58 protein-coding genes, 2 tRNA genes and 1 other RNA gene (2 of these 61 cut by a window edge) are annotated in these 57252 nt (G+C 50.6%); 32 read left to right on the top strand and 29 right to left on the bottom strand.

The annotated features are described in order from the left end of the window. The 4 genes from glmM to G434_RS12465 all read left to right on the top strand — a co-directional run. Positions 1 to 685: the 3' portion of a phosphoglucosamine mutase gene (gene glmM / locus G434_RS12450; protein WP_000071137.1), read on the top strand. The gene continues 653 nt to the left of window position 1, outside the view; only the last 685 of its 1338 coding nucleotides appear in the window; the start codon falls outside the window, past its left edge; the stop codon is at positions 683 to 685. A 227-nt stretch (positions 686 to 912) separates the two neighbouring features. Next, positions 913 to 1245 carry a preprotein translocase subunit SecG gene (gene secG / locus G434_RS12455; protein ID WP_001295556.1) on the top strand — a complete coding sequence of 111 codons (333 nt, stop codon included), beginning with the start codon at positions 913 to 915 and terminating at the stop codon, positions 1243 to 1245. Positions 1246 to 1259: 14 nt separating this feature from the next. After that, a tRNA-Leu gene (locus G434_RS12460) sits at positions 1260 to 1346 on the top strand. A gap of 458 nt (positions 1347 to 1804) precedes the next feature. Continuing rightward, on the top strand, positions 1805 to 3430 hold the full coding sequence (locus G434_RS12465; RefSeq protein ID WP_001309786.1) for a phosphoethanolamine transferase family protein: 1626 nt from the start codon (positions 1805 to 1807) through the stop codon (positions 3428 to 3430). Between the two features lie 7 nt (positions 3431 to 3437). Here the strand turns inward: G434_RS12465 and argG are convergent, their stop codons facing one another. After that, positions 3438 to 4781 carry an argininosuccinate synthase gene (gene argG, locus G434_RS12470; RefSeq protein WP_000207680.1) on the bottom strand — a complete coding sequence of 448 codons (1344 nt, stop codon included), beginning with the start codon at positions 4779 to 4781 and terminating at the stop codon, positions 3438 to 3440. A 347-nt stretch (positions 4782 to 5128) separates the two neighbouring features. Between argG and G434_RS12475 the strand changes: the two genes are divergently transcribed. From G434_RS12475 to mtr, 12 genes are all read left to right on the top strand, one after another. After that, positions 5129 to 5205, top strand: a tRNA-Met gene (locus tag G434_RS12475). A gap of 206 nt (positions 5206 to 5411) precedes the next feature. Further along, the gene (gene rimP / locus G434_RS12480) at positions 5412 to 5864 is read left to right on the top strand and encodes a ribosome maturation factor RimP (RefSeq protein ID WP_001300397.1); all 453 of its coding nucleotides are present in this window, start codon (positions 5412 to 5414) and stop codon (positions 5862 to 5864) included. Positions 5865 to 5891: 27 nt separating this feature from the next. Next, positions 5892 to 7379 carry a transcription termination factor NusA gene (nusA, locus tag G434_RS12485; RefSeq protein WP_001031055.1) on the top strand — a complete coding sequence of 496 codons (1488 nt, stop codon included), beginning with the start codon at positions 5892 to 5894 and terminating at the stop codon, positions 7377 to 7379. A gap of 24 nt (positions 7380 to 7403) precedes the next feature. Continuing rightward, complete coding sequence (gene infB, locus G434_RS12490; protein WP_000133044.1) at positions 7404 to 10076, top strand: translation initiation factor IF-2; 2673 nt, start codon at positions 7404 to 7406, stop codon at positions 10074 to 10076. Between the two features lie 158 nt (positions 10077 to 10234). After that, entirely contained in the window at positions 10235 to 10636 is a 402-nt protein-coding gene (rbfA, locus tag G434_RS12495; protein WP_001040205.1) for a 30S ribosome-binding factor RbfA, read from the top strand. Continuing rightward, positions 10636 to 11580 (top strand): tRNA pseudouridine(55) synthase TruB, encoded by a 945-nt coding sequence (gene truB, locus G434_RS12500; RefSeq protein ID WP_000089698.1) that lies wholly within the window; start codon positions 10636 to 10638, stop codon positions 11578 to 11580. The genes rbfA and truB overlap by 1 nt, the downstream gene beginning before the upstream one ends. Before the next feature lie 148 nt (positions 11581 to 11728). Further along, positions 11729 to 11998 (top strand): 30S ribosomal protein S15, encoded by a 270-nt coding sequence (rpsO, locus tag G434_RS12505; protein WP_000059466.1) that lies wholly within the window; start codon positions 11729 to 11731, stop codon positions 11996 to 11998. Between the two features lie 246 nt (positions 11999 to 12244). Continuing rightward, on the top strand, positions 12245 to 14380 hold the full coding sequence (gene pnp / locus G434_RS12510) for a polyribonucleotide nucleotidyltransferase (protein ID WP_001298330.1): 2136 nt from the start codon (positions 12245 to 12247) through the stop codon (positions 14378 to 14380). 108 nt (positions 14381 to 14488) lie between these two features. Continuing rightward, complete coding sequence (gene nlpI / locus G434_RS12515; protein ID WP_000802087.1) at positions 14489 to 15373, top strand: lipoprotein NlpI; 885 nt, start codon at positions 14489 to 14491, stop codon at positions 15371 to 15373. 106 nt (positions 15374 to 15479) lie between these two features. Beyond that, a complete protein-coding gene (gene yrbN / locus G434_RS29160; RefSeq protein WP_010723222.1) occupies positions 15480 to 15560 on the top strand; it encodes a protein YrbN in 81 nt (26 codons plus the stop codon). After that, positions 15553 to 17454: an ATP-dependent RNA helicase DeaD gene (gene deaD, locus G434_RS12520; protein ID WP_001306022.1), complete on the top strand. Its 1902-nt coding sequence runs from the start codon at positions 15553 to 15555 to the stop codon at positions 17452 to 17454. The genes yrbN and deaD overlap by 8 nt, the downstream gene beginning before the upstream one ends. 153 nt (positions 17455 to 17607) lie before the next feature. Continuing rightward, entirely contained in the window at positions 17608 to 18852 is a 1245-nt protein-coding gene (gene mtr / locus G434_RS12525) for a tryptophan permease (RefSeq protein ID WP_000224395.1), read from the top strand. Between the two features lie 60 nt (positions 18853 to 18912). On the opposite strand, the gene G434_RS12530 is transcribed toward mtr, so the two are convergent. Continuing rightward, positions 18913 to 19443: a hypothetical protein gene (locus G434_RS12530; RefSeq protein WP_001294022.1), complete on the bottom strand. Its 531-nt coding sequence runs from the start codon at positions 19441 to 19443 to the stop codon at positions 18913 to 18915. A 157-nt stretch (positions 19444 to 19600) separates the two neighbouring features. Between G434_RS12530 and G434_RS12535 the strand changes: the two genes are divergently transcribed. After that, the gene (locus G434_RS12535; protein WP_000532752.1) at positions 19601 to 20320 is read left to right on the top strand and encodes a L,D-transpeptidase family protein; all 720 of its coding nucleotides are present in this window, start codon (positions 19601 to 19603) and stop codon (positions 20318 to 20320) included. Here G434_RS12535 and G434_RS12540 read toward each other — a convergent pair. The 3 genes from G434_RS12540 to G434_RS12550 all read right to left on the bottom strand — a co-directional run bounded on the left by G434_RS12540 (position 20298) and on the right by G434_RS12550 (position 23268). Next, positions 20298 to 21305 (bottom strand): luciferase-like monooxygenase, encoded by a 1008-nt coding sequence (locus G434_RS12540; protein WP_000130380.1) that lies wholly within the window; start codon positions 21303 to 21305, stop codon positions 20298 to 20300. The genes G434_RS12535 and G434_RS12540 overlap by 23 nt on opposite strands. Positions 21306 to 21385: 80 nt before the next feature. Continuing rightward, positions 21386 to 22264, bottom strand: coding sequence for a U32 family peptidase (locus tag G434_RS12545; RefSeq protein ID WP_001309784.1), 879 nt, complete (start codon positions 22262 to 22264; stop codon positions 21386 to 21388). An 8-nt stretch (positions 22265 to 22272) separates the two neighbouring features. Further along, complete coding sequence (locus G434_RS12550) at positions 22273 to 23268, bottom strand: ubiquinone anaerobic biosynthesis protein UbiU (protein WP_001309783.1); 996 nt, start codon at positions 23266 to 23268, stop codon at positions 22273 to 22275. Between the two features lie 208 nt (positions 23269 to 23476). Here G434_RS12550 and G434_RS12555 point away from each other — a divergent pair, with 208 nt between their 5' ends. Both G434_RS12555 and G434_RS12560 read left to right on the top strand, forming a co-directional pair. Further along, positions 23477 to 24001, top strand: coding sequence for a ubiquinone anaerobic biosynthesis accessory factor UbiT (locus G434_RS12555; protein ID WP_001295552.1), 525 nt, complete (start codon positions 23477 to 23479; stop codon positions 23999 to 24001). Then, positions 23995 to 24498 (top strand): GNAT family N-acetyltransferase, encoded by a 504-nt coding sequence (locus G434_RS12560; RefSeq protein ID WP_000908554.1) that lies wholly within the window; start codon positions 23995 to 23997, stop codon positions 24496 to 24498. Before G434_RS12555 ends, G434_RS12560 begins: the two co-directional genes overlap by 7 nt. Here the strand turns inward: G434_RS12560 and yhbQ are convergent. Beyond that, entirely contained in the window at positions 24485 to 24787 is a 303-nt protein-coding gene (yhbQ, locus tag G434_RS12565; RefSeq protein ID WP_000189316.1) for a DNA damage response exodeoxyribonuclease YhbQ, read from the bottom strand. The two genes, G434_RS12560 and yhbQ, sit on opposite strands and share 14 nt — an antisense overlap. 50 nt (positions 24788 to 24837) lie before the next feature. Between yhbQ and G434_RS12570 the strand changes: the two genes are divergently transcribed. Then, the gene (locus tag G434_RS12570; protein WP_000449453.1) at positions 24838 to 25281 is read left to right on the top strand and encodes a YhbP family protein; all 444 of its coding nucleotides are present in this window, start codon (positions 24838 to 24840) and stop codon (positions 25279 to 25281) included. Here G434_RS12570 and yhbO read toward each other — a convergent pair. Then, complete coding sequence (yhbO, locus tag G434_RS12575; RefSeq protein WP_000037608.1) at positions 25261 to 25779, bottom strand: protein/nucleic acid deglycase; 519 nt, start codon at positions 25777 to 25779, stop codon at positions 25261 to 25263. The two genes, G434_RS12570 and yhbO, sit on opposite strands and share 21 nt — an antisense overlap. A 127-nt stretch (positions 25780 to 25906) precedes the next feature. Here yhbO and G434_RS12580 point away from each other — a divergent pair, with 127 nt between their 5' ends. Then, on the top strand, positions 25907 to 26542 hold the full coding sequence (locus G434_RS12580; protein ID WP_001309782.1) for an NAD(P)H-binding protein: 636 nt from the start codon (positions 25907 to 25909) through the stop codon (positions 26540 to 26542). Between the two features lie 72 nt (positions 26543 to 26614). After that, a complete protein-coding gene (locus G434_RS12585) occupies positions 26615 to 27655 on the top strand; it encodes a permease (protein WP_000147607.1) in 1041 nt (346 codons plus the stop codon). A gap of 121 nt (positions 27656 to 27776) precedes the next feature. On the opposite strand, the gene dolP is transcribed toward G434_RS12585, so the two are convergent. The 4 genes from dolP to lpoA are packed head-to-tail and all read right to left on the bottom strand — an operon-like array spanning position 27777 to position 31361. Next, positions 27777 to 28352, bottom strand: a complete 576-nt coding sequence (gene dolP / locus G434_RS12590; RefSeq protein WP_000646049.1) for a division/outer membrane stress-associated lipid-binding lipoprotein — start codon at positions 28350 to 28352, stop codon at positions 27777 to 27779. 9 nt (positions 28353 to 28361) lie between these two features. Then, the gene (diaA, locus tag G434_RS12595; RefSeq protein WP_001158035.1) at positions 28362 to 28952 is read right to left on the bottom strand and encodes a DnaA initiator-associating protein DiaA; all 591 of its coding nucleotides are present in this window, start codon (positions 28950 to 28952) and stop codon (positions 28362 to 28364) included. 19 nt (positions 28953 to 28971) lie between these two features. Then, positions 28972 to 29367, bottom strand: a complete 396-nt coding sequence (locus G434_RS12600) for a YraN family protein (protein WP_000246847.1) — start codon at positions 29365 to 29367, stop codon at positions 28972 to 28974. After that, positions 29325 to 31361, bottom strand: a complete 2037-nt coding sequence (lpoA, locus tag G434_RS12605; RefSeq protein WP_000249133.1) for a penicillin-binding protein activator LpoA — start codon at positions 31359 to 31361, stop codon at positions 29325 to 29327. The genes G434_RS12600 and lpoA overlap by 43 nt, the downstream gene beginning before the upstream one ends. A gap of 64 nt (positions 31362 to 31425) precedes the next feature. On the opposite strand from lpoA, the gene rsmI reads away from it, so the two are divergent. Continuing rightward, complete coding sequence (gene rsmI, locus G434_RS12610) at positions 31426 to 32289, top strand: 16S rRNA (cytidine(1402)-2'-O)-methyltransferase (protein ID WP_000809258.1); 864 nt, start codon at positions 31426 to 31428, stop codon at positions 32287 to 32289. Between the two features lie 49 nt (positions 32290 to 32338). Here rsmI and G434_RS12615 read toward each other — a convergent pair whose 3' ends face one another. The 12 genes from G434_RS12615 to kbaZ form a co-directional block, all read right to left on the bottom strand. Continuing rightward, the gene (locus G434_RS12615; protein WP_001377079.1) at positions 32339 to 33106 is read right to left on the bottom strand and encodes a galactosamine-6-phosphate isomerase; all 768 of its coding nucleotides are present in this window, start codon (positions 33104 to 33106) and stop codon (positions 32339 to 32341) included. Continuing rightward, a complete protein-coding gene (agaD, locus tag G434_RS12620; RefSeq protein WP_000534351.1) occupies positions 33107 to 33898 on the bottom strand; it encodes a PTS galactosamine transporter subunit IID in 792 nt (263 codons plus the stop codon). After that, positions 33888 to 34691: a PTS galactosamine transporter subunit IIC gene (agaC, locus tag G434_RS12625; RefSeq protein ID WP_000544474.1), complete on the bottom strand. Its 804-nt coding sequence runs from the start codon at positions 34689 to 34691 to the stop codon at positions 33888 to 33890. The genes agaD and agaC overlap by 11 nt, the downstream gene beginning before the upstream one ends. A gap of 38 nt (positions 34692 to 34729) precedes the next feature. After that, positions 34730 to 35206 (bottom strand): PTS galactosamine transporter subunit IIB, encoded by a 477-nt coding sequence (gene agaB, locus G434_RS12630; protein ID WP_000098025.1) that lies wholly within the window; start codon positions 35204 to 35206, stop codon positions 34730 to 34732. Positions 35207 to 35372: 166 nt separating this feature from the next. Beyond that, positions 35373 to 36233: a tagatose-bisphosphate aldolase subunit KbaY gene (kbaY, locus tag G434_RS12635; RefSeq protein ID WP_000022773.1), complete on the bottom strand. Its 861-nt coding sequence runs from the start codon at positions 36231 to 36233 to the stop codon at positions 35373 to 35375. A gap of 12 nt (positions 36234 to 36245) precedes the next feature. Further along, positions 36246 to 37400 carry an AgaS family sugar isomerase gene (locus G434_RS12640; protein WP_016239090.1) on the bottom strand — a complete coding sequence of 385 codons (1155 nt, stop codon included), beginning with the start codon at positions 37398 to 37400 and terminating at the stop codon, positions 36246 to 36248. Between the two features lie 349 nt (positions 37401 to 37749). Further along, on the bottom strand, positions 37750 to 38883 hold the full coding sequence (nagA, locus tag G434_RS12645; protein ID WP_001309781.1) for an N-acetylglucosamine-6-phosphate deacetylase: 1134 nt from the start codon (positions 38881 to 38883) through the stop codon (positions 37750 to 37752). Next, entirely contained in the window at positions 38880 to 39314 is a 435-nt protein-coding gene (gene agaF, locus G434_RS12650; protein ID WP_000948818.1) for a PTS galactosamine/N-acetylgalactosamine transporter subunit IIA, read from the bottom strand. The genes nagA and agaF overlap by 4 nt, the downstream gene beginning before the upstream one ends. A 17-nt stretch (positions 39315 to 39331) precedes the next feature. Next, on the bottom strand, positions 39332 to 40210 hold the full coding sequence (agaE, locus tag G434_RS12655; protein ID WP_001295548.1) for a PTS N-acetylgalactosamine transporter subunit IID: 879 nt from the start codon (positions 40208 to 40210) through the stop codon (positions 39332 to 39334). Further along, entirely contained in the window at positions 40200 to 40979 is a 780-nt protein-coding gene (agaW, locus tag G434_RS12660; protein WP_000406214.1) for a PTS N-acetylgalactosamine transporter subunit IIC, read from the bottom strand. The genes agaE and agaW overlap by 11 nt, the downstream gene beginning before the upstream one ends. Before the next feature lie 10 nt (positions 40980 to 40989). Continuing rightward, a complete protein-coding gene (gene agaV / locus G434_RS12665; protein WP_001295547.1) occupies positions 40990 to 41463 on the bottom strand; it encodes a PTS N-acetylgalactosamine transporter subunit IIB in 474 nt (157 codons plus the stop codon). Positions 41464 to 41485: 22 nt separating this feature from the next. Beyond that, entirely contained in the window at positions 41486 to 42766 is a 1281-nt protein-coding gene (kbaZ, locus tag G434_RS12670; RefSeq protein ID WP_000681943.1) for a tagatose-bisphosphate aldolase subunit KbaZ, read from the bottom strand. A gap of 248 nt (positions 42767 to 43014) precedes the next feature. On the opposite strand from kbaZ, the gene agaR reads away from it, so the two are divergent. Then, positions 43015 to 43824, top strand: a complete 810-nt coding sequence (gene agaR, locus G434_RS12675) for an aga operon transcriptional regulator AgaR (RefSeq protein WP_000072171.1) — start codon at positions 43015 to 43017, stop codon at positions 43822 to 43824. Positions 43825 to 43878: 54 nt separating this feature from the next. Here the strand turns inward: agaR and yhaV are convergent, their stop codons facing one another. The 3 genes from yhaV to garD form a co-directional block, all read right to left on the bottom strand. Continuing rightward, complete coding sequence (yhaV, locus tag G434_RS12680; RefSeq protein WP_000347269.1) at positions 43879 to 44343, bottom strand: type II toxin-antitoxin system ribonuclease toxin YhaV; 465 nt, start codon at positions 44341 to 44343, stop codon at positions 43879 to 43881. Then, positions 44343 to 44678, bottom strand: a complete 336-nt coding sequence (gene prlF, locus G434_RS12685) for a type II toxin-antitoxin system antitoxin PrlF (RefSeq protein WP_001309780.1) — start codon at positions 44676 to 44678, stop codon at positions 44343 to 44345. Before prlF ends, yhaV begins: the two co-directional genes overlap by 1 nt. A 148-nt stretch (positions 44679 to 44826) precedes the next feature. Beyond that, positions 44827 to 46398, bottom strand: coding sequence for a galactarate dehydratase (garD, locus tag G434_RS12690; RefSeq protein ID WP_001273738.1), 1572 nt, complete (start codon positions 46396 to 46398; stop codon positions 44827 to 44829). A 374-nt stretch (positions 46399 to 46772) separates the two neighbouring features. On the opposite strand from garD, the gene garP reads away from it, so the two are divergent. From garP to rnpB, 5 genes are all read left to right on the top strand, one after another. After that, complete coding sequence (gene garP, locus G434_RS12695; RefSeq protein ID WP_000599651.1) at positions 46773 to 48107, top strand: galactarate/glucarate/glycerate transporter GarP; 1335 nt, start codon at positions 46773 to 46775, stop codon at positions 48105 to 48107. A 15-nt stretch (positions 48108 to 48122) separates the two neighbouring features. Next, positions 48123 to 48893, top strand: coding sequence for a 2-dehydro-3-deoxyglucarate aldolase (gene garL, locus G434_RS12700; RefSeq protein ID WP_001058227.1), 771 nt, complete (start codon positions 48123 to 48125; stop codon positions 48891 to 48893). Between the two features lie 29 nt (positions 48894 to 48922). Further along, entirely contained in the window at positions 48923 to 49813 is an 891-nt protein-coding gene (garR, locus tag G434_RS12705; RefSeq protein WP_001377077.1) for a 2-hydroxy-3-oxopropionate reductase, read from the top strand. A gap of 96 nt (positions 49814 to 49909) precedes the next feature. Then, on the top strand, positions 49910 to 51055 hold the full coding sequence (gene garK, locus G434_RS12710) for a glycerate 2-kinase (protein WP_001309778.1): 1146 nt from the start codon (positions 49910 to 49912) through the stop codon (positions 51053 to 51055). A 32-nt stretch (positions 51056 to 51087) separates the two neighbouring features. Next, positions 51088 to 51464, top strand: an RNA gene (rnpB, locus tag G434_RS27655) — RNase P RNA component class A. A 107-nt stretch (positions 51465 to 51571) separates the two neighbouring features. Here rnpB and G434_RS12715 read toward each other — a convergent pair. The 3 genes from G434_RS12715 to tdcR all read right to left on the bottom strand — a co-directional run bounded on the left by G434_RS12715 (position 51572) and on the right by tdcR (position 53794). Beyond that, positions 51572 to 52759, bottom strand: a complete 1188-nt coding sequence (locus G434_RS12715) for a YhaC family protein (protein ID WP_000075589.1) — start codon at positions 52757 to 52759, stop codon at positions 51572 to 51574. Positions 52760 to 52780: 21 nt separating this feature from the next. Next, the gene (gene yhaB / locus G434_RS12720; protein ID WP_000675750.1) at positions 52781 to 53320 is read right to left on the bottom strand and encodes a protein YhaB; all 540 of its coding nucleotides are present in this window, start codon (positions 53318 to 53320) and stop codon (positions 52781 to 52783) included. 255 nt (positions 53321 to 53575) lie between these two features. Next, complete coding sequence (tdcR, locus tag G434_RS30485) at positions 53576 to 53794, bottom strand: transcriptional activator TdcR (protein ID WP_001309776.1); 219 nt, start codon at positions 53792 to 53794, stop codon at positions 53576 to 53578. Between the two features lie 314 nt (positions 53795 to 54108). Here tdcR and tdcA point away from each other — a divergent pair, with 314 nt between their 5' ends. The 3 genes from tdcA to tdcC form a co-directional block, all read left to right on the top strand. Further along, the gene (tdcA, locus tag G434_RS12730; RefSeq protein ID WP_000104211.1) at positions 54109 to 55047 is read left to right on the top strand and encodes a transcriptional regulator TdcA; all 939 of its coding nucleotides are present in this window, start codon (positions 54109 to 54111) and stop codon (positions 55045 to 55047) included. 98 nt (positions 55048 to 55145) lie between these two features. Further along, on the top strand, positions 55146 to 56135 hold the full coding sequence (gene tdcB / locus G434_RS12735; RefSeq protein ID WP_000548347.1) for a bifunctional threonine ammonia-lyase/L-serine ammonia-lyase TdcB: 990 nt from the start codon (positions 55146 to 55148) through the stop codon (positions 56133 to 56135). A gap of 21 nt (positions 56136 to 56156) precedes the next feature. Beyond that, positions 56157 to 57252, top strand: the 5' portion of a protein-coding gene (gene tdcC, locus G434_RS12740) for a threonine/serine transporter TdcC (RefSeq protein WP_000107721.1). 236 nt of this gene lie beyond the right edge of the window; only the first 1096 of its 1332 coding nucleotides appear in the window; the start codon lies at positions 56157 to 56159; its stop codon lies off the right edge, out of view.

The following is a 57252-nucleotide window of genomic DNA, read 5'->3' as shown; positions in this document are numbered from 1 at the left end:
GGCTACCGACGTTCGCGCGCTTCAGGCGCGAGTGCTGGCTGAAAAAGCGGATCTCGGTATTGCCTTCGACGGCGACGGCGATCGCGTGATTATGGTTGACCATGAAGGCAATAAAGTCGATGGCGATCAGATCATGTATATCATCGCGCGTGAAGGTCTTCGTCAGGGCCAGCTGCGTGGTGGCGCTGTGGGCACATTGATGAGCAACATGGGGCTGGAACTGGCGCTGAAACAGTTAGGTATTCCATTTGCGCGCGCGAAAGTGGGTGACCGCTACGTACTGGAAAAAATGCAGGAGAAAGGCTGGCGTATCGGTGCAGAGAACTCCGGTCATGTGATCCTGCTGGATAAAACCACTACCGGTGACGGTATCGTTGCTGGCTTGCAGGTGCTGGCGGCGATGGCGCGTAACCATATGAGCCTGCACGATCTTTGCAGCGGCATGAAAATGTTCCCGCAGATTCTGGTTAACGTGCGTTACACCGCAGGTAGCGGCGATCCGCTGGAGCATGAATCAGTCAAAGCTGTGACCGCAGAAGTTGAAGCGGCGCTGGGTAGCCGTGGACGTGTGCTGTTGCGTAAATCCGGCACCGAACCGTTAATTCGCGTGATGGTGGAAGGCGAAGACGAAGCACAGGTGACTGAATTTGCACACCGCATCGCCGATGCAGTAAAAGCCGTTTAAAGCGTGAGATAACTGGCTAAAAAGGCGGCGGTTGTCGCCTTTTTTCTCAGCGAACACATCAGTTTTGCTGTTTTTTTCCGCAGTTGATACAATGCGATAAAATTGCCCTTGCGAAGGTCATTCGCTTTGGTTAGTATTCACACCCGCTTCAGTGGGAAAGATTAAAAACTCCCGCTTTATTGGTTGAAGCATTGGTACGCGGCAACTCCGCAAGGAACAGGTTGATTATGTACGAAGCTCTTTTAGTAGTTTTCCTTATTGTGGCAATTGGCCTTGTTGGTCTGATCATGCTGCAGCAAGGTAAAGGCGCTGATATGGGAGCCTCCTTCGGAGCAGGCGCTTCCGCTACGCTGTTTGGTTCAAGTGGTTCTGGTAACTTCATGACCCGCATGACGGCGCTGCTGGCAACGTTATTCTTCATCATCAGTCTGGTGTTGGGTAACATCAATAGCAACAAAACCAATAAAGGTAGCGAATGGGAAAACCTGAGTGCGCCGGCGAAAACCGAACAAACTCAGCCAGCTGCTCCGGCTAAGCCGACCAGCGATATCCCGAACTAAAAAGTAGTATCCGTGCCGAGGTGGTGGAATTGGTAGACACGCTACCTTGAGGTGGTAGTGCCCAATAGGGCTTACGGGTTCAAGTCCCGTCCTCGGTACCAAATTCCAGAAAAGAGACGCTGAAAAGCGTCTTTTTTCGTTTTGGTCCTGGTCTGAGGAATGGTTGTCAGGTATCTGTATCTCGTCCAGTTGCTTTACTCGTAGCTGGTACTTTGAAACGATGGTGCCGGTACGCCTTAGTTATAAACTTTTCCCTTCTGCTGACATAATTGGCACTTTATTGTGTCAACTCCAGTTCCGGTACGAATACGGATATGTTTACTTCTCGATAAACCATCCTGCTCCTGTCAGTATAACTACTGATGGCTACGTTCTGCGTAATGTTTAGAGACGCATTGATAATGTTATTTAATTACTGAGAACGCAATGGCCGCATCATTTAAAAAGAAAAAACTAACAGTGTTTCGTTCTGATATGGATCAGAGTTGAAAAACATGTCTGATATAAAATTGAACATTGTTGATGATTGTTTATATTGGTTGTGAACTTGGATTTCTGGATGACAGTATTCAACAAATTTGCTAGAAGTTTTAAATCTCATTGGTTGTTGTATCTTTGTGTTATTCTTTTTGGTATTACGAACTTAGTCGCTTCTTCCGGAGCGCATATGGTTCAGCGATTGCTGTTCTTCGTCCTGACCATCCTGGTTGTTAAACGTATATCATCCCTTCCGCTTCGCCTGCTTGTTGCCGCACCATTTGTGTTACTGACTGCGGCAGACATGAGTATTAGCCTCTATTCATGGTGTACCTTTGGTACAACTTTCAATGATGGATTTGCGATTAGTGTGCTGCAGAGTGATCCGGATGAAGTTGTCAAAATGCTGGGGATGTATATCCCTTATCTATGTGCTTTTGCCTTTTTATCCCTTCTTTTTTTGGCAGTAATAATAAAATATGATGTTTCCTTGCCGACGAAAAAAGTGACAGGAATATTATTGCTGATTGTCATTTCGGGCAGTTTATTTTCCGCTTGTCAATTTGCTTATAAAGATGCAAAAAATAAAAAAGCGTTCAGTCCATATATACTAGCGTCGCGATTTGCTACCTATACACCGTTTTTCAATCTCAATTATTTTGCTTTAGCAGCGAAAGAGCATCAAAGATTACTCTCAATTGCAAACACGGTGCCGTATTTTCAATTATCAGTCAGGGATACAGGTATTGATACCTACGTGTTGATTGTGGGGGAGTCCGTACGCGTCGACAATATGTCTTTGTATGGATATACACGCTCTACGACACCGCAAGTCGAAGCACAAAGAAAACAGATCAAACTGTTTAATCAAGCAATAAGCGGTGCACCTTACACTGCGCTGTCGGTTCCCCTTTCTTTAACTGCTGATTCCGTTTTGAGTCATGACATTCATAATTACCCCGACAACATTATTAATATGGCTAATCAAGCAGGATTTCAGACTTTCTGGCTAAGCTCGCAATCCGCTTTTCGGCAGAATGGTACAGCAGTTACCAGTATCGCCATGCGCGCCATGGAAACAGTCTATGTCAGAGGATTTGATGAATTGTTGTTGCCGCATTTATCGCAAGCGTTACAGCAAAAGACGCAGCAAAAGAAACTGATTGTTCTTCATTTAAATGGAAGCCATGAACCGGCTTGTAGCGCCTATCCGCAATCCAGCGCCGTGTTTCAACCGCAGGACGATCAGGATGCCTGCTATGACAACTCCATTCATTACACAGATAGTTTGCTAGGTCAGGTTTTTGAATTATTAAAAGATCGTCGCGCCTCGGTCATGTATTTTGCCGATCACGGCCTGGAACGCGACCCTACGAAGAAGAACGTCTATTTTCATGGAGGCAGGGAGGCCAGCCAGCAGGCATATCATGTCCCGATGTTTATCTGGTATAGCCCCGTTCTTGGGGATGGCGTTGATCGTACAACGGAAAACGATATCTTTTCCACTGCGTACAATAATTACCTTATTAATGCGTGGATGGGGGTAACAAAGCCGGAACAGCCGCAAACGCTGGAGGAAGTGATTGCACACTATAAAGGAGACTCACGGGTTGTAGATGCAAACCATGATGTTTTCGATTTTGTGATGCTAAGAAAGGAGTTTACTGAGGATAAGCAAGGTAACCCCACCCCTGAAGGGCAGGGTTGATGTCGAATTACTGGCCTTTATTTTCCAGATTCTCCACCTGCGGCACGCCCGAAGCGGCAGAGGAGGAGAGCAGGCCAGTTTTGGCATAACCGAAAAGTTTCTCGCGGGTATCGGTGATATCCAGGTTACGCATGGTCAATTGACCAATACGATCATCTGGCGAGAACACCGAGTCACCTTTTTCCATCGTCAGACGCTCTGGCTTGTAGGTCAGGTTCTCTGAGACGGTATTCAGGATCGAATAATCGTTCCCACGGCGCAGCTCCAGGGTAACCTCACCAGTGATCTGGCTGGCAACCCAGCGTTGCAGAGAGTCACGCAGCATCAGCGCCTGGGAATCAAACCAACGCCCCTGGTACAGCAGACGGCCCAACTGACGACCATGTGCATGATACTGCTCAATGGTGTCTTCGTTGTGAATACCAGTAAGCAGACGTTCATACGCAATGTGCAGCAGCGCCATTCCCGGAGCCTCGTAAATACCACGGCTTTTCGCTTCGATGATACGGTTTTCAATCTGGTCGCTCATGCCCAGGCCGTGACGACCGCCGATGCGGTTAGCTTCCAGCATCATTTCTACGTCGTCGCTAAAGGTTTTACCGTTCAGCGCCACCGGATGACCTTGCTCAAAGCGTACTGTGACTTCTTCTGCCGGGATCTTCACGCTCTCATCCCAGAACTTCACGCCCATAATCGGGTTGACGATTTTGACGCTGGAGTTGAGGTATTCCAGATCCTTCGCTTCATGCGTTGCACCAAGCATATTGGAGTCCGTGGAGTAGGCTTTTTCGACAGACATTTTGTAGTCGAAACCGCAGGCAATCATAAATTCAGACATTTCATGACGACCGCCCAGTTCATCAATAAAGTCAGTATCAAGCCACGGTTTGTAAATCTGCAGTTCAGCATTGGTCAGCAGACCGTAACGATAGAAACGTTCGATATCGTTTCCTTTATAGGTGCTGCCGTCACCCCAGATATTCACGCCATCTTCTTTCATAGCAGCAACCAGCATGGTGCCAGTCACGGCGCGGCCCAGCGGCGTCGTGTTGAAATAGGTCAGGCCGCCAGTGGTGTTATGAAATGCGCCACACTGAATAGCGGCAATACCTTCGGCCACCAGTTGTTTGCGGCAGTCGATCAGACGTGCGTTCTCCGCGCCGTATTCCATGGCACGACGAGGGATCGCATCATAATCCTCTTCGTCTGGCTGGCCCAGATTTGCAGTATATGCATAAGGAACAGCTCCCTTTTGTCGCATCCACAGCAGTGCGGCACTGGTGTCCAGACCGCCGGAAAAAGCGATACCAATACGTTGACCTACCGGGAGATGCTTGAGAATCGTCGTCATAAAATAACACCCTGCTTAATTAACTGATGATGAGCCTGGATTTCCGCTCTCACTGAATTTTTATGCAAAATAAATGAGTTTTCATTTAATCATCTTTTATCGGAGACAGGAAGAGTTTAGTGTGTTTTTTGTAAAATAATGCGCTTAAGGGAGAGCAGGAGAAGGCAAAAGTATTCAACAAATGAAAGTGAACTGGATATTCATTCACGTGATTAGCAATAAACGTTGACAAAATGTGGCGTGGATCACTATAATGCCTGCAGATTTTACGTCCCGTCTCGGTACACCAAATCCCAGCAGTATTTGCATTTTTTACCCAAAACGAGTAGAATTTGCCACGTTTCAGGCGCGGGGTGGAGCAGCCTGGTAGCTCGTCGGGCTCATAACCCGAAGGTCGTCGGTTCAAATCCGGCCCCCGCAACCACTTTCCCTTAGAGTCCTTTTTCAAATATACTGTGAAGACTTCGGCCTTCGTAGTGGGATTTGAAAAAATCCTTCTGGAAAGTGCTCCAGACCGCAGTTGCGGTTATAGGGTTCAGTTATATAAAGCCCCGATTTATCGGGGTTTTTTGTTATCTGACTACAGAATAACTGGGCTTTAGGCCCTTTTTTTATGTCTTGGGGGTGGGCTTGTCCACATTAGAGCAAAAATTAACAGAGATGATTACTGCGCCAGTTGAGGCCCTGGGTTTTGAACTGGTTGGCATCGAATTTATTCGCGGTCGCACATCCACACTGCGCATCTATATTGATAGTGAAGATGGCATCAATGTTGATGATTGTGCTGATGTGAGCCACCAGGTAAGTGCTGTGCTGGATGTTGAAGATCCCATCACCGTTGCTTATAACCTGGAAGTCTCCTCACCGGGTCTCGATCGCCCACTGTTCACGGCTGAACACTACGCCCGTTTCGTCGGAGAAGAGGTGACTCTGGTTCTCCGCATGGCGGTACAAAACCGTCGTAAATGGCAGGGCGTTATCAAAGCGGTAGACGGTGAAATGATCACAGTTACCGTCGAAGGTAAAGATGAAGTGTTCGCGCTGAGTAATATCCAGAAGGCGAACCTGGTTCCCCACTTTTAATAGTCTGGATGAGGTGAAAAGCCCGCGATGAACAAAGAAATTTTGGCTGTAGTTGAAGCCGTATCCAATGAAAAGGCGCTACCTCGCGAGAAGATTTTCGAAGCATTGGAAAGCGCGCTGGCGACAGCAACAAAGAAAAAATATGAACAAGAGATCGACGTCCGCGTACAGATCGATCGCAAAAGCGGTGATTTTGACACCTTCCGTCGCTGGTTAGTTGTTGATGAAGTCACCCAGCCGACCAAGGAAATCACCCTTGAAGCCGCACGTTATGAAGATGAAAGCCTGAACCTGGGCGATTACGTTGAAGATCAGATTGAGTCTGTTACCTTTGACCGTATCACCACCCAGACGGCAAAACAGGTTATCGTGCAGAAAGTGCGTGAAGCCGAACGTGCGATGGTGGTTGATCAGTTCCGTGAACACGAAGGTGAAATCATCACCGGCGTGGTGAAAAAAGTAAACCGCGACAACATCTCTCTGGATCTTGGCAACAACGCTGAAGCCGTGATCCTGCGCGAAGATATGCTGCCGCGTGAAAACTTCCGCCCTGGCGACCGTGTTCGTGGCGTGCTCTATTCCGTTCGCCCGGAAGCGCGTGGCGCGCAACTGTTCGTCACTCGTTCCAAGCCGGAAATGCTGATCGAACTGTTCCGTATTGAAGTGCCGGAAATCGGCGAAGAAGTGATTGAAATTAAAGCAGCGGCTCGCGATCCGGGTTCTCGTGCGAAAATCGCGGTGAAAACCAACGATAAACGTATCGATCCGGTAGGTGCTTGCGTAGGTATGCGTGGCGCGCGTGTTCAGGCGGTTTCTACTGAACTGGGCGGCGAGCGTATCGATATCGTCCTGTGGGATGATAACCCGGCGCAGTTCGTGATTAACGCAATGGCACCGGCAGACGTTGCTTCTATCGTGGTGGATGAAGATAAACACACCATGGATATCGCCGTTGAAGCCGGTAACCTGGCGCAGGCGATTGGCCGTAATGGTCAGAACGTGCGTCTGGCTTCGCAGCTGAGCGGTTGGGAACTCAACGTGATGACCGTTGACGACCTGCAGGCTAAGCATCAGGCGGAAGCGCACGCAGCGATCGACACCTTCACCAAATATCTCGACATCGACGAAGACTTCGCGACTGTTCTGGTAGAAGAAGGCTTCTCGACGCTGGAAGAACTGGCCTATGTGCCGATGAAAGAGCTGTTGGAAATCGAAGGCCTTGATGAGCCGACCGTTGAAGCACTGCGCGAGCGTGCTAAAAATGCACTGGCCACCATTGCACAGGCCCAGGAAGAAAGCCTCGGTGATAACAAACCGGCTGACGATCTGCTGAACCTTGAAGGGATAGATCGTGATTTGGCATTCAAACTGGCCGCCCGTGGCGTTTGTACGCTGGAAGATCTCGCCGAACAGGGCATTGATGATCTGGCTGATATCGAAGGGTTGACCGACGAAAAAGCCGGAGCACTGATTATGGCTGCCCGTAATATTTGCTGGTTCGGTGACGAAGCGTAATAAACTGTAGCAGGAAGGAACAGCATGACAGATGTAACGATTAAAACGCTGGCCGCAGAGCGACAGACCTCCGTGGAACGCCTGGTACAGCAATTTGCTGATGCAGGTATCCGGAAGTCTGCTGACGACTCTGTGTCCGCACAAGAGAAACAGACTTTGATTGACCACCTGAATCAGAAAAATTCAGGCCCGGACAAATTGACGCTGCAACGTAAAACACGCAGCACCCTTAACATTCCTGGTACCGGTGGAAAAAGCAAATCGGTACAAATCGAAGTCCGCAAGAAACGCACCTTTGTGAAACGCGATCCGCAAGAGGCTGAACGCCTTGCTGCGGAAGAGCAAGCGCAGCGTGAAGCGGAAGAGCAAGCCCGTCGTGAGGCAGAAGAATCGGCTAAACGCGAGGCGCAACAAAAAGCTGAACGTGAGGCCGCAGAACAAGCTAAGCGTGAAGCTGCTGAACAAGCGAAACGTGAAGCTGCGGAAAAAGACAAAGTGAGCAATCAACAAGACGATATGACTAAAAACGCCCAGGCTGAAAAAGCCCGCCGTGAGCAGGAAGCTGCAGAGCTCAAGCGTAAAGCCGAAGAAGAAGCGCGTCGTAAACTCGAAGAAGAAGCACGTCGCGTTGCTGAAGAAGCACGTCGTATGGCGGAAGAAAACAAATGGACTGATAACGCGGAACCGACTGAAGATTCCAGCGATTATCACGTCACTACTTCTCAACATGCTCGCCAGGCAGAAGACGAAAGCGATCGTGAAGTCGAAGGCGGCCGTGGCCGTGGTCGTAACGCGAAAGCTGCGCGTCCGAAGAAAGGCAACAAACACGCTGAATCAAAAGCTGATCGTGAAGAAGCACGCGCAGCAGTACGTGGCGGTAAGGGCGGAAAACGTAAAGGTTCTTCGCTGCAGCAAGGCTTCCAGAAGCCTGCTCAGGCCGTTAACCGTGACGTTGTGATCGGCGAAACCATCACCGTTGGCGAACTGGCGAACAAGATGGCGGTTAAAGGCTCTCAGGTCATCAAAGCGATGATGAAACTGGGCGCAATGGCAACCATCAACCAGGTTATCGATCAGGAAACCGCACAGCTGGTTGCTGAAGAGATGGGCCACAAAGTTATCCTGCGTCGTGAAAACGAGCTGGAAGAAGCGGTAATGAGCGACCGTGACACGGGTGCAGCGGCTGAACCGCGCGCGCCGGTTGTGACCATCATGGGTCACGTTGACCACGGTAAAACCTCTCTGCTGGACTACATTCGTTCAACGAAAGTGGCCTCTGGCGAAGCGGGCGGTATTACCCAGCACATTGGTGCATACCACGTTGAAACTGAAAACGGCATGATCACCTTCCTGGACACCCCGGGGCACGCCGCGTTTACTTCAATGCGTGCTCGTGGTGCGCAGGCAACGGACATCGTAGTCCTGGTTGTTGCTGCCGACGACGGCGTAATGCCGCAGACCATCGAAGCAATCCAGCACGCGAAAGCGGCGCAGGTTCCGGTGGTCGTTGCAGTGAACAAGATCGATAAACCAGAAGCCGATCCGGATCGCGTTAAGAACGAACTCTCCCAGTACGGCATCTTGCCGGAAGAGTGGGGCGGTGAAAGCCAGTTCGTACATGTGTCTGCGAAAGCGGGTACTGGTATCGATGAGCTGCTGGACGCTATCCTGCTGCAGGCGGAAGTTCTGGAACTGAAAGCGGTACGTAAAGGCATGGCGAGCGGTGCGGTTATCGAATCCTTCCTCGATAAAGGTCGTGGTCCGGTTGCTACCGTTCTGGTACGTGAAGGTACTCTGCACAAGGGCGATATCGTTCTGTGTGGCTTCGAATACGGTCGTGTTCGTGCGATGCGTAACGAACTGGGTCAGGAAGTGCTGGAAGCGGGTCCGTCCATTCCGGTGGAAATCCTCGGCCTGTCCGGCGTTCCGGCTGCGGGTGATGAAGTTACCGTTGTACGTGACGAGAAGAAAGCGCGTGAAGTTGCACTCTATCGTCAGGGTAAATTCCGCGAAGTTAAACTGGCGCGTCAGCAGAAATCTAAACTCGAGAACATGTTCGCCAACATGACCGAAGGCGAAGTTCACGAAGTGAATATCGTCCTTAAGGCAGACGTACAGGGTTCTGTGGAAGCTATCTCCGACTCCTTGCTGAAACTGTCTACTGACGAAGTTAAAGTGAAGATCATCGGTTCTGGCGTAGGTGGTATCACCGAAACCGACGCTACCCTGGCTGCGGCGTCCAACGCCATCCTGGTTGGCTTCAACGTACGTGCTGATGCCTCTGCACGTAAAGTGATTGAAGCGGAAAGCTTGGATCTGCGTTACTACTCCGTCATCTATAACCTGATCGACGAAGTGAAAGCGGCAATGAGCGGTATGCTGTCTCCGGAACTGAAACAACAGATTATCGGTCTGGCGGAAGTTCGTGACGTATTCAAATCACCGAAATTTGGTGCCATCGCAGGTTGTATGGTTACCGAAGGTGTGGTTAAACGTCACAACCCGATCCGCGTTCTGCGCGACAACGTGGTTATCTACGAAGGCGAGCTGGAGTCCCTGCGCCGCTTCAAAGATGACGTTAACGAAGTCCGTAACGGTATGGAATGTGGTATCGGCGTTAAGAACTACAACGACGTCCGCACTGGCGATGTGATCGAAGTATTCGAAATCATCGAAATCCAACGTACCATCGCTTAAGGTTGTCTGGGTTGTAGGCCGGATAAGGCTTTTACGCCGCATCCGGCAGCCGTTGCCTGATGCGACGCTCGCGCGTCTTATCAGGCCTACACAGCCCTTTCCACCTGAGATTAATTTTAAAAGGGGCTATGGCCCCTTTTTTGTCAGGAGAATTTATTATGGCGAAAGAATTTGGTCGCCCGCAGCGCGTAGCGCAGGAAATGCAAAAAGAGATCGCTCTCATCCTGCAGCGTGAAATTAAAGATCCTCGTCTGGGCATGATGACCACCGTTTCCGGTGTCGAAATGTCTCGCGACCTGGCGTATGCCAAAGTATATGTAACGTTCCTCAACGACAAAGATGAAGACGCGGTTAAAGCGGGCATCAAAGCGCTGCAGGAAGCTTCTGGTTTCATCCGCAGCCTGCTGGGGAAAGCGATGCGCCTGCGTATCGTGCCGGAACTGACCTTCTTCTACGACAACTCGCTGGTTGAAGGGATGCGCATGTCAAACCTGGTGACCAGCGTGGTCAAACATGACGAAGAACGTCGTGTTAACCCGGACGACAGCAAGGAGGACTAATGAGTCGTCCTCGTCGTCGCGGTCGCGACATTAACGGCGTGTTGTTGCTGGATAAACCGCAGGGTATGTCCAGCAACGATGCGCTGCAAAAAGTGAAACGGATTTATAACGCCAACCGTGCTGGGCATACCGGTGCGCTGGACCCGCTGGCAACTGGCATGTTGCCAATTTGCCTCGGGGAAGCGACGAAGTTTTCCCAGTATCTGCTGGACTCCGACAAACGCTATAGGGTGATTGCGCGTCTTGGACAGCGTACCGATACGTCTGACGCCGACGGACAAATCGTTGAAGAACGTCCGGTAACCTTTAGTGCAGAGCAACTGGCGGCGGCGCTGGATACTTTCCGTGGCGATATCGAACAGATCCCTTCGATGTATTCAGCACTGAAATACCAGGGCAAAAAACTGTACGAATATGCGCGTCAGGGCATTGAAGTACCGCGTGAAGCGCGCCCGATTACCGTTTATGAATTGCTGTTTATTCGCCACGAAGGCAATGAGCTGGAGCTGGAAATTCACTGCTCAAAAGGCACTTATATCCGCACCATCATTGATGACCTGGGTGAAAAACTCGGTTGTGGCGCGCATGTTATTTACCTGCGTCGTCTGGCGGTAAGTAAATATCCGGTTGAACGGATGGTGACCCTGGAACATCTGCGTGAACTGGTTGAACAAGCCGAACAGCAGGATATTCCAGCCGCGGAGTTACTTGATCCATTACTGATGCCAATGGACAGTCCAGCTTCGGACTACCCGGTGGTGAATCTTCCGTTAACGTCTTCTGTTTACTTCAAAAATGGTAACCCGGTTCGTACATCCGGTGCGCCGCTGGAAGGACTGGTTCGCGTTACAGAAGGTGAGAACGGCAAGTTTATCGGTATGGGCGAAATTGACGATGAAGGCCGCGTCGCGCCTCGTCGCCTGGTGGTTGAATACCCGGCGTAATGTTAACCGTCTTGCGATAACAGGTCGCTACGAGTAGAATACTGCCGCTTAACGTCGCGTAAATTGTTTAACACTTTGCGTAACGTACACTGGGATCGCTGAATTAGAGATCGGCGTCCTTTCATTCTATATACTTTGGAGTTTTAAAATGTCTCTAAGTACTGAAGCAACAGCTAAAATCGTTTCTGAGTTTGGTCGTGACGCAAACGACACCGGTTCTACCGAAGTTCAGGTAGCACTGCTGACTGCACAGATCAACCACCTGCAGGGCCACTTTGCAGAGCACAAAAAAGATCACCACAGCCGTCGTGGTCTGCTGCGCATGGTTTCTCAGCGTCGTAAACTGCTCGACTACCTGAAACGTAAAGACGTAGCACGTTACACCCAGCTCATCGAGCGCCTGGGTCTGCGTCGCTAATTCTTGCGAGTTTCAGAAAAGGGGGCCTGAGTGGCCCCTTTTTTCAAGCTGACGGCAGCAATTCACTGGAAACTAATGTATTGTTGCTATGAATGATCTTCCGTTGCAGAGGTTCGCGCGGCTAATGAGAGGCTTTACCCACATTGGGCTGGGTTAGGGTTGTCATTAGTCGCGAGGATGCGCAGAAGATCGGGTATTAACACCAGTGCCGTAAGGTACTGTCTAAGAAAGAGAAAGGATATTACATTGCTTAATCCGATCGTTCGTAAATTCCAGTACGGCCAACACACCGTGACTCTGGAAACCGGCATGATGGCTCGTCAGGCTACTGCCGCTGTTATGGTTAGCATGGATGACACCGCGGTATTCGTTACCGTTGTTGGCCAGAAAAAAGCCAAACCAGGTCAGGACTTCTTCCCACTGACCGTTAACTATCAGGAGCGTACCTACGCTGCTGGTCGTATCCCGGGTAGCTTCTTCCGTCGTGAAGGTCGTCCAAGCGAAGGCGAAACCCTGATCGCGCGTCTGATTGACCGCCCGATTCGCCCGCTGTTCCCGGAAGGCTTCGTCAACGAAGTTCAGGTTATCGCCACCGTGGTTTCTGTTAACCCGCAGGTTAACCCGGATATCGTCGCGATGATTGGCGCTTCCGCAGCACTGTCTCTGTCTGGTATTCCGTTCAATGGTCCGATTGGTGCTGCCCGCGTAGGTTACATCAATGACCAGTACGTACTGAACCCGACTCAGGACGAGCTGAAAGAGAGCAAACTGGATCTGGTTGTTGCCGGTACTGAAGCCGCTGTACTGATGGTTGAATCTGAAGCTGAACTGCTGAGCGAAGACCAGATGTTGGGCGCAGTAGTGTTCGGTCATGAACAACAGCAGGTTGTCATTCAGAACATCAATGAACTGGTGAAAGAAGCCGGTAAACCGCGTTGGGACTGGCAGCCGGAGCCGGTAAACGAAGCGCTGAACGCGCGCGTTGCTGCACTGGCTGAAGCTCGTCTGAGCGATGCTTACCGCATCACCGACAAACAAGAGCGTTATGCGCAGGTTGATGTCATCAAATCTGAAACCATCGCGACGCTGCTTGCTGAAGATGAAACCCTGGACGAAAACGAACTGGGTGAAATTCTGCACGCTATCGAGAAAAACGTTGTTCGTAGCCGCGTACTGGCAGGCGAACCGCGTATTGACGGTCGTGAAAAAGATATGATTCGTGGTCTGGATGTGCGTACTGGCGTGCTGCCGCGTACTCACGGTTCTGCGCTGTTCACCCGTGGTGAAACTCAGGCGCTGGTTACCGCAACGCTGGGTACTGCACGTGACGCGCAAGTTCTTGATGAACTAATGGGCGAACGTACTGACACCTTCCTGTTCCACTACAACTTCCCTCCGTACTCAGTAGGCGAAACCGGCATGGTCGGTTCTCCGAAGCGTCGTGAAATTGGTCACGGTCGTCTGGCGAAGCGCGGTGTGCTGGCAGTCATGCCGGATATGGACAAATTCCCGTACACCGTACGTGTTGTGTCTGAAATCACTGAATCCAACGGTTCCTCTTCTATGGCTTCCGTGTGCGGCGCGTCTCTGGCGCTGATGGACGCAGGTGTGCCAATCAAAGCTGCTGTTGCGGGTATCGCAATGGGTCTGGTGAAAGAAGGCGACAACTACGTTGTACTGTCTGACATTTTGGGCGACGAAGATCACCTGGGCGATATGGACTTCAAAGTTGCGGGTTCCCGCGACGGTATCTCTGCATTGCAGATGGATATCAAAATTGAAGGTATCACCAAAGAGATCATGCAGGTTGCGCTGAACCAGGCTAAAGGTGCGCGTCTGCATATCCTGGGCGTAATGGAACAGGCGATCAACGCGCCGCGTGGCGATATCTCTGAGTTCGCTCCGCGTATCCATACCATCAAGATCAACCCGGACAAGATCAAAGACGTTATCGGTAAAGGCGGTTCTGTAATCCGTGCTCTGACCGAAGAAACTGGCACCACCATCGAAATCGAAGATGACGGTACTGTGAAAATCGCAGCGACCGACGGCGAGAAAGCGAAACATGCTATTCGTCGTATCGAAGAGATCACTGCAGAAATCGAAGTGGGCCGCGTCTACAATGGTAAAGTGACCCGTATCGTTGACTTTGGCGCATTTGTTGCCATCGGCGGCGGTAAAGAAGGTCTGGTACACATCTCTCAGATCGCTGACAAACGCGTTGAGAAAGTGACCGATTACCTGCAGATGGGTCAGGAAGTACCGGTGAAAGTTCTGGAAGTTGATCGCCAGGGCCGTATCCGTCTGAGCATTAAAGAAGCGACTGAGCAGTCTCAACCTGCTGCAGCACCGGAAGCTCCGGCTGCTGAACAGGGCGAGTAAGGTTGCCATTTGCCCTCCGCTGCGGCGGGGGGCTTTTAACCGGGCAGGACGCCTTGTTAGCAACCGGGAACAGGACGTTCATTCAACCGTGGTCTTCGGGAGTGGGAAATGAAGCCTTTTTTGCGCTGGTGTTTCGTTGCGACAGCACTTACGCTTGCAGGATGCAGTAATACTTCCTGGCGTAAAAGTGAAGTCCTCGCGGTACCATTGCAACCGACTTTACAGCAGGAAGTGATTCTGGCACGTATGGAACAAATCCTTGCCAGTCGGGCTTTAACCGATGACGAACGCGCACAGCTTTTATATGAGCGCGGAGTGTTGTATGATAGTCTCGGTCTGAGGGCATTAGCGCGTAACGATTTTTCGCAAGCGCTGGCAATCCGACCGGATATGCCTGAAGTATTCAATTACTTAGGCATATATTTAACGCAGGCAGGCAATTTTGATGCTGCCTATGAAGCGTTTGATTCTGTACTTGAGCTTGATCCAACTTACAACTACGCGCACTTGAATCGCGGGATCGCATTATATTACGGCGGTCGTGACAAGTTAGCGCAAGATGATCTGCTGGCGTTTTATCAAGACGATCCCAATGATCCTTTCCGTAGTCTGTGGCTTTATCTCGCCGAGCAGAAGCTCGATGAGAAGCAGGCTAAAGAAGTGTTGAGACAGCACTTCGAAAAATCGGATAAGGAACAGTGGGGATGGAACATTGTCGAGTTCTACCTGGGCAACATTAGCGAACAAACGTTAATGGAAAGGCTCAAGGCGGACGCAACGGATAACACCTCGCTCGCTGAGCATCTCAGTGAAACCAACTTCTATTTAGGTAAGTACTACCTAAGTCTGGGGGATTTGGACAGCGCCACGGCACTGTTCAAACTGGCGGTTGCCAACAACGTTCATAACTTTGTTGAGCACCGATACGCATTGTTGGAATTATCGCTCCTGGGCCAGGACCAAGATGACCTGGCAGAATCGGACCAGCAATAGCTGACGTACACATCAGCCCGTAATCTTTTTTGATTGCCATCACCTTAACGGGTGAGGGCGTTGTTGTTCGTTAATACACCTACTTTGAGCCGGTTCACACTTTTCAATGAAAATTGCTGATCAATTTCATGATGAGTTATGTAGACTGGCCGCCATTAATTTTGAGGCACACGTACTACATGGCTGAATTCGAAACCACTTTTGCAGATCTGGGCCTGAAGGCTCCTATCCTTGAAGCCCTTAACGATCTGGGTTACGAAAAACCATCTCCAATTCAGGCAGAGTGTATTCCACATCTGCTGAATGGCCGCGACGTCCTGGGTATGGCCCAGACGGGGAGCGGAAAAACTGCAGCATTCTCTTTACCTCTGCTGCAGAATCTTGATCCTGAGCTGAAAGCACCACAGATTCTGGTGTTGGCACCGACCCGCGAACTGGCGGTACAGGTTGCTGAGGCAATGACGGATTTCTCTAAACACATGCGCGGCGTAAACGTGGTTGCCCTGTACGGCGGCCAGCGTTATGACGTGCAATTACGCGCCCTGCGTCAGGGGCCGCAGATCGTTGTTGGTACTCCGGGCCGTCTGCTGGATCACCTGAAACGTGGCACTCTGGACCTTTCTAAACTGAGCGGTCTGGTTCTGGATGAAGCTGACGAAATGCTGCGCATGGGCTTCATCGAAGACGTTGAAACTATTATGGCGCAGATCCCGGAAGGTCATCAGACCGCTCTGTTCTCTGCAACCATGCCGGAAGCGATTCGTCGTATTACCCGCCGCTTTATGAAAGAGCCGCAGGAAGTGCGCATTCAGTCCAGCGTGACTACCCGTCCTGACATCAGCCAGAGCTACTGGACTGTCTGGGGTATGCGTAAAAACGAAGCACTGGTACGTTTCCTGGAAGCGGAAGATTTTGATGCGGCGATTATCTTCGTTCGTACCAAAAACGCGACTCTGGAAGTGGCAGAAGCTCTTGAGCGTAACGGCTACAATAGCGCCGCGCTGAACGGTGACATGAACCAGGCGCTGCGTGAGCAGACACTGGAACGACTGAAAGATGGTCGTCTGGACATCCTGATTGCGACCGACGTTGCGGCCCGTGGCCTGGACGTTGAGCGTATCAGCCTGGTAGTTAACTACGATATCCCGATGGATTCTGAGTCTTACGTTCACCGTATCGGTCGTACCGGTCGTGCGGGTCGTGCTGGTCGTGCGCTCCTGTTCGTTGAGAATCGTGAGCGTCGTCTGCTGCGTAACATTGAACGCACCATGAAGCTGACCATTCCGGAAGTTGAACTGCCGAACGCAGAACTGCTGGGCAAACGTCGTCTGGAAAAATTCGCCGCTAAAGTACAGCAGCAGCTGGAAAGCAGCGATCTGGATCAATACCGTGCACTGCTGAGCAAAATTCAGCCGACTGCCGAAGGCGAAGAGCTGGATCTCGAAACTCTGGCCGCCGCACTGCTGAAAATGGCACAGGGTGAACGTACTCTGATTGTTCCGCCAGATGCGCCGATGCGTCCGAAACGTGAATTCCGTGACCGTGATGACCGTGGTCCGCGCGATCGTAACGACCGTGGCCCGCGTGGTGACCGTGAAGATCGTCCGCGTCGTGAACGTCGTGATGTTGGCGATATGCAGCTGTACCGCATTGAAGTGGGCCGCGATGATGGTGTTGAAGTTCGTCATATCGTTGGCGCGATTGCTAACGAAGGCGACATCAGCAGCCGTTACATCGGTAACATCAAGCTGTTTGCTTCTCACTCCACCATCGAACTGCCGAAAGGTATGCCGGGTGAAGTGCTGCAACACTTTACGCGTACTCGCATTCTCAACAAGCCGATGAACATGCAGTTACTGGGCGATGCACAGCCGCATACTGGCGGTGAGCGTCGTGGCGGTGGTCGTGGTTTCGGTGGCGAACGTCGTGAAGGTGGTCGTGAAGGCGGTCGTAACTTCAGCGGTGAACGCCGTGAAGGTGGTCGTGGTGATGGTCGTCGTTTTAGCGGCGAACGTCGTGAAGGCCGCGCTCCGCGTCGTGATGACTCTACCGGTCGTCGTCGTTTCGGTGGTGATGCGTAATCATCGCTGAACAGCGAACACAATCTGTAAAATAATATATACAGCCCCGATTTTTACCATCGGGGCTTTTTTTCTGTCTTTTGTACTCGTGTACTGGTACAGTGCAATACATAACAACGCAGTCGCACTATTTTTCACTGGAGAGAAGCCCTCATGGCAACACTAACCACCACCCAAACGTCACCGTCGCTGCTTGGCGGCGTGGTGATTATCGGCGGCACCATTATTGGCGCAGGGATGTTTTCTCTGCCTGTGGTCATGTCCGGGGCGTGGTTCTTCTGGTCAATGACGGCGCTGATCTTTACCTGGTTCTGTATGCTGCATTCCGGCTTGATGATTCTGGAAGCTAACCTGAATTATCGAATCGGTTCTAGCTTTGACACCATCACCAAAGATTTGCTGGGCAAAGGCTGGAACGTAGTCAACGGCATTTCCATTGCCTTTGTGCTCTATATCCTGACTTACGCCTATATTTCTGCCAGCGGTTCGATTCTGCATCACACCTTCGCGGAGATGTCGCTGAACGTCCCTGCACGGGCAGCTGGATTTGGTTTTGCACTGCTGGTAGCGTTCGTGGTGTGGTTGAGTACGAAAGCTGTCAGCCGGATGACAGCAATTGTGCTGGGGGCGAAAGTCATTACTTTCTTCCTCACCTTCGGCAGCCTGCTGGGGCATGTACAGCCTGCGACATTGTTCAACGTCGCCGAAAGCAATGCGTCTTATGCGCCGTATCTGCTGATGACACTGCCATTCTGTCTGGCATCGTTTGGTTATCACGGTAACGTGCCGAGCCTGATGAAGTATTACGGCAAAGATCCGAAAACCATCGTGAAATGCCTGGTGTACGGTACGCTGATGGCGCTGGCGCTGTATACCATCTGGTTGCTGGCGACGATGGGCAACATCCCTCGTCCGGAGTTTATCGGCATCGCCGAGAAGGGCGGTAACATTGATGTGCTGGTACAGGCATTAAGCGGCGTGCTGAACAGCCGTAGCCTGGACCTTCTGCTGGTCGTGTTCTCAAACTTTGCGGTAGCAAGTTCGTTCCTTGGCGTAACGCTGGGTTTGTTTGACTATCTGGCAGATCTGTTTGGTTTCGATGACTCGGCTATGGGCCGCTTGAAAACAGCATTGTTGACCTTTGCACCGCCTGTTGTGGGTGGTTTGCTGTTCCCGAACGGATTCCTGTACGCCATTGGTTATGCTGGCTTAGCGGCTACCATCTGGGCGGCAATCGTTCCGGCGCTGCTGGCCCGCGCATCGCGTAAACGCTTTGGTAGCCCGAAATTCCGCGTCTGGGGCGGCAAGCCGATGATTGCGCTGATTCTGGTGTTTGGCGTCGGTAACGCACTGGTGCATATTTTATCGAGCTTTAATTTGCTGCCGGTGTATCAGTAATTGAACGAGCCGGATGAGCAGTTTTCATCCGGCAATAATTCACAAGTACACGAGATGGTATCAAATAAACCCCTGTTTATTATAAAGTTCTTCAGCGAGAGCTTCCCCGTGCTCATCGAAAAAAGCATCGGCGATAGTTAAATTTTCTGCCTTAGGATTTGCCGTTATTTTGCTACCATTGGCATCAAATTCGAGCGCGATAGCGGTCTCCGAACCCCACCAGTAATAATAAATTAGCGCAAAATTATTTTCCCCTGGCGTAATAAACTTCTCGATTCCCCGCACACAGGCCATGAGTGGCATGAAGATTTCATAGCTCTCTGAGAGAAATATGTGATCCATCGTGACTATCTGTGTTTCTTTATTAAAGTTGATATGTTCGGCATAAATATTCTTTTCACTTTCACCAGAATTACAAGCTGCAAGATTGTTAAGCATTTTTGCAGGATCGCCGTACAACCGCTGCTTCTCGATAAACCATGGCAACCAGTCGTCATGGTCTTTGATATTTGTTGCTGGTGAATGGAAAAACTTCTCGAGGTTACTCTCGGTAATATGTGCATGAAGAAAAAAGGAAGCCGGTTCACTCATAATGATTTTCTCTGGTAATAAGTCGATTTGTTCATTTCTCTGTTTGGCGATGATAAAACGATGACTATTTTATAAAAGTACAGAACTGGACCTTTCATCTATTTCATATCATAAGAAAATATATACTTGAACTGGCTCAGAATAAGCGGAATACGAAATGGGGCGTAAAGGACTACTTGCTATTGTATTGTTGAGCCTGTTTATCGCCATGATTTTTCAATTTTTCTGGCCTGCCCCACACGATGAACACGTTTTCCTGCCAGTTGAAAAACCTGTCGCACCGTCTTTAAAAATCATTCATCCTGGTGACCAGTTATTTATCCGCATTCTGAAAGCGGAAGATAAGCTGGAACTGTGGGCAAGCACCAACAACAAGCCTTACGAACTCTATAAAACCAGGACTATATGCGCGTGGTCTGGTGGCTTAGGGCCAAAACACAAACAGGGGGATGGTAAAAGCCCGGAAGGTTTTTATGCCACCAACAAAGAGTTGCTTAACCCAAACAGCCGCTATCATCTGGCATTTAATATTGGTTACCCGAATGCTTACGATCGGGCAAACGGCTACACCGGTGATTTCATTATGGTTCACGGAAACTGCGTTTCGGCGGGCTGCTATGCCATGACCGATGCTGGTATTGAAGAGATTTATCAACTGGTGGCGCAGGCGCTGAATAGCGGGCAGAAGAGCGTGCCGGTGCATATCTTCCCGTTTGCGATGGACGAAGAAAATATGCGCCAGGCGCAGGTATGGCCGGAATATAATTTCTGGCGTATGTTGAAGCCCGGCTATGATTACTTTGAAAAAAATCGCCGATTGCCAACCATCACCGTTGAAAACCGGCGTTATAAAATCAGCCCAACAACTCTTCCTTAACATCCATCGCCAGTTCAAACGAATGCAGGCGCGCCTGGTGATCGAAAATCTGCCCGTTAACCATAATCTCATCGGCGTCGGTTTCGCGCAGGATCGACTGCAAACCATGACGCACTTTCGCTTTATCGCCCACCAGCGACATACTCAGCGCCTGCTGCACGCCATACTGCTCGGACGGTGACCAGAACTGATCCATATTTTGAATCGGCGGCGGCAGTTGCCCGGTTTCGCCACGGCGCAGCTTCACAAAGGCTTGCTGCATCGAGGTAAACAGAAATTCAGCGTCGCGGTTGCTGTCGGCGGCGATAATATTGATGCACACCATCGCATACGGTTTTTCCAGTCGTGCCGACGGTTTGAAGTTGCTGCGATAAAGATGCAGCGCCTGGAACAACATATCCGGCGCGAAGTGTGAGGCAAACGCAAACGGCAGACCAAGCTGCGCCGCCAGTTGCGCGCTGTAAAGGCTGGAGCCTAACAACCACACGGGGATTTTCTCGCCATAGCCCGGTACCGGGCGCACATGCGGATTGGGATCGCGGGCGTCAAACCAGTCCACCAGCTCCGCGACATCGCGGGGGAAATTATCAATATCGCCGCTCATATGACGACGTAGAGCCATCATGGTTCGCTGGTCACTACCCGGAGCACGACCCAGCCCCAAATCGATTCGCCCCGGATAGAGCGTATTGAGCGTGCCGAACTGTTCGGCAATGACCAACGGTGAGTGGTTTGGTAACATCACGCCGCCGGAACCCAGATGCAGCGTGGTGGTATTCGCCGCCAGATAGCCAATTAATACTGATGTTGCAGCACTGGCAATGCCGGTCATATTGTGGTGTTCTGCCAGCCAGTAGCGATGATAGCCGCGCTTTTCAGCCAGACGGGCGAGATCGAGAGAGTGGGAGAACGCTTCTCGCGCTGAAGAACCTTCGGGAATGGGGGCCAGATCGAGTAGCGAAAACGCAATGGTTTTATCAGTCATAACAGCTCACTTTGTTACCGATTAATCTTTAATACTGCATTAAAGAGTAGTTAAAGTTGTTAACAAAGTGAGCTATTTACTTACGCTTGCAGCTCCAGCCCGGCCAGCCGCCGCCAGTAGCCGTTACAATCGCTGTTTGCCGTCAACGGCAGTGGCGCAGCGCCATTTTCATTGGCGCGGAAGGCGTCGAGCATAGTGAAAGTGTCAGTCCCCTGCGGTGACAGGCGGACCACATCGACCAGCCCCTGCATGGATGCCAGCTCGTTACCGAGGTTGTAAACGTAGCCGCTCATGGTCTGAATGCCATTGAGTACAAACACTTGCTGGTTTTCCTGCGACAGAACGTTGCGCCCGTTCGGATACTTAATGCAGCAGGTTTCGCACTCATCTTTCGGGCGGTCTTCCGAACGCGCGGTAAAGCAGCGGGCGGAGTAGGCCAGCGGCAGATGACCGTAGCTCAAGACTTCCACTTCAAACTGGTTGCGAATGCCCAGCTCATCGCACTGATTAAGCAGATTCACCAGCCAGTCGCGGGATAGCTCCACCGGCATACACCAGCGCATCATGCCCTGTTTGAGCAATATTTTCAGGGTCACCGCGTTGTAGCAGTTCAGCGCGTGCCCGGCGACGAACGGCAGTTTGCGTTCAGCGCACATATTCACCACGCCGAGATCGCTGGCTTCAATCAGAAACTCACCGTTCTCAACATAGCGTTTCAGTTCGCCCAGTTCGGAGGACGCCTGCACCAGTGCCAGCGTGGAGAGCACAATCTGCTTGCCACTTCCGGCGAGCGATTTCGCCATCTCCAGCCAGTCGCCAACTTTGGTTGCCCGGCGTTTGCTACAGACCGCTTCACCGAGATAAATCACGTCTGCGTTGCTGGCGGCGGCCTGCTGATAAAAATCTTCCAGCGTCTCTTTTGGCCAGTACCATAGCACCGGCCCTAAGGAATATTTCATTGCTCTTCTCACTGCCATTTACGGTGATACGCGCCAAGGGTGGTCTGCGTGCCTTCGGACATCGACCCGAGCGTCTCCATCCACGCGCTTTGTGGTACGAAGTTTTGCGGATCGGCCTTACAACGGTCGATAGCCTGACGCCAGACTTTTGCCACCTGGCTGACATACGCCGGGCTACGCTGGCGGCCTTCAATTTTCACCGAAGCGATATTCGCCGCCATTAACTCCGGCAGTAGCTCAAGGGTATTGAGACTGGTTGGTTCTTCCAGCGCGTGATAGCGCTCGCCGTCCACCAGATAACGCCCTTTACACAGCGTCGGATAACCTGCGTTTTCGCCGTCCTGATAACGGTCGATCAGCACTTCGTTCAGGCGAGATTCCAGCCCCTGCGGCGTTTGCTGCCAGCGCACGAAACGGGCCGGAGAACACGCGCCCACGGTGTTGGGCGACTCACCCGTCAGATACGACGACAGATAGCAACGACCTTCCGACATAATGCACAGGCTGCCGAAAGCAAAGACTTCCAGTGGTACAGGTGTGACCCGTGCTAGTTGTTTCACCTGATGAATCGACAACACGCGCGGCAGCACCACGCGTGCAACGTCAAAATGGCGATGATAAAAGTGAATCGCCTCTTCATTAGTCGCCGAAGCCTGCACTGACACATGACGTTCAATATGCGGGTAACGCTCGGCGGCGTACTCCAGCATGGCGAGGTCGGCGAGGATCAGCGCGTCGGCACCCAGCTGCGCCGCCATATCCACGGCGCGCTGCCAGCGGGCGTAACCGTCCGGGTGCGCAAAAGTGTTAATCGCGATGTGAAGTTTGCGGCGATGTTGATGGACAAAACTCACCGCTTCCTGCAATTTTTTCTCGGTAAAGTTAAGGCCGGCGAAGTGACGGGCATTGGTATCATCTTTTAGCCCGATATAAACAGCATCTGCGCCGTTTTCGATGGCCGCCTTAAGCGCCGGGAGATTTCCGGCAGGGCAGAGCAGCTCCATAATTTTTCCTGAAGGTTGCGCTATCAAAGCGCAAAAATGTTAACGAACTGGGATTTTAGTTAACCTTGCTGCGACAATTTTTGATTTAAGGCAGTTAAAGTTGTATTGGTGGTAGCAGCAATTTCATATGGAATTGTTGATTTATACCGCTATGTTATTTTTCTGATATGGCAAAATAGGATGATTGTTGAAACAGGGAGTAAAACTCGTGTTGGATAAACTGCGTTCCCGTATTGTGCATTTGGGGCCATCTCTGTTGAGTGTACCGGTAAAACTGACGCCATTTGCGCTAAAACGCCAGGTTCTTGAGCAGGTCTTAAGCTGGCAATTCCGTCAGGCGCTGGATGATGGCGAGCTGGAGTTTCTTGAAGGCCGCTGGTTAAGTATTCATGTGCGTGATATTGACCTGCAATGGTTTACCTCGGTGGTGAATGGCAAACTGGTCGTTAGCCAGAACGCGCAAGCTGATGTGAGTTTTAGTGCCGACGCCAGCGATCTGCTGATGATTGCGGCGCGTAAACAAGATCCGGATACGCTCTTCTTCCAGCGTCGGCTGGTGATTGAAGGCGATACGGAGCTGGGGCTGTATGTGAAAAACCTGATGGACGCCATTGAACTGGAGCAAATGCCGAAAGCCTTACGCATGATGCTGCTGCAACTGGCGGATTTTGTTGAGGCGGGAATGAAAACCGCGCCTGAAACCAAACAGACATCGGTAGGTGAACCATGCTAATTCGAGTAGAAATTCCCATTGATGCGCCGGGTATTGATGCCCTGCTGCGTCGTTCATTCGAAAGTGATGCGGAAGCGAAGCTGGTTCACGATCTGCGTGAAGATGGCTTTCTGACGCTGGGGCTGGTGGCGACAGATGACGAAGGTCAGGTCATTGGCTATGTGGCATTTAGTCCGGTTGATGTGCAGGGCGAAGACCTGCAATGGGTCGGCATGGCACCGTTGGCGGTTGATGAAAAATACCGTGGACAAGGGCTGGCACGCCAACTGGTCTATGAAGGACTCGATTCGCTTAATGAGTTCGGCTATGCCGCAGTGGTGACGCTGGGCGATCCGGCGCTGTACAGTCGTTTCGGCTTTGAGCTGGCGGCGCATCACGATCTGCGTTGCCGCTGGCCGGGCACTGAAAGCGCCTTCCAGGTACATCGTTTAGCGGATGACGCGCTGAATGGCGTAACCGGTCTGGTTGAGTATCACGAGCACTTCAATCGCTTTTAACCTTTGGGGTTTGCAGGCTGCTCAACAGTTCTGCAAACCCTGCGCCTTCCGCTACCAGACGTTCTTTTTGCCGTTTGGTCAGTTGCTTAACGCGATATTCTGCCCGTAACGCCAGCGAACGATCGCCCACTGGCGCGGAAAACGCCAGCGTTAGTTCTCCTTTCCCGCGCAGTGCTTTCGCCCCTTTGCCGCTTTGGTGCTGCTGATAGCGGCGTTCGACATCCGTGGTGATCCCGGTATAAAGCTTATTGTCGGCGGTACGGATCAAGTAAAGAAACCAGGGTGTCATCGTCTGCGTCGCATGTTAAGGTCAGGCCCACAGTATAAAAGAGAACAGCAATGGAAACACTCACCGCCATCAGCCGTTGGCTGGCAAAACAACATGTTGTCACCTGGTGTGTGCAGCAGGAAGGGGAATTGTGGTGCGCCAATGCCTTTTATCTTTTTGATGCGCAGAAAGTCGCCTTCTACATTTTGACGGAAGAAAAAACGCGCCACGCGCAGATGAGTGGGCCGCAGGCGGCAGTTGCCGGAACTGTAAACGGTCAGCCGAAAACGGTAGCGTTAATTCGCGGCGTGCAATTTAAAGGCGAGATCCGCAGGCTTGAAGGTGAGGAAAGCGACCTCGCACGCAAGGCGTACAACCGTCGCTTTCCGGTTGCCAGAATGCTGTCGGCCCCGGTATGGGAAATCCGGCTTGATGAAATCAAATTCACCGACAACACGCTGGGCTTTGGTAAAAAAATGATCTGGCTACGTAACTCAGGCACCGAGCAGGCGTAACGCCTCGCGGTTAAACGCTGGCAGATCGTCCGGCGTTCGGCTGGTAACCAGCTGATCTTTATCGACCACCACTTCCTGATCGTAAAATTCCGCGCCCGCGTTTTTAACATCAATAATGATCGGTTTAACTGCAGTCAGTTTGCGCCCCCGAATCACATCGGCACTGATCAGCAACTGCGGGCCGTGACAGATGGCGAAAACTGGTTTGCCGCTATTCACAAAATCACGGGTGAAAGTGACAAAACGGTTGTCGCCACGCAGATAATCCGGTGAATGGCCGCCCGGTAGCAGCAGGGCATCAAACTCCGCTGGCGTCACTTCATCGATGGATTTATCGATGGTCACGCTGGCTTCTCCTTTTTTGCCTTTCACCGTTTTACCCGCTTGCTTTTCAATGGTAATCACTTCGTGTCCGGCTTTACGGAACTCGTCTGCGGGTGAAGTAAATTCTGAATCCTCAAATTCATCAGTGATTAAAACGGCAATTTTCTTACTCATGCTTCCTCCGCGTTGTTGCATTGGATGAGGCGAATTTCCCACAATCGGGGATAATTACCTCATGGTCTATTAAGCCTGGTGCATGAGCCGGGGAGCGCAAGGCAGACAATTCTGTAAAGGAGCGAAGATGAGTCAGGTACTGATTACAGGCGCAACGGGGCTGGTGGGCGGTCACCTGCTGCGGATGTTGATTAACGAACCGAAAGTTAACGCCATAGCCGCGCCGACGCGACGTCCGTTGGGCGATATGCCCGGGGTGTTTAATCCCCATGATCCGCAACTGACCGACGCGCTGGCGCAGGTCACCGATCCCATCGACATTGTGTTTTGTTGTCTCGGCACCACGCGGCGAGAAGCGGGGAGTAAAGAGGCGTTTATTCATGCCGATTACACGCTGGTAGTGGATACCGCATTAACCGGGCGGCGGTTGGGCGCACAGCATATGCTGGTAGTCAGTGCTATGGGTGCCAAGGCCCACTCGCCGTTTTTCTATAACCGCGTCAAAGGGGAGATGGAAGAAGCATTAATTGCCCAGAACTGGCCGAAATTGACCATTGCTCGCCCGTCGATGTTACTGGGCGATCGTAGCAAACAGCGGATGAACGAAACGCTTTTTGCGCCGCTGTTCCGTTTGTTACCTGGTAACTGGAAATCCATTGATGCGAGAGACGTGGCGCGGGTCATGCTGGCAGAGGCGATGCGGCCTGAGCATGAAGGTGTGACGATTTTAAGCTCTTCAGAATTACGCAAAAGAGCTGAATAATTATTCCCAAGAATTGATAGTGAGCGTAATATTCACGCGCTCAATTATCATAACTTATTCCTGGGGAATGCTATGACTGGTCAGTCTTCATCTCAGGCGGCAACGCCCATTCAGTGGTGGAAACCCGCGCTTTTCTTTCTGGTTGTCATTGCCGGTCTCTGGTATGTGAAATGGCAACCTTACTACGGCAAAGCGTTTACTGCTGCCGAAACCCACAGTATCGGTAAATCTATCCTTGCGCAGGCGGATGCTAATCCGTGGCAGGCGGCGTTGGATTACGCGATGATCTATTTCCTCGCGGTATGGAAAGCGGCGGTGCTGGGGGTGATCCTCGGTTCGTTGATACAGGTGCTGATCCCGCGTGACTGGTTGCTGCGTACGCTTGGGCAATCGCGCTTTCGCGGCACGCTGCTGGGAACGCTGTTTTCGCTGCCGGGCATGATGTGTACCTGCTGTGCGGCTCCGGTCGCGGCGGGAATGCGTCGCCAACAGGTATCGATGGGCGGGGCGCTGGCATTCTGGATGGGCAATCCGTTGTTAAACCCGGCGACGCTGGTGTTTATGGGGTTTGTCCTCGGTTGGCAATTTGCCGCGATTCGTCTGGTTGCAGGCCTTGCGATGGTGTTGCTGATTGCGACGCTGGTACAAAAATGGGTACGTGAAATACCGCTAACGCAGGCACCGGTCGAAATTGACATACCGGAAGCGCAGGGCGGATTTTTTAGCCGCTGGGGCAGGGCGCTATGGACGCTTTTCTGGAGTACGATCCCGGTTTACATCCTTGCAGTACTGGTGTTGGGTGCCGCTCGCGTCTGGTTATTCCCCCATGCCGATGGTGCTGTCGATAACAGCCTTATGTGGGTGGTGGCGATGGCGGTAGCAGGATGCTTGTTTGTCATTCCCACGGCAGCAGAAATTCCAATTGTGCAAACGATGATGCTGGCAGGTATGGGAACCGCTCCGGCGCTGGCATTGTTGATGACGCTCCCGGCGGTGAGTTTGCCGTCACTGATTATGCTGCGTAAAGCGTTCCCGGCGAAAGCCTTATGGCTGACGGGGGCGATGGTGGCAGTATCTGGTGTGATTGTCGGCGGGTTGGCGCTGTTGGCCTAAGATGTTGGATGCTCCTGAATACAGCACTGGACGGTCCCCTCTCCCCTTTGGGGAGAGGGTTAGGGTGAGGGGAACAGGTCGGCTAAGGTGTGAATATTTACTTCAACGACCGATCAATGGCTTATTTAATAAACGTAAACGCTGTGGTTACCCGCTTCACGCCGCTTACCCGGCTGGCAATATCTGCCGCCGCTTTCGCTTCACGTTCAGTCACTAGCCCCATCAGGAACACTTCACCGTTTTCGGTGGTCACTTTCACGTTGGACGATTTCACCAGGTCGCTGGTTAACAGCTGCGAACGCACTTTGGTGGTGATCCACGTATCGTTAGACGCTTCGCCCAGACCAATCGGCTGGCCCTGACGAATCTCGTTATACACTTCGTTGGCACCGTCGACGCCCATCGCAATTTGTTTAGCGCGAGCCGAAAGTTCAGCGTTTGGTGACTGCCCAACCAGCAGCACTTTGCCCTGATAAGCCGTGACATTAATACGGGTTTCTTTCTTAATCTGTTCGTCTTTCGACAATGCGCTGTTTACGCGCACTTCCAGGGTACCATCGTCCACCTGGGTGCCGACACTGCGTGGATCAGTTGCGGCTTTGGTACCCACAGCAGCGGTACCCACTACGGCAGCGGCAACACAACCTTGCAACAGCAGCGCGGAAAGAAGGACTGCGATTGGCGATAATGCCTTCATGTATTCTCCTTAAACATCCTGGTGAGGGAAAAGCGTGTTATCGATCAGATCGCACAGGCAATTTACCGTCAGCATATGCATCTCCTGAATGCGAGCACTACGATGCGAAGGAATGCGGATCTCCACATCCTGTGGCCCTAACAAACCTGCAAGTTCACCGCCGTCATAGCCGGTTAATGCCACAATGGTCATATCACGCGTAACGGCAGCTTCTACCGCTTTTACAATATCGCGGCTGTTGCCACGGGTGGAAATGGCTAACAATACATCTCCCGCATGACCCAGCGCCCGCACCTGTTTTGCATACACTTCATCATGTAAGCGATCGTTGGCAATCGCCGTTAAGACAACATTATCAGTATTTAGTGCAATGGCAGGTAAGCTGGGCCGCTCCGTTTCGAAACGGTTGATCATGCTGGCAGCAAAATGCTGTGCATTGGCAGCGGAAGTTCCATTACCACAACAGAGGATTTTGTTGCCATTGAGCAGAGACTGAACCAGCGTCATGGCTGCACGGGAGATGGCATCCGGAAGCGCCTCTGCCGCCGCAATTTGAGTTTGAATGCTTTCAGTGAAGCAAGCTTTAATTCTTTCTTGCACGCTAATCCTTAAACCTTAATTATGAGTGGTCATTAAAGGCATCCTTAATCCACTCAACCTCATTCCCGGTGAAGGCTACCACATCGAACCGGCAATCCACAGTATCAAAACTCCCATTATGACGCGCGAGCCACAAGCGGGCAGTCTGTAATAATTTGTGTTGTTTGCTGCGGGTCACACTGGCTGCCGCGCCGCCATAAAGCGCAGAGCGGCGGTAACGCACCTCGACAAAAACGGTGGTCCGGCCTTCACGCATTATCAGATCGATCTCGCCGCCACGCTCGTTCACGTTAGCGGCGATAAACCGCAGTCCTTTGCCTTCCAGCCAGCGACGCGCTTGTACTTCCCACGCATCGCCGGTCTGTTTGGTGGTTAACTGGCGGGGACTACCTGACCTTGTTGGTACTGTAGCCATGATAACTTCCTGTTAATCACGCAATCCGGGTTAGCCGTCAGACTTCCGGTATTACCGTTGATTTCAAAACCCTGAACCTGGCGCATTTGTGAGAAATGATTTGCCAACGACCAGGCATCAACGCCCATCGCATACATGCGAGCCAGCGAATAATCGTTGTTCACCGCGCTGAGCGCCTGCTGCATTAACGGCAGATTACCGCCTGCCAGCATCGGGATTTCGCTGTACTGCAAGCCTTCCATCTCCAGGCGGAAATCCGGGCCAGCGGTCCCTTGCGCACTGCGGGAGCTGGCGTACAGCGTCGCACCGCTGTGACTGCCGTTACGCATGGCGATCATCGGTTTGATAAAAGCGATTTCACCCGGCGTTGCCACAATGTACACCGCATCGACACGACCGCCATTATTGGTGAACTGGTCATCGGTTGGCGTGGTTTGCAGCGTTGGATTGTTGGTCGTCATGCCGGAGTCGGTTGTCGCTCTGGGAGTAATCGGGCTACCCGTTAAAGCAATACCAGAACCGCCGTTAACACCCGCGCGTAATTCGCTGGTGGAACCAAATTTTTGTTGCAGAACGGTGCCGCCACCCAGTTTCTGCCACTCTTGCGCAAACGCATTGGCTACGCGATCGCCCAATGAACTGCGTGGGATCAGCACCAGCGGCGCTTGTTTACCCTGGTCACGAATATGACGCGCTGCATCGCGCGCTTCGTCTTCCGGTGAAAGCGCGAAGTAACAAATATTGACGCGGTTTTCGATGTTCTCCGGCTGGTTCAGTGCCAGCACGTTCAGCGGGGTGTTGCTCTTCAGCAACTCTTCAACGTTATTTTTCAGCAACGGACCGACCACAATACTCGCGCCATCCTGTTGAACCTGGCTTAAGATCTGGCTAAGTGGTTGTGATGATGTATCGTAGATTTTCAGCTCTGCGGATGGATTCGCGGGTGCGCTTACCGCTGCGGTGGTTGCCGCCGGGGCGCTTACAGGCACCGGCTGGGCCGCAGGTTGTTCACCGGTCAGATCGCTAACCGAGGCTTGTGCCGGGCTGGCAACGCCATCCACGGTTTGCGGCTGAGGTTGTTCTGCTACGTCTGCGGCAGGTGCGGCAGCTACCTGAGCCGCCACTGGCTGAGTGCCGATATTTTTCGCCGCTTCAAAGCCTTGCTGAATAGTGCGACCAAATACCGCTGCCTGGCCATTCAGTGGCAACATCAGGGCGATTTTGTTGGTCGATGCGGGTTTAAACGCTTTTACGTTAACCAACTGCGTTGGCAGCATTTTCGCGCCCGGGTTGTTCGGATAACGTTTCTGCCAGTCGGCGATCCCGGCTTTCATCATGTCGGGATCGTTACGGTTATCAAACCAGACGCGCTGCAGATCCAGCCAGCCTTGCAGAATATTTTCGTCGGCATTGATCACCAGCGTATTCGCCTGTTCCTGAGTCATGGAGGAGAGCGCCTGCCAGGTGGCGTCAATATTCTGCTGCTTTTCTTTCGCACCGAGCAGCGGTTCCTGAGCAATTAACGCGCGCAGTAAATCAATGGAAGGACGCCCCTGGCTGGCATCGATTTTTGCCTGCCAGTAACGCGCTTGCTGGTTTTGTTCTAAATCTGCAGGTGTGATTTTCGCCAGCAAGTTTTGCGCGCCAGCAAAATCTTTCTGCGCCAGTTTAATCTCTGCCGCCAGCAGTGTTTTCTCGCGACGCTGAGAATCGTTCAGTTCTTGCGGTAGTTGGTTAAACAACTCCACCGCCTGTCCGGTTTTACCTTCTTTCACCAGTGCACGAATGGCGAGTAATTGCCAGTTGATCCTGGTATCATCAGAACTTTGCTGCATCTGTTGCAGGTAAAAGGCAGAATCAGCCTGCGCCGTGCCCTGCATATAAGCAGTGGACTGATCGGGAGTATGGGTGCCACAACCGGCGAAAATCAGGGCTGCCAGAACAACAGGCAGACAACGCGCGGCTTTCAAACGAGAAAATGTTGAGGGTACCATAATGTATCCAGTGATATTTTTTTTACGCAATGCTCAATATTAAATCGGCAATACGGACGACACAATGAAACAACACCAATCGGCGGATAATTCTCAGGGCCAGCTTTACATTGTACCGACGCCAATCGGCAATCTGGCGGATATCACCCAGCGTGCGTTGGAGGTATTACAGGCCGTTGATCTGATTGCCGCCGAGGATACGCGTCACACCGGTTTATTGCTGCAACATTTTGGGATTAATGCTCGGTTGTTTGCGCTGCACGACCATAACGAACAACAAAAAGCCGAAACGCTGCTGGCGAAGCTGCAAGAGGGGCAAAACATTGCGCTGGTTTCCGATGCCGGAACGCCGCTAATTAACGATCCTGGCTACCATCTGGTGCGTACCTGCCGTGAAGCGGGGATTCGCGTGGTGCCGCTACCCGGGCCGTGTGCTGCTATCACTGCGTTAAGCGCCGCGGGTTTACCATCCGATCGTTTTTGTTATGAAGGCTTTTTACCTGCCAAATCAAAAGGCCGCCGTGATGCGCTAAAAGCCATTGAAGCGGAGCCGCGCACGCTGATTTTTTATGAATCTACCCACCGTCTGTTAGATAGCCTGGAAGATATCGTTGCGGTATTAGGCGAATCCCGCTACGTGGTTCTGGCGCGTGAGCTAACCAAAACCTGGGAAACCATTCACGGCGCGCCCGTTGGCGAGCTGCTGGCGTGGGTCAAAGAAGATGAAAACCGTCGCAAAGGCGAAATGGTACTGATTGTCGAAGGCCATAAAGCGCAGGAAGATGACCTGCCTGCTGATGCCCTGCGCACGCTGGCGCTGCTACAGGCAGAACTGCCGCTGAAAAAAGCGGCGGCGCTGGCCGCAGAAATTCACGGCGTGAAGAAAAATGCGCTGTATAAGTATGCGCTGGAGCAGCAGGGAGAGTGATTACAGGCGTCGCAGCAGGAATAGCGCTACAACGCCTTTACCTGGCGAGTTAACGACGACACATTTCATCAATCACGCATGTGAAATGGTTATGCAGCCATAAAAATGAAGCCGGGATAGCGGTAGAGACTTTAGCCGTGAGAAAACGTTCTGTCGCATCCTGCTTTCCTTCGCCAGTCACCAGTAACAAAACTTCGCGGGCATTGAGAATATCCTTCAGGCCTAAGGTGATCCCACGAGTCACAGGACGGCCCGCGGTTTTTAACATCTCATGTTGCTGTGTTCTGGCATCAAGTTGACTGATATGGCAGGCCGGTTGCAGGTTTTCTCCCGGTTCGTTCAGCCCAAGATGACCGTTTTTCCCCAATCCGAGAACGCATAAATCCAGACCGCCTTTGCGCGCAATCAGGTTCGTTACCCGTTCGCACTCTGTCTCATTTATCTCTTCGGAGCGAAAGCTGATGAGTTGGTCTTCACGTAGCCCCAGCGGCTGCACGATATGCTGTTGCAGGAAAGTTTCGCAGGTGCCAGGCATCGTTAATGGCAGATCCACCCATTCGTCGAGCTTCACGAAGGTGAGCTGGCTGACATCAACCTGCTGCTGGTGGATTTTTTCTACCAGATAATGATACGTCAGTAATGGCGTGGCTCCGGTCGCCAGGCAAATCACGGCATCCGGTTTGCTACGGATCACGGCCAATAAATATTCGCTGGCACGTTCACTTAACGCCGTATAGTTTTCAACTTGTTGAAGGGTTTGCACAGGATGAAATTCCTTAAGTAAAGAGGCACCGCCAGACGCGGTGCCTCGTTCCATTTACAAAATGCCGAATGCAGAACAAACAATAGAAAGAACAAACGTCACGCCGATTAACAGCACCGGATGCGCTTTTTTCACCCGCAGGAAGTAATACATCAGCAGGGTGTAGGCCATCGGTAAAATATTCGGGAAGACTTTATCGAAGAAATCCTGCTGCAGCGCGACGCTGTGGGTACTGTCGATGGCAAACGATGTCACCACGTTAATATGCACATACGAAGCGATCAGCCCGCCGATTACCGTGATCCCGAGGATGGTTGCCGAACGAGCAATCATCTGCGAGTTCTCTCGCACTTTATCGATCGCCTTCACGCCGACTGAATAACCGACGTGGGTCCAGCCGACGCGCAGGAAGAAGATAAGCAGGTAAACGGCGAAAAATAGAATCGGCCCCAGCAAGTTTCCCTGGCTGGCAAATGATGAGCAAATTCCCGCCATAATCGGCAATAAGGTAAACCAGAAAATCGCATCGCCAATCCCGGCGATTGGGCCAAACAGTGCCACTTTGAGGCCTTTAATGGTGTCGCGGTTTTCTCCTTTTTCTTCCATCGAAATTAATAACCCCATCAGGAATCCGACCAGATTCGGGTGGGTATTAATAAATTCGAGGTTATCTTTCATCGCCGCGCTTAGGCCCGGTTTGTCGTCCTTATAAATCTTTTTCAGGATCGGCAACATCGCCCAGGTAAAACCGCCCGCCTGCATCCTTTCGTAGTTAAAGCTTGCTTGTAGCAGTGACGAACGAAAGCCCAGACGGGTGATATCTTTTTTACTGATTTCAGATCCCATTGCTGTAGTCCTCTTCTTCATTTTTACTGGCAACGGGCTGCGGTTGCGCTTGCTGCCGGGATTTCGCATTGAAAAACTCATACACCGCAAAGCCTGCGCCCAGTACGGCAACCGGCAACAGGTTGCTGACCTGGATGTAGCAAACAAACAGGAAACCGGCGATCAGGTAAGGGATATATTGCGCTTTGAACATTACGCGCAGCAGCAAGCCAAAACCAACGGCAGGCAGAATACCGCCAGCCACTTCAAAGCCGTGGGTCAGCCAGGCGGGCATCGCTTTCACCAGCGCCTGCATCGCCCCTTGTGCCAGGTAAGTACAGAGGAAAGCAATCACCGCATACGCTGAAGCGACGATGAGCATCGTTGTCCAGTTAAGTCGGGAAAACGCTGCCGTATCCGCTTCTTTCGCGCATTTATCGGCTTTGGTCATAAATAATGAGAAAGCGGAATAGAAGAACAGAATGACGTACTGCATTAACAAACTAAACGGCAGGCCAAGACCAATTGCCGTTTTGGCATCAACGCCCGTAGACCATGCAATGACGGTGGTCATCAGACCCGCCATAATCGGGTTGGGCGGCTGAACACCACCTGCAGGGGTTAATCCGGCGAAAGCCAACTCTGTCAGACCACCGGTAATTAAGCCAGTCTGAATATCACCGAGAATAGCGCCAGTTAGGGTACAAACGATTATCGGGCGGAATAAAAATAAGGCTTCCAGCCAAAAATCAATCCCCAGAAAGAAAACTAACGCCGCCAGGGATAATCCTTGGAGTAGGGTTATTTCATGCATTTTTATTACCTCAAACCAATATTAAGGCGATTTTAGATTTAGTCAGGGATTTGTTCTTTTTGATCGCCAGGGACGTCCTGAATGAAAACATTCACGCCACGTTGTTTAATAAAACGTAAGTCCGTGAGATCCTGGTCATCGACATAAACTTTACTGCTGATTTGCTTTTTCCCTTCCGAGAAATGCATATTGCCGACGTTGACATCTTTCAGGTCAATGCCACCTTCTACCAATTTACGTACCGTTTGTGGCGTACGGCAAATCAGGAAGATCTTTTGATGCGGTGCAGCTTTGCCGATGACATTAATGGTTTTTTCGATAGTAAAGAAACGAATGCCAAAGCCGTAGGTTTCCGCGGTAATACCCATTAATTTCTGTTGAATATCATCGTTAGCGACAACATCATCCACGACTACCAGCAGATTTGCACCGATGGTAGATGTCCAGGTCACGCCAACCTGACCGTGAACCAGACGGTTATCAATACGGGTTAAGAGAATATTTGGACTGCTCATTGTGTAATCCTCACCATAAAGTTGAATAATATAATTTTTTTAAATATATTATTGTTGCGATATTGTACTGATGTATTTATTAAGGTTTAGTTATCTCCTTTACCATTAAGGCACTCCCCGATATTAATCGGGAAGTACATTGGGATAAATCATAAAAAACTAATGATTATGCTGAAATTCGATTCGCTGAACCACAGACATTAATTTTATTTCTGACAACTTCTTTCATCGCATCCATACCGACGCGCATATAATAACGAGGATCATTACCCTGCGGATTTTCCGCAAACCAGGCTTTAACCGCGCCAGCGAAGGCTATTTTTAATTCTGTGGCAACGTTCACTTTTGTGACGCCAAGTTCAATAGTGCGACGGACAAATTCATCCGGAACATCGCTGGCACCATGCAGCACCAGAGGAACATCCACCACTTCACGAATTTCCGCCAGCCGCTGGAAATCAATCTTCGGCGTTTTGCTGTATAAGCCGTGCGCCGTACCAATCGCTACCGCCAGGCTGTCGACGCCAGTCAGTTCGACAAAGCGTTTAGCTTCTTGTGGATCGGTCAGGAATGCACTTTCGGCGTCAACGCTCATGTCATCTTCAACACCGCCCAGGCGGCCCAGTTCTGCTTCCACGCTGCAATCCTGTGAGTGGCAGAAGTCGACAACCGATTTCACCAGCTTCACGTTCTCGTCAAACGGGAAGTGGCTGCCGTCGATCATCGCACTGCGCACGCCTGCGTGGACTTTACGGCGAATATCATCCAGCGATTCGTGGTGGTCGAGATGCAGCGCCAGTGGCATGTTGTAGGTTGTGGAATAGGCACTACACAGGGCGTAGATCTCTTCCAGCGCGATATGTTTAAAGGTCCCCGGCGTTCCGGCGAGGATCACCGGCGATCGCATTTCACTGCACACTTCGAGGATCGCCTGGATCGTCTCGGCGTTATGAATGTTAAAAGCAGGCACCGCGTAGCCATTGGCCTGGGCGTCCTGTAACAGATATTTGGTGGAGATAATGCTCATAATGCGATCCTCTTATGCCTGCCACGGATGAATGATTACGCCTTGCACCACGCGGTTAACGGTGCCGCTGGCTGATGGGGTATCCGGCGTATTGCCCATGTGCAGCGACTGCATAAGTGCAAACGTCTGGGCGTACATCAGGAAGCAAAATGCCTGCTCAACGTCGATAAAGTGACGGGACGGCGGCAGGATAATATGTGGACCGGCAGCAACGATGTCTGTGCTTTCCGCGGCGATGGCGATTACGCGCATTGCCTGGTTATCGCGGCGAAGTTCAGCCAGTAGATCAAGATCATACTGACGGGTGTAAGGGTGGCTGGAGACAAATACCACCACCAGCGTTTCGTTATCGACCAGCGATTTCGGGCCATGACGGAATCCGGTCGGGGAATCATAAAAGGCCGCCAGTTTACCCGCCGTCAGTTCCAGTACTTTCAGCGCCGACTCGCGTGCTGCGCCCTGTAAGCCACCGCTGCCGAGATAAACGATCCGTTTCCACGGTGCGTAACCAAACACACCTTCGCTGAAATCGCCCAGTGAGGTCAGGATCGCCTGGCAACGATCCGCCACGTCGCGGAAGCTCTGGCTGTTGATCGTCTCAGGTGCGAAAACCGCGAGGCAGCTGACCATCATGGTGGTAATGCTGCTGGTCATCGCAAAGCCGCGGTCGTGCGTTTCTGCGGGCATCAGCAGGGCAAACGCGTTGTCGCTGTTGATCGCGTTTTGGTAAAGAGCGCCCGCTTCGTTGCAGGTGATCGGCAGGTGATAGCACTCGGGTACAAATTGATTTGCCAGTTCCACGGCGGCGACGCTTTCCGGGCTGTTGCCGGATCGACCGAAGGAGATCAACAGCAGTGGATGAGCTGGATTCAGGTAGTCCATCGGATTGGTGACCAGATCGGTGGTCGGTACGGCGCTGAAGTTTTTACCTGTATGGCTGGCGAGCCACGGCGCGATGATGTCACCGATAAATGCCGAGGTTCCGGCTCCGGTCAGGATTACCCGCAGATTCTCTTTGCGCAGTAACGGTTCAAGGAAGTTATTGAGCGCGGAACGTAGCGCGGCGATGTTGGTGAGTGAACGGATCCATGCGCGAGGCTGATGGCGGATCTCTTCTTCAGTCCATGTACCGGTTGCGGCAGCAGCAGGGGTGTAATTTTCTGGCATAACTCAATCCTTAGTCTGATGAACTTGACGTCGGGCGTTGTCGCTTTCGCTTACCTTTCGTTTCATTTCACTTGGTGATGTCTTTCGTTGATTAAAATCTATAGAAAAGAAACTGAAAGTTCAATGGAGAAAAAAGAAATAAAACGAAATTTGTGATCGTTGAAAGAAAAGACAAGGGAAGATTAAAGGATGGCGTGATGACGTTGCTATGTTCACCGATTGCCGGATGCGGCGTACCGTAGGTCAAAGAAGACGCGTCAGCGTCGCATCCGATACCCTGCACAGAGCACAACGAAAGAAAAAGAAAGGCCTTACGGGGGAAGTGAAGGCCCAATAAAGGAGCAAACCATCAAAACGAAGCTAATTGACCCTGAATCCAGATTTGTTGCACATGCAGCCCGCTATCCAGCGCAACGATGCTGGCGCGTTTGCCCGGTTTAAGCGATCCCAGAACATCATCAACACCCAGCATTTGCGCCGGATGCAGCGACGCCATATGGATGGCTTCGGCAGGCGTTACACCCGCCAACTCAACCATGTTGCGCACTGCCGCATCGACAGACAGCGTACTGCCCGCCAGCCCACCGGACGCGGTACGGACAACGCCACCGTGCATCTGCACTTCTTCACCACATAACGTATAGCGACCATCCGGCATCCCTGCTGCCTGCATCGCGTCGGTGATGAGCACGATTCTCTCTTTTGCACAGCAACAACACAGCGACATCGCCGCCGGATGCACATGATGACCATCGGCTATCAGTTCCAGCCAGGCGCGCTTGTCCGTTAATCCCGCGCCAACCATTCCCGGTTCGCGGTGATGTAAACCTGTCATCCCGTTATAGCAATGCACCAGGCCGTCGGCACCAGCGTCAAACGCGGCACGGGTTTGTTGCCAGGTCGCCGCGCTATGCCCCAGCATCACCCGTACGTTTTGCTGTTTAAGATGGCGGATGGCCTGCAATGCCCCTTCTTTTTCCGGTGCCAGCGCTACCACGCGCAAGGTGTGCTGAGAAACGGCAATCAACTGATCCAGCTCGGCAATTTCCAGCTCGCGAAACAGCTCCGGCGGATGCGCGCCTTTATTCTGCGGCGTGAAGTATGGTCCTTCGAGATAACTCCCCAGCACTTGCGCACCAGGTCCGCCGCGTTGGCAACGTTGAGCAATACGTTTCAGCGCCGCATGAATGGTATTAAGCGGCGCGGTTACGGTGGTCGGTAACCAACTGCCGACACCTTCGCGTGCCTTGTGCATTGCCAGCTTGTCGAGCACATCCGGCGCGTCATCCATTACATCAACGCCCGCACCACCGTGTACATGGGTGTCGATGTAAGCGGGGCAGAGCAGTTCCGCATCGCGTTCAGTCACGCCCACTGGAATCGGTTCGATTGCTGCGATTACACCGTCAGCAATACGCAACTGATGGTCATCGAGCCATCCCTCTTCAGTCAGCAGCCTTCTGGCGCGCAGAACGTGTGTCATATTCCTTCCTCGACCGGACATTCTTCATGGCAGCGGCCTAACTCGTCCACCAAACTGGTCAGCCCACGGTGTCCACACTCCAGCGCCTGCACACGGAACTCTTCACCGCTTAACCCTTCGCGCTCCAGCACCATCTCCAGTAGCAGTTGCAAATTGGTGCCGGTGATCACTTCACAGCCCGGTTTTTGCATCGCCAGCGTTGAAGCTACGCGAAACGGCGTGCCGCCCAGCAAATCTGTCAGAAAAACAATGCCGTCTTCACAATCCAGTTGGGCGAAGGCCTCTTCAAGCTGCGATGTAAGCAGCGCGGTGCTTGAGGTTTCCGGAAAATCGATGGCGATAAACTGCGATTGCTCGCCGAGGATTTGCTTCATTGCTTTTTCCATGCCGCTGGCAAATCCGCCATGCCCTGTCAAAATAATACTTAACATCTAATACCTCATTGTATTTAAAGGAAATGACAGAATTTACCGACGATACCGAGAACCACGGTAACTGCAATCAGGCGCAGCGGACTCCAGCCGCGGCGTACCAGCCAGAACATGGTCAGGGTGTAGACCAGCGGTAAGAAGGCAGGCATCAGTTTGTCGATAACATCAGCCTGTAACTTAACCACTGCATCGCCAGCGGTGATTTCCAGCGTGGTGCTTAAACGAACATAGGTTGCTACCAGCGCGCCGATTACCGTCATCCCAACGATTGACGCAGCATGGCCGACTTTTTTGGTATTCGCTTTAATGAGTGGAATCGCCGCCACGCCCATGCGATAAGCATAATGCGCCAGACCAAAACGCAGCCCCAGGTGTACCACGTTGAACAGCACAATAAAGACGACAGCGCCAAGAATAGAGCCTTGTAGCGCGAGGCTTGCACCAATCCCGCCACAAATCGGCAGTAGCGTCAGCCAGAACATTGCATCGCCAATCCCGCCGAGCGGCGCACCGACGGCAATTTTGGTGCTCTGAATACTGTTAACGTCCTGCTTAGAACGCTCCATCGCAAGGATAATGCCGATAACAAACGTCACCAGAAACGGATGGGTATTGAAGAAACCCATATGCCCCTTCATGGCGCGCGCCAGGTCGCGTTTATTAGTGTGGATCTTTTTCAGAGCAGGCAGCAGACCGTACAACCAGCCGGAAGCCTGCATACGTTCGTAGTTAAAAGACGCTTGTAACAGCATGGAACGCCAGGCGACGCGGTTGATATCTTTTTTTGTCAGCTCTGCGCCAATGCTCTGATCTTCATACACGTTTTCATTGACGCCAGTCAGCAGTGTTTCTTCGTTTTCACTGACGTTCGGCAGGGTGGTTTGATTAGATGCCATCTTCAAATTCCTCTTTCTGTGCCGCAGGTTGAGTCGGTTCAGGAGATTTACGCAGCAGGTCGATCAGCGCCATCGCCAGCGCGGCGGCAGCAATAGCCAGCACCGGTAACTTGAGCCAGGCTGCGGCAACAAAGCCCAGGATGAAGTAGGGGATGTAGACGTTTTTCATCATGATTTTCAGCAGCACGGCAAAACCGATTGCTGGCATGATGCCGCCCGCGACGCCGAGGCCGTCGATTAATCGTTGCGGCAGGACATCAATGATGGTTTTTGCATGTTCCGCGCCGAAGTAGATAGGCAGGAAAGCGCAGAGAAAATAGAAAGTGCCGAGTGCCAGCAGTGCCAGATAGTTCACGCGTTCAATGCCGCGAGTATCGGCGTTCTCCGCCATCCGGTCGCAGCGGGACATTACGCCAGACATCACCGAGAACAGGAAGGTAATCCCCATCTGTACTGCGACAGCGAAAGGTACGGCGACACCGACCGCGACATCGGGTTTCACGCCAGTAGTAATGGCAAACGCCGTGCCGACGATAGTACCGATAATCACGTTAGGCGGTTGTGCGCCTGCCAGCGGGGCCAGCCCCATCCACACCAGTTCCAGCGTACCGCCGGTTAAAATACCGGTATGCAGATCGCCAAGTACCAGCCCGACTAACGGGCCGAGGACCACCGGGCGGTGCATATGGGTTAAGCCGTTAAACATATCCAGGCCAGCGATAAAGGCGATAATGCCCAACGCGAATGCCTGCAACAGACTGATTTCCATGATGAATCCCTCAAAGTAATTTAAAGAGGTCCACAGCAGGCTCTGTCGGGACGCCCTGAACGAAGCATTCCACCCCAGCGGCTTTCAGGTCGTTAAATGCTGCGATATCGCCCGCATCCACAGAAACCGTTTTGGCGATTTGTTGCTTGCCATTGGCGTAGTGCATATTGCCAACGTTAATGCGATTCACCGGAACGCCACCTTTCACCAGCGTCAGGAAATCGGCAGGTGTTTTACAAACCAGCAGGATTTTCTGTCGATCGGCGGCGCGGTGGATGTTGTCGATAACTTTTTGCAGCGTCCAGAAACGTACGGCGATCCCTTCTGCCAGTACCATTTCCATCAGGTTTTGTTGTACCGGATCTTCGGCAACCTCATCGTTGGCTACCAGCACCAGATTTGCCCCCGCAAATCCGACCCACTGAACGCCGACCTGACCGTGAATCAAACGCTCATCAATCCGGCTTAAAACAATATTTGGCATAGCGTGTTCCTCTTTGTTTTGCTTATTGGCCTTCACAGGCTGTGTGGTACTGCGCCAGGATGTCCTGAATATGGTTGATAATGAGTTCCCGTGGTGTTGGCTGCAGCTCGCCGGAGCGAACTTTCACGTATTGCAGCGGCAAATACTGGCTGATGAGCGGTAGCGGAATTGGTGAATCCGCCAGATTACGAACCAGATGAGCGAAAGCGTCATCAATCTGGCTGTCCGGCCAGTAATAGCGCACGCGATCCGAGTAGCTATAACCACGCGCCAGACGACGCGCGTTGCCGTCACCGTGGTAGTGGCTTTGCCAGTATTCCGGGCGGTCGAGCATCACGTTTTCCAGCACCTGACGCAGACCAGAACAGGCTTTTGCTGGCACCAGTTCTTCTTCAATCGCTGCCAGAGAGAACAGAGCTTCACGCAGGGCGAAGGTCAGCGCCGGGCCAACTTTCAGAATGGCAAAGTGGTCAATCACTAGCTGGCGCAACGATTGCGGCGTTTGGTAATCGGTAGAGTGCGCTTCGAAAATCAGCGTTTCGTAGTTTTCGACCATCTGGCTTAAGGCGGTCGCTTTGACGGGCTGATAATCAATAACGTTGGTGTGATCGAATTCGACGCCGGGTTGAACCACCAGAGCAATGATGCGTGGCCAGATGGCACTCAGACCTTGCTTTTCAAAGGCGTGACGATGGGCTTCCAGCGTGGCGCGGGCGGCATCCGGCGTGGTGACCGCCAGCTCGCTTAAGGTTTCATGCGCGCCGCCAGGTACCGGTACTTCGGTACCAATGACATACACCAGATCGGCTTCGCCAAAGTGTTCACGACAGGTTTCTTCCGCCACTTTCGCCAGACGTGCGGCGCGTTCAGCCACGATGTCATCAGTTAAGGGAACCGGATCGTCCTGACAGGACATGCTGCAATCAAGGTGAATTTTTTTGAATCCTGCCGCCACGTAGCTTTTAATCAAATCATCGGCATTGGCCATTGCCTGAGCGGCAGGCAGGTTTTGCCAGCGATTTGGACCCAGATGGTCGCCACCCAGAATCAACGCATCCTGTGGGAAATTCAACGAGTCGGCGAGCTGACAAACAAAGCCGCGAAAATCGGCGGGCGTCATTCCGGTATAACCGCCGAACTGGTCCACCTGATTGGAGGTCGCTTCAATCAGTAACGGCGTTTGGTTTGCACTGGCGTAGCGGATTGCAGCTTCCAGCACCAGCGGATGTGCGGAACAAACGGCATAAATCCCATTTGTTTTGCCCGCTTTGTGCTGTCTCACCATTTCTGTCAGATGTTTCACTTTCCTCTCCAGTTCAGATTACTGCGATATTAATCTTTCGTTTTGTTTCAGTTGATACTGCGCCATGGTGAGATAAAAATAAAACGAAAGATAATAGTTTTCTGATCTGATTCACAAAAGAAACATAATGAAAGCCACTGAAACGAGAGTAGCTTGCGCCAATGGGTAAGGTGGGCTTGCATTTGCTTAATAGAAAGGCGTTAATAGGCAAAACGAAATGAAACGAAAGTTTTACGAAAGGACTTACTATGAGTAATACCGACGCTTCAGGTGAGAAGCGAATGACAGGCACCAGCGAGCGACGAGAACAGATCATTCAGCGTCTGCGACAGCAAGGGAGTGTGCAGGTTAACGATCTGTCGGCATTGTATGGCGTATCTACTGTGACGATCCGCAACGATCTGGCGTTTCTGGAAAAGCAGGGGATCGCTGTGCGTGCCTATGGCGGCGCGTTGATCTGCGATAGCACCACGCCGTCAGTCGAGCCATCAGTGGAAGATAAAAGCGCGCTGAACACCGCGATGAAACGCAGCGTTGCGAAAGCTGCCGTTGAGTTGATTCAGCCAGGTCATCGGGTGATCCTCGATTCCGGGACCACCACTTTTGAGATTGCTCGTCTGATGCGCAAGCACACTGACGTAATTGCGATGACCAACGGTATGAACGTGGCTAATGCGTTGCTGGAAGCGGAAGGCGTTGAGCTGCTGATGACCGGCGGGCATTTGCGCCGTCAGTCGCAATCTTTTTACGGCGATCAGGCTGAACAATCGCTGCAAAATTACCACTTCGATATGCTGTTTCTTGGCGTAGATGCGATCGATCTGGAGCGCGGCGTCAGTACGCATAATGAAGATGAAGCCCGTTTAAACCGCCGGATGTGCGAAGTTGCGGAACGGATCATCGTGGTCACCGATTCCAGTAAGTTCAATCGTTCCAGTTTACATAAGATCATTGATACTCAACGTATCGACATGATCATTGTTGATGAAGGCATTCCTGCGGATAGTCTGGAAGGCCTGCGAAAGGCTGGGGTTGAAGTGATTCTGGTCGGGGAGTGAGAAAGGGTGCCCGCTGGTCAACACGAATGCGTTCGGCGGGCATTGTGAACACCATCAATGGGTTTCTTCTGCCTCTCGGGTGAGGGTTTCCCAGTCGGCAGGAGGATGTCCTCTTTTTAACATTTTGCTGAATACGGTATAAGCATCTGTTTTTTTACCGTAGGTGCGCAGAGTGTTTTCATCGTTCATCCATCCCAGAATGATGACTTTCTCTTTTTCACTATAACGAAAGAAGAGACGATAACGACCAGCACCAAATTTTACCCGTGACCAGTCTTTATTTTTCCCAGAGCCTAACGACTTGCCATGACGGAATGCCGGTGATGATGGATTGACCGTGATATGCTCCTCAATCACTTTATGGACTACCGCCAATAACTTTGTGGCGGCTTTTCTCTGATAATTTTCAGGATCTTTTCCCTTTAATGTCTCGACTTCGGCAACTAAAGCGTCGTAGGTTTCCTGAAAACAGGGATGAGCATATAGCGCCCAACCATTAACCCTTTGTGGAAAATCCATTATTCGTCGTCGCCAATCTCATCATCAATGTTGACGTCCATGCCAGCGACAAGTTTCTTTCCTTGTTGAATGTTGAATGGACGAGTTTTTTGCGGGGTGTTCTGGATATCTGCATCCAGAAAACGCAAAAATGCATTCATAGTATGATCCTCCTGTTCATCTCCCAGTCGGCACATAAATACTTGCCCACCAGGCAGAATTTCGTAATGAATGCTGTCCTGGCCTGGCTTCAGTTTTAAGGCCTCACGCACTGGCGCGGGGATAGTTGTTTGTCCGCGTATCGTGACCTTTGATTCAGTGGTCAGTACAGCGTGAGAGCGAGCATTAGCGGGCATGATTCACTGTCCTTTTACAGCCTGTTTTCTGCTCAAATTATAAGCTTGAACTAAGGTAATGCAAATGCATTATTAATGGACGTGGGGACTTTAAACAATAAAAACATGGCACTAAGGCCATGTTTTGCGAGGGACGTTCCAAAAGAAATCAGGTCACCGGTGCCGGGTTAAACACCGCCAGCTGGTTATGCAGTCCCCATTGATCTGAGAAGGTTTTCTTCTTCCCGCTGGCGACGTCGAGAATAAAGTGGAACAACTTCCAGCCCACCTCTTCAATAGTTTCTTCGCCGGTAGCGATGGTGCCCGCATTAATATCCATTAAATCAAACCAGCGGTTCGCCAGCTCGGTGCGGGTCGCCATTTTAATGACGGGTACCGCCATCAGGCCGTACGGCGTACCGCGACCGGTCGTAAACACTTGCACGGTAATCCCTGAAGCCACCTGTTGTGTGCCACAGACAAAATCACTGGCTGGCGTCGCGGCGTAAATTAATCCGCGTTTAGTCGGGCGTTGACCGGGCGACAGCACTTCAACAATTGCACTTTTACCCGATTTAGCAATGGAGCCGAGCGCTTTCTCCACCACGTTTGCCAGACCGCCTTTCTTGTTGCCCGGCGAAGGGTTGGCGCTGCGGTCGGTTTTTCCCATATTGAGATAGTTATCGTACCACTCCATCTCCTCCAGCAGCCGTTTGCCGACCTCTTCGTTCACTGCGCGTGGTGTCAGCAGATGGATCGCGTCACGCACTTCCGTGACTTCTGAAAACATCACCGTTGCGCCGCAGCGCACCAGTAGATCAGACGCATACCCAACCGCCGGGTTTGCCGTTACGCCAGAAAACGCATCGCTACCGCCGCACTGCATGCCGACAACCAGTTCTGAAGCCGGACAGGTTTCTCGCTGCCGTTGATTCAGTTTGTGCAAATGGCGTTCGGCGACCTGCAAAATATCCTCGACCATGGACTGAAAACCGACATGCTTTTCATCCTGCAAACTGACAATGCTGGCGCTTTCTACTGGAATAGCTTGCACATCATCCGTTCCAGTCAGCAGGCGTTCAGGCTGCAACTTTTCACAACCCAGACCAATCACCATTACTTCGCCGCCAAAGTTAGGGTTCAGCGAAATATTGTGAATGGTACGAATAGGCACAACTGCCGCCGGTGCGTTAATCGCCACGCCACAACCGTACAAATGATTCAGCCCCACCACGCCATCGACGTTCGGGTATTTCGGTAGCAGATCGCGTTCAATGATTTTTACTACATAGTCCACCACGCCTGCCACACAGTGGACGCTGGTGGTGATGCCGAGCAGGTTTTTGGTGCCCACGCTGCCATCGGCATTGCGATAGCCCTCAAAGGTGTATCCTTCCAGTGGCGGTAAGGGGGCCGGGACTTTGGTTGCCAGTGGCAGCGTGTGTAACGGCGGCGCTTCCGGTAGTACAACCATTGATTCGTCGATCCAGCTTCCGCGTGGGATTGCGCGCACGGCGTAACCAATCACTTCGCCATAACGAATAATTTCACCATTAGCCGGAATGTCCAGCAATGCGACTTTATGCCCCTGGGGAATATGTTCAATTAATTCCAGCCCATCCGGAAAACGCGTTCCTGCTTTCAGGCCATTATCATTAACAATAATTGCCACATTATCTGTGTCGTGAACTTTTATATAAAACGCAGTTGGCGTTTCTTGTCTGATTTCGATGTTGGCCATTGTGCAATATTCTCCAGCCAGGGGTTATTAAAATGAGGACCTGGTCTCATTTAAAAATAAATGACTTCATTGGGTGAAATAAGAATGTCAGGAGTTTAAACGCAGAAATGTGATCAATGTCAATCATTTCAGGGATTGCAGTGCCGCACGGTAAGGTAAAGCGCAAATCTGTGCTTTAGCGCGCAACCTTATGTGCATATGCTCAAAATAATATTTAAATAGTATTAATTAAATTAGCATTTGCACAATGATTATTATTCTCGCGCTGCTTATACTAATTCCCGAGTTCATTGCCGTAACGGCATAAATAAAACTCATAAATAACACCTTCCCCATAATAATAAAAATCAGCATAAGTACCCGAGGTAAATAAAATGATTCTGGACACCGTTGACGTAAAAAAGAAAGGCGTGCATACCCGCTATTTAATATTACTGATTATTTTTATTGTTACCGCCGTTAACTACGCCGATCGTGCAACGCTGTCTATTGCTGGTACCGAAGTGGCAAAAGAGTTGCAGTTAAGTGCGGTTTCGATGGGTTACATCTTCTCCGCTTTTGGCTGGGCCTACCTGCTGATGCAAATCCCCGGCGGCTGGTTGCTTGATAAGTTTGGCTCGAAAAAAGTTTACACCTACAGCCTCTTTTTCTGGTCGCTGTTCACCTTCCTGCAAGGCTTTGTTGATATGTTCCCGTTGGCCTGGGCAGGGATCTCCATGTTCTTTATGCGCTTTATGCTGGGGTTCTCGGAAGCGCCATCATTCCCGGCGAACGCCCGTATTGTCGCCGCCTGGTTCCCGACGAAAGAACGTGGTACTGCCTCCGCCATCTTTAACTCGGCGCAATATTTCTCGCTGGCGCTCTTTTCGCCGCTGCTTGGCTGGCTGACTTTCGCCTGGGGCTGGGAGCACGTCTTTACCGTTATGGGGGTAATTGGTTTTGTGCTGACGGCGCTGTGGATCAAGTTGATTCATAACCCGACAGATCACCCACGTATGTCTGCGGAAGAGCTGAAGTTTATCTCAGAAAATGGCGCGGTGGTCGATATGGACCATAAAAAGCCGGGCAGTGCGGCAGCAAGCGGTCCCAAACTGCATTACATCAAGCAATTGCTCTCTAACCGCATGATGCTGGGCGTATTTTTCGGACAATATTTTATCAACACCATCACCTGGTTTTTCCTCACCTGGTTCCCAATTTATCTGGTGCAGGAAAAAGGCATGTCGATTCTGAAAGTGGGTCTGGTCGCCTCGATTCCGGCACTGTGTGGCTTTGCGGGCGGCGTGCTGGGAGGTGTCTTCTCGGATTATCTGATCAAACGCGGTTTGTCCCTGACCCTGGCACGTAAGCTACCGATTGTGCTGGGAATGTTGCTGGCTTCCACCATCATCTTATGTAACTACACCAACAACACCACGCTGGTGGTCATGCTGATGGCGCTGGCTTTCTTTGGCAAAGGATTTGGTGCGCTGGGCTGGCCGGTAATTTCTGACACCGCGCCGAAAGAGATTGTTGGCCTCTGCGGCGGCGTCTTTAACGTCTTTGGCAATGTTGCCTCCATTGTCACTCCACTGGTGATTGGCTATCTGGTAAGTGAACTGCACTCCTTCAATGCAGCACTGGTTTTCGTGGGATGTTCAGCGCTGATGGCGATGGTCTGCTACCTCTTTGTAGTTGGCGACATTAAACGTATGGAATTGCAGAAATAAGCAAAGGTATAAGCGATGAATAACGATGTTTTCCCGAATAAATTCAAAGCCGCACTGGCTGCGAAACAGGTACAAATTGGTTGCTGGTCAGCACTCTCTAACCCGATTAGCACTGAAGTTCTTGGTTTGGCTGGGTTTGACTGGCTGGTGCTGGATGGCGAACATGCGCCAAACGATATCTCCACGTTTATTCCGCAGTTAATGGCCCTGAAAGGCAGCGCCAGCGCGCCAGTAGTGCGAGTGCCGACCAACGAGCCGGTAATTATTAAGCGTCTTCTGGATATCGGTTTCTATAACTTCCTGATTCCTTTTGTAGAAACAAAAGAGGAAGCAGAGCAGGCGGTGGCATCAACCCGTTACCCACCGGAAGGCATTCGCGGCGTCTCCGTTTCTCACCGCGCCAATATGTTTGGCACCGTGGCGGATTATTTCGCTCAGTCGAACAAGAACATCACCATTCTGGTCCAGATAGAAAGTCAGCAGGGCGTAGATAACGTCGATGCCATTGCCGCTACCGAAGGCGTAGACGGTATCTTCGTCGGCCCCAGCGATCTGGCTGCGGCATTAGGCCATCTCGGCAATGCCTCGCACCCGGATGTACAAAAAGCAATTCAGCATATTTTTAACCGTGCCAGTGCGCACGGCAAACCCAGCGGTATCCTCGCACCGGTCGAAGCCGATGCGCGTCGTTATCTGGAATGGGGTGCGACGTTTGTGGCTGTCGGCAGCGATCTCGGCGTCTTCCGCTCTGCCACTCAGAAACTGGCTGATACCTTTAAAAAATAACCACCACCGCAACAAGAGAGATGATTGATATGACTATGAAAGTTGGTTTTATTGGCCTGGGGATTATGGGTAAACCAATGAGTAAAAACCTTCTGAAAGCAGGTTACTCGCTGGTGGTTGCTGACCGTAACCCAGAAGCTATTGCTGACGTGATTGCTGCAGGTGCAGAAACAGCCTCTACGGCTAAAGCGATCGCTGAACAGTGCGACGTCATCATAACCATGCTACCAAACTCCCCTCATGTGAAAGAGGTGGCGCTGGGTGAGAATGGCATTATTGAAGGCGCGAAGCCAGGTACGGTATTGATCGATATGAGTTCTATCGCACCGCTGGCAAGCCGTGAAATCAGCGAAGCGCTGAAAGCGAAAGGCATTGATATGCTGGATGCTCCGGTGAGCGGCGGTGAACCGAAAGCTATCGACGGTACGCTGTCAGTGATGGTGGGCGGCGACAAGGCTATTTTCGACAAATACTATGATTTGATGAAAGCGATGGCGGGTTCCGTGGTGCATACCGGGGAAATCGGTGCAGGTAACGTCACCAAACTGGCAAATCAGGTCATTGTGGCGCTGAATATTGCCGCGATGTCAGAAGCGTTAACGCTGGCAACCAAAGCGGGCGTTAACCCGGATTTGGTGTATCAGGCAATTCGCGGTGGACTGGCGGGCAGTACCGTGCTGGATGCCAAAGCGCCGATGGTGATGGACCGCAACTTCAAGCCGGGCTTCCGTATTGATCTGCATATTAAGGATCTGGCAAATGCGCTGGATACTTCCCACGGCGTCGGCGCGCAACTGCCGCTCACAGCTGCGGTTATGGAGATGATGCAGGCAGTGCGAGCAGATGGTTTAGGAACGGCAGATCATAGCGCCCTGGCGTGCTACTACGAAAAACTGGCGAAAGTCGAAGTTACTCGTTAATGACGTCGTGCCCGGATGGCGTATTGCAATCCGGGCCTGGAATCCAGGCCGAATAAGAGAAACGCCCTCCGGCGTCATGTGGTAACAGGCATAGGTATGAAAATCGTAATCGCCCCAGACTCTTATAAAGAAAGTTTATCTGCCAGCGAGGTTGCGCAGGCGATAGAAAAAGGATTTCGGGAAATTTTTCCTGATGCACAGTACGTTTCTGTTCCGGTTGCCGACGGTGGCGAAGGAACGGTGGAAGCGATGATTGCAGCCACCCAGGGTTCCGAACGTCACGCCTGGGTTACAGGGCCGCTGGGCGAGAAGGTGAATGCCAGTTGGGGGATCTCCGGCGATGGCAAAACCGCGTTTATTGAAATGGCGGCGGCCAGTGGGCTGGAGCTGGTACCTGCGGAAAAACGCGATCCACTCGTGACCACTTCACGTGGCACAGGCGAGTTAATCCTGCAGGCGCTGGAGAGCGGCGCGACAAACATTATTATCGGCATTGGCGGTAGCGCTACAAATGATGGCGGTGCAGGCATGGTACAGGCGCTGGGGGCGAAATTATGCGACGCCAACGGCAATGAAATTGGTTTTGGCGGCGGTAGTCTTAATACTCTGAATGATATTGATATTTCCGGCCTCGATCCGCGCTTAAAAGATTGCGTCATTCGCGTCGCTTGTGATGTCACCAATCCGCTGGTGGGCGATAACGGTGCATCGCGCATCTTTGGCCCACAAAAGGGAGCCAGTGAAGCGATGATTGTTGAGCTGGACAATAACCTCTCTCACTATGCCGATGTCATTAAAAAAGCGCTGCATGTTGATGTGAAAGATGTCCCCGGCGCAGGAGCTGCGGGTGGTATGGGCGCGGCGCTAATGGCGTTTCTTGGTGCGGAACTGAAAAGTGGTATTGAAATCGTCACTACGGCGCTGAATCTGGAGGAACATATTCACGATTGTACACTGGTGATCACCGGTGAAGGGCGTATTGACAGCCAGAGTATTCACGGCAAGGTTCCGATTGGCGTCGCAAACGTGGCGAAAAAGTACCATAAACCGGTGATTGGCATTGCGGGTAGCCTGACCAATGATGTTGGCGTTGTACATCAGCATGGCATTGATGCGGTCTTCAGCGTATTGACCAGTATTGGTACGTTGGACGAAGCATTCCGCGGGGCTTATGACAATATTTACCGTGCTTCACGTAATATCGCCGCGACACTGGCGATTGGAATGCGCAACGTGGGGTGACAAGGGCGCGCAAACCCTCTATACTGCGCGCCGAAGCTGACCAGACAGTCGCCGCTTCGTCGTCGTCCTCTTCGGGGGAGACGGGCGGAGGGGAGGAAAGTCCGGGCTCCATAGGGCAGGGTGCCAGGTAACGCCTGGGGGGGAAACCCACGACCAGTGCAACAGAGAGCAAACCGCCGATGGCCCGCGCAAGCGGGATCAGGTAAGGGTGAAAGGGTGCGGTAAGAGCGCACCGCGCGGCTGGTAACAGTCCGTGGCACGGTAAACTCCACCCGGAGCAAGGCCAAATAGGGGTTCATAAGGTACGGCCCGTACTGAACCCGGGTAGGCTGCTTGAGCCAGTGAGCGATTGCTGGCCTAGATGAATGACTGTCCACGACAGAACCCGGCTTATCGGTCAGTTTCACCTGATTTACGTAAAAACCCGCTTCGGCGGGTTTTTGCTTTTTGGAGCATAGTGTAAGATGAATAAATATCTACGGTATTAATAATAGACTTTGTAAGAAATTATTAAGTCTATATTGCATTTAAAAGGTCGTAATCATACGTATAGTCCTCTCTGGTAAAATATTGCTTCTCTGAGTTATAAGCTTCATATGTGTTATATTTTACGACCTCAAAGCCATTGTCTGGAGAATTTTCGTCTTTCTCGAGTGTATTATCTGGAAGGAATTCCTCTGAGCTAGAGTCCTCTATGTTTAAATCTGTATTGTAATTAATGTTTGGATCGATCAGATAAGCATTTCCTTTGACGCTTTCATAATCTTTAATGATTATATCGATGTAATAATCTATTTTTTCTGATGAGAATGCTTTCATCTCTGGCAATTTAATTCTGCTCAAGTAATTGTTAATTTTCGATGAGCTTTTATATATTTCTTTTGTTAATTCATTTTCTAATTGATCTGTTAGAGTTGCTCTTGGTATAGATTCTATAATTGCAAGCCTCATAATTTTTAATTGTTCTTCGGTAATATCTCCAAGCGCATTTAAACAACTTTCGACAAGCTTAATTTTTTCTTCAGAATACATATCGTTAATGCTTGTTATAACAGGCGTTATTTTTAGCAAATAATCCCATGAGATTGTGGCGTTTTGTTTTGAGCTAACGAAATTTACCTGAAACATGTTGGCATTAGTAAAATCTGTGTCATCCAATTTAAAAGGATTTAAAATTGTATTGGCCATATGTTTATCTGTAAAATCATAAAGTTCTAAATCGACATTCCGTAAGTCCAGAGAGGATAGATCAACTATACCTCCAGTCCCACAACTAAAGATTACGTTCAATCTCCTGATTTCATTGTAAATGTCTTTCAATGGGCAATTAACATTGATATTGCCTGTGGATATTTCCTGGTTTTTTAACGGTTCATTAATTGTAAGTTCACAGGTATTGTCTGATCGTTGAATAATTCGGGCGTTATAACCAAAAAAATCCATACGAAGAGACGAATCATTATAAAGAATTACATTTTGTAAGTACGCTAATTCTTTTTGAAAATCACCAGTGATAACACATTTCCCACCTGGTTGTAACGCGTTAAGTAAAGTGACCATTTCAATAGAGGTCCGTTTTAGTTTTTCTATTCCTGGTGCTAGTGCTTCGAGGTTATTTCCTATGGGGCTTTCAGGAAGATCATTCATTTTTCGACGGGCTAAATCACTACTAATATCATTACCAATTGATGAAACAGGGGACATTATTTTATCCTTTATAAATAATCAATAAAAATCATTATTAAAATGATCGGGTGAAAAAAAGAGAATTTGCCAACAATCTGAAGGAATGGAGGTTTTATTAAAGTACGTAGGGGGGGTTAAGATGGCTTCTTTTCGGGTGAATTTTGCACAATACTTAGAAATCGTCTCCTTAATACACTCCAGCTCTTTTTTATTGACGGCTGAGCAAGTACATTGTTCGCCAAAAGGTGCAAAAGTGCCTACATCTAATGTTTGTATGATATAATCGTCATGTTCTCCTGTAGAAATATCTATGATGAATGGACTCATATTTTCCGGTTGGATTCGAATCATGACAGAAGGAACATCGCCTTGATAGAAATTCAATGCAGTAATTGCAGATAATACTCTCCGCAGTTCATTACTTATACTGTATATTTTATTAACGTCATTGGTGGAGACAATTTCTGCAAACTTTCTTTTTACCGTCCAATAATCAATATTTCTGTTGTGATTGTTAACCACTGCGTGCATTGGCGGGATTGAAGGGTGAAAAATATGTGCAATTGGGAAGCCTTTCATTGATGCCTGCCTTGTCATCATGACAAACAATAATAGATGCTTATTTTCCTCGCAGGGTTCTTTCGCACTATCAAAAAACGCTCATTTATCCGGCGTTACAGTAAACGAAGCAACATTCTGTGGCCTACGCCGATCAAAAGCTCTGTGAAAATTCCCCTTGTTGTCTTTGGCTGACCTTATCGCGGCGACCAGCAATTATTCGTTTTGTGATCCTCAACACAAAATGCTATTCGTCACCTATGAGGGGAGAAGAATTTATGGAAAACGATTGCATTCACAAAATGACGTCCTGTCATGAGGGAGAAAGTTGACGTTAATCAATTGTTCGAGATGATCAATACCTGTATTCGAAATTTTAACATATTGATAAAATAAATGTTTGTTCTCCAACAAATAGCGTGAAAAAATGTGACGTGCCGCATTATTTATCGCTGAAAATGATTTATTTATAATAAAATTTGAGAACTTGCTCATTAAATTTAACTCAAAATTTGCCTGGTAATTATCCGGTAATTGCTTGAAATATGGTCTCAGCCCCTTTTTTGTATTAACCACATAACGAATGATGTTATCGCCATAAAATATGGTTATCCCCGTCATTTTTTTTGACAAAAATCAGGGTTTATGCTGATTTTTATACTTTAACTTATTGATATATAAAGATATTTAATTGGAATAACGATACCATGGAAAGTATTGAAAGTTAATTTGTGAGTGGTCGCACATATCCTGTTCATTTCATTTTGATACACTTCATGCCGTCAATGAGGTAATTAACGTAGGTCGTTATGAGCACTATTCTTCTTCCGAAAACGCAGCACCTGGTAGTCTTTCAGGAAGTCATTAGAAGTGGTTCTATCGGCTCGGCTGCAAAAGAATTAGGGTTAACTCAACCGGCTGTCAGTAAAATCATTAACGATATTGAAGATTATTTTGGCGTGGAATTAGTGGTGCGGAAAAATACCGGTGTAACATTAACACCTGCCGGTCAATTGTTACTCTCCCGTTCCGAATCCATTACCCGTGAAATGAAAAATATGGTTAATGAGATAAGCGGTATGTCTTCTGAGGCGGTGGTGGAAGTCTCATTTGGTTTTCCTTCATTGATTGGTTTTACTTTTATGTCCGGGATGATCAACAAGTTCAAAGAGGTGTTCCCGAAAGCGCAGGTTTCTATGTATGAAGCGCAACTGTCTTCGTTCTTACCGGCAATCCGCGACGGTCGACTGGATTTTGCGATTGGTACGTTAAGCGCAGAAATGAAGCTTCAGGATTTACATGTTGAGCCGCTGTTCGAGTCCGAGTTTGTGCTGGTAGCCAGTAAGTCCCGAACATGCACCGGCACCACCACGCTGGAGTCGTTGAAGAACGAACAGTGGGTGTTGCCACAAACCAATATGGGGTACTACAGCGAGCTGCTCACCACGTTACAAAGAAATGGCATCAGTATTGAAAACATCGTTAAAACCGACTCAGTCGTGACAATTTATAATCTTGTTCTCAATGCTGATTTCTTAACTGTAATTCCTTGTGATATGACATCACCTTTTGGTTCAAATCAATTTATTACTATTCCGGTTGAAGAAACATTACCTGTGGCACAATATGCCGCGGTATGGTCGAAAAATTATCGTATTAAAAAAGCAGCATCGGTTTTGGTGGAATTAGCCAAAGAGTATTCATCTTATAATGGGTGTAGACGAAGGCAATTAATTGAAGTTGGTTAGTTATTTGTTTTTATTTAAACATAAATAATCCACCTGTCTGTTTTGCAGGTGTCGGTTACGGTTACCTACATATTTAATTCAGGCTAAGAGGTTTTATAATGCATATTACATACGATCTCCCGGTTGCTATTGATGACATCATTGAAGCTAAACAACGACTGGCTGGGCGAATTTATAAAACAGGCATGCCTCGCTCCAACTATTTTAGTGAACGTTGCAAAGGTGAAATATTCCTCAAATTCGAAAACATGCAGCGTACCGGTTCATTTAAAATTCGTGGCGCATTTAATAAATTAAGTTCACTGACCGATGCGGAAAAACGTAAAGGTGTAGTGGCCTGCTCTGCGGGCAACCATGCGCAAGGGGTTTCGCTCTCCTGCGCGATGCTGGGTATCGACGGTAAAGTGGTGATGCCAAAAGGCGCGCCGAAATCCAAAGTAGCGGCAACGTGCGACTACTCCGCAGAAGTCGTTCTGCATGGTGATAACTTCAACGACACTATCGCTAAAGTGAGCGAAATTGTCGAAATGGAAGGCCGTATTTTTATCCCACCTTACGATGATCCGAAAGTGATTGCTGGCCAGGGAACGATTGGTCTGGAAATTATGGAAGATCTCTATGATGTCGATAACGTGATTGTGCCAATTGGTGGTGGCGGTTTAATTGCTGGTATTGCGGTGGCAATAAAATCTATTAACCCGACCATTCGTGTTATTGGCGTACAGTCAGAAAACGTTCACGGCATGGCGGCTTCTTTCCACTCCGGAGAAATAACCACGCACCGAACTACCGGCACCCTGGCGGATGGTTGTGATGTCTCCCGCCCGGGTAATTTAACTTACGAAATCGTTCGTGAATTAGTCGATGACATCGTGCTGGTCAGCGAAGATGAAATCAGAAACAGTATGATTGCCTTAATTCAGCGCAATAAAGTCGTCACCGAAGGCGCAGGCGCTCTGGCATGTGCTGCATTATTAAGCGGTAAATTAGACCAATATATTCAAAACAGAAAAACCGTCAGTATTATTTCCGGCGGCAATATCGATCTTTCTCGCGTCTCTCAAATCACCGGTTTCGTTGACGCTTAATTAATTCGTTGAGGATAGGATATGAGTACTTCAGATAGCATTGTATCCAGCCAGACAAAACAATCGTCCTGGCGTAAATCAGATACCACATGGACGTTAGGCTTGTTTGGTACGGCAATCGGCGCCGGGGTGCTGTTCTTCCCTATCCGCGCAGGTTTTGGCGGACTGATCCCGATTCTTCTGATGTTGGTATTGGCATACCCCATCGCATTTTATTGCCACCGGGCGCTGGCGCGTCTGTGTCTTTCTGGCTCTAACCCTTCCGGCAACATTACGGAAACGGTGGAAGAGCATTTTGGTAAAACTGGCGGCGTGGTTATCACGTTCCTGTACTTCTTCGCGATTTGCCCACTGCTGTGGATTTATGGCGTTACTATTACCAATACCTTTATGACGTTCTGGGAAAACCAGCTCGGCTTTGCACCGCTGAATCGCGGCTTTGTGGCGCTGTTCCTGTTGCTGCTGATGGCTTTCGTCATCTGGTTTGGTAAGGATCTGATGGTTAAAGTGATGAGCTACCTGGTATGGCCGTTTATCGCCAGTCTGGTGCTGATTTCTCTGTCGCTGATCCCTTACTGGAACTCTGCAGTTATCGACCAGGTTGACCTCGGTTCGCTGTCGTTAACCGGTCATGACGGTATCCTGATCACTGTCTGGCTGGGGATTTCCATCATGGTTTTCTCCTTTAACTTCTCGCCAATCGTCTCTTCCTTCGTGGTTTCTAAACGTGAAGAGTATGAGAAAGACTTCGGTCGCGACTTCACCGAACGTAAATGTTCCCAAATCATTTCTCGTGCCAGCATGCTGATGGTTGCAGTGGTGATGTTCTTTGCCTTTAGCTGCCTGTTTACGCTGTCTCCGGCCAACATGGCGGAAGCCAAAGCGCAGAATATTCCAGTGCTTTCTTATCTGGCTAACCACTTTGCGTCCATGACCGGTACCAAAACAACGTTCGCGATTACACTGGAATATGCGGCTTCCATCATCGCACTCGTGGCTATCTTCAAATCTTTCTTCGGTCACTATCTGGGGACGCTGGAAGGCTTGAATGGCCTGATTCTGAAGTTCGGTTATAAAGGTGACAAAACCAAAGTGTCGCTGGGTAAACTGAATACTC

The organism is Escherichia sp. KTE172 (genome assembly GCF_000408845.1).
Taxonomy (GTDB): Bacteria; Pseudomonadota; Gammaproteobacteria; order Enterobacterales; family Enterobacteriaceae; genus Escherichia; species Escherichia coli.
The sequence above is the reverse complement of the archived record's forward strand: the minus strand, read 5'-3'. Positions and strand labels throughout refer to the sequence as shown.

Bases quoted from the DNA above. Each gene is read 5' to 3' on its own strand.
- secG (WP_001295556.1), top strand. From the start codon at position 913: ATGTACGAAGCTCTTTTAGTAGTTTTCCTTATTGTGGCAATTGGCCTT.
- G434_RS12465 (WP_001309786.1), top strand. From the start codon at position 1,805: ATGACAGTATTCAACAAATTTGCTAGAAGTTTTAAATCTCATTGGTTG.
- argG (WP_000207680.1), bottom strand. From the start codon at position 4,781: ATGACGACGATTCTCAAGCATCTCCCGGTAGGTCAACGTATTGGTATC.
- nusA (WP_001031055.1), top strand. From the start codon at position 5,892: ATGAACAAAGAAATTTTGGCTGTAGTTGAAGCCGTATCCAATGAAAAG.
- infB (WP_000133044.1), top strand. From the start codon at position 7,404: ATGACAGATGTAACGATTAAAACGCTGGCCGCAGAGCGACAGACCTCC.
- rbfA (WP_001040205.1), top strand. From the start codon at position 10,235: ATGGCGAAAGAATTTGGTCGCCCGCAGCGCGTAGCGCAGGAAATGCAA.
- truB (WP_000089698.1), top strand. From the start codon at position 10,636: ATGAGTCGTCCTCGTCGTCGCGGTCGCGACATTAACGGCGTGTTGTTG.
- rpsO (WP_000059466.1), top strand. From the start codon at position 11,729: ATGTCTCTAAGTACTGAAGCAACAGCTAAAATCGTTTCTGAGTTTGGT.
- nlpI (WP_000802087.1), top strand. From the start codon at position 14,489: ATGAAGCCTTTTTTGCGCTGGTGTTTCGTTGCGACAGCACTTACGCTT.
- yrbN (WP_010723222.1), top strand. From the start codon at position 15,480: ATGAAAATTGCTGATCAATTTCATGATGAGTTATGTAGACTGGCCGCC.
- deaD (WP_001306022.1), top strand. From the start codon at position 15,553: ATGGCTGAATTCGAAACCACTTTTGCAGATCTGGGCCTGAAGGCTCCT.
- mtr (WP_000224395.1), top strand. From the start codon at position 17,608: ATGGCAACACTAACCACCACCCAAACGTCACCGTCGCTGCTTGGCGGC.
- G434_RS12530 (WP_001294022.1), bottom strand. From the start codon at position 19,443: ATGAGTGAACCGGCTTCCTTTTTTCTTCATGCACATATTACCGAGAGT.
- G434_RS12535 (WP_000532752.1), top strand. From the start codon at position 19,601: ATGGGGCGTAAAGGACTACTTGCTATTGTATTGTTGAGCCTGTTTATC.
- G434_RS12540 (WP_000130380.1), bottom strand. From the start codon at position 21,305: ATGACTGATAAAACCATTGCGTTTTCGCTACTCGATCTGGCCCCCATT.
- G434_RS12545 (WP_001309784.1), bottom strand. From the start codon at position 22,264: ATGAAATATTCCTTAGGGCCGGTGCTATGGTACTGGCCAAAAGAGACG.
- G434_RS12550 (WP_001309783.1), bottom strand. From the start codon at position 23,268: ATGGAGCTGCTCTGCCCTGCCGGAAATCTCCCGGCGCTTAAGGCGGCC.
- G434_RS12560 (WP_000908554.1), top strand. From the start codon at position 23,995: ATGCTAATTCGAGTAGAAATTCCCATTGATGCGCCGGGTATTGATGCC.
- yhbQ (WP_000189316.1), bottom strand. From the start codon at position 24,787: ATGACACCCTGGTTTCTTTACTTGATCCGTACCGCCGACAATAAGCTT.
- G434_RS12570 (WP_000449453.1), top strand. From the start codon at position 24,838: ATGGAAACACTCACCGCCATCAGCCGTTGGCTGGCAAAACAACATGTT.
- yhbO (WP_000037608.1), bottom strand. From the start codon at position 25,779: ATGAGTAAGAAAATTGCCGTTTTAATCACTGATGAATTTGAGGATTCA.
- G434_RS12580 (WP_001309782.1), top strand. From the start codon at position 25,907: ATGAGTCAGGTACTGATTACAGGCGCAACGGGGCTGGTGGGCGGTCAC.
- G434_RS12585 (WP_000147607.1), top strand. From the start codon at position 26,615: ATGACTGGTCAGTCTTCATCTCAGGCGGCAACGCCCATTCAGTGGTGG.
- dolP (WP_000646049.1), bottom strand. From the start codon at position 28,352: ATGAAGGCATTATCGCCAATCGCAGTCCTTCTTTCCGCGCTGCTGTTG.
- G434_RS12600 (WP_000246847.1), bottom strand. From the start codon at position 29,367: ATGGCTACAGTACCAACAAGGTCAGGTAGTCCCCGCCAGTTAACCACC.
- lpoA (WP_000249133.1), bottom strand. From the start codon at position 31,361: ATGGTACCCTCAACATTTTCTCGTTTGAAAGCCGCGCGTTGTCTGCCT.
- rsmI (WP_000809258.1), top strand. From the start codon at position 31,426: ATGAAACAACACCAATCGGCGGATAATTCTCAGGGCCAGCTTTACATT.
- G434_RS12615 (WP_001377079.1), bottom strand. From the start codon at position 33,106: ATGGAACGAGGCACCGCGTCTGGCGGTGCCTCTTTACTTAAGGAATTT.
- agaD (WP_000534351.1), bottom strand. From the start codon at position 33,898: ATGGGATCTGAAATCAGTAAAAAAGATATCACCCGTCTGGGCTTTCGT.
- agaC (WP_000544474.1), bottom strand. From the start codon at position 34,691: ATGCATGAAATAACCCTACTCCAAGGATTATCCCTGGCGGCGTTAGTT.
- agaB (WP_000098025.1), bottom strand. From the start codon at position 35,206: ATGAGCAGTCCAAATATTCTCTTAACCCGTATTGATAACCGTCTGGTT.
- kbaY (WP_000022773.1), bottom strand. From the start codon at position 36,233: ATGAGCATTATCTCCACCAAATATCTGTTACAGGACGCCCAGGCCAAT.
- G434_RS12640 (WP_016239090.1), bottom strand. From the start codon at position 37,400: ATGCCAGAAAATTACACCCCTGCTGCTGCCGCAACCGGTACATGGACT.
- nagA (WP_001309781.1), bottom strand. From the start codon at position 38,883: ATGACACACGTTCTGCGCGCCAGAAGGCTGCTGACTGAAGAGGGATGG.
- agaF (WP_000948818.1), bottom strand. From the start codon at position 39,314: ATGTTAAGTATTATTTTGACAGGGCATGGCGGATTTGCCAGCGGCATG.
- agaE (WP_001295548.1), bottom strand. From the start codon at position 40,210: ATGGCATCTAATCAAACCACCCTGCCGAACGTCAGTGAAAACGAAGAA.
- agaW (WP_000406214.1), bottom strand. From the start codon at position 40,979: ATGGAAATCAGTCTGTTGCAGGCATTCGCGTTGGGCATTATCGCCTTT.
- agaV (WP_001295547.1), bottom strand. From the start codon at position 41,463: ATGCCAAATATTGTTTTAAGCCGGATTGATGAGCGTTTGATTCACGGT.
- agaR (WP_000072171.1), top strand. From the start codon at position 43,015: ATGAGTAATACCGACGCTTCAGGTGAGAAGCGAATGACAGGCACCAGC.
- yhaV (WP_000347269.1), bottom strand. From the start codon at position 44,343: ATGGATTTTCCACAAAGGGTTAATGGTTGGGCGCTATATGCTCATCCC.
- prlF (WP_001309780.1), bottom strand. From the start codon at position 44,678: ATGCCCGCTAATGCTCGCTCTCACGCTGTACTGACCACTGAATCAAAG.
- garD (WP_001273738.1), bottom strand. From the start codon at position 46,398: ATGGCCAACATCGAAATCAGACAAGAAACGCCAACTGCGTTTTATATA.
- garP (WP_000599651.1), top strand. From the start codon at position 46,773: ATGATTCTGGACACCGTTGACGTAAAAAAGAAAGGCGTGCATACCCGC.
- garL (WP_001058227.1), top strand. From the start codon at position 48,123: ATGAATAACGATGTTTTCCCGAATAAATTCAAAGCCGCACTGGCTGCG.
- garR (WP_001377077.1), top strand. From the start codon at position 48,923: ATGACTATGAAAGTTGGTTTTATTGGCCTGGGGATTATGGGTAAACCA.
- garK (WP_001309778.1), top strand. From the start codon at position 49,910: ATGAAAATCGTAATCGCCCCAGACTCTTATAAAGAAAGTTTATCTGCC.
- G434_RS12715 (WP_000075589.1), bottom strand. From the start codon at position 52,759: ATGTCCCCTGTTTCATCAATTGGTAATGATATTAGTAGTGATTTAGCC.
- yhaB (WP_000675750.1), bottom strand. From the start codon at position 53,320: ATGAAAGGCTTCCCAATTGCACATATTTTTCACCCTTCAATCCCGCCA.
- tdcR (WP_001309776.1), bottom strand. From the start codon at position 53,794: ATGAGCAAGTTCTCAAATTTTATTATAAATAAATCATTTTCAGCGATA.
- tdcA (WP_000104211.1), top strand. From the start codon at position 54,109: ATGAGCACTATTCTTCTTCCGAAAACGCAGCACCTGGTAGTCTTTCAG.
- tdcB (WP_000548347.1), top strand. From the start codon at position 55,146: ATGCATATTACATACGATCTCCCGGTTGCTATTGATGACATCATTGAA.